At 74.2% G+C, this 54,752-nt stretch carries 47 protein-coding genes and 1 pseudogene; 27 read left to right on the top strand and 21 right to left on the bottom strand.

Annotated elements, in window-relative coordinates; translation table 11 throughout:
• Positions 1-224: 224 nt before the first annotated feature.
• The 4 genes from LCD35_RS20685 to LCD35_RS20670 form a co-directional block, all read right to left on the bottom strand.
• Positions 225-1,154, bottom strand: a complete 930-nt coding sequence (locus LCD35_RS20685; RefSeq protein WP_224956118.1) for a family 16 glycosylhydrolase — start codon at positions 1,152-1,154, stop codon at positions 225-227.
• 275 nt (positions 1,155-1,429) lie between these two features.
• Positions 1,430-2,449 (bottom strand): LacI family DNA-binding transcriptional regulator, encoded by a 1,020-nt coding sequence (locus LCD35_RS20680; protein WP_224968625.1) that lies wholly within the window; start codon positions 2,447-2,449, stop codon positions 1,430-1,432.
• A 91-nt stretch (positions 2,450-2,540) separates the two neighbouring features.
• Positions 2,541-2,735 (bottom strand): hypothetical protein, encoded by a 195-nt coding sequence (locus LCD35_RS20675; protein ID WP_224956116.1) that lies wholly within the window; start codon positions 2,733-2,735, stop codon positions 2,541-2,543.
• Complete coding sequence (locus LCD35_RS20670) at positions 2,728-3,951, bottom strand: PspC domain-containing protein (RefSeq protein ID WP_224956115.1); 1,224 nt, start codon at positions 3,949-3,951, stop codon at positions 2,728-2,730. Before LCD35_RS20670 ends, LCD35_RS20675 begins: the two co-directional genes overlap by 8 nt.
• Positions 3,952-4,033: 82 nt before the next feature.
• Between LCD35_RS20670 and LCD35_RS20665 the strand changes: the two genes are divergently transcribed.
• Together LCD35_RS20665 and LCD35_RS20660 are read left to right on the top strand one after the other, a co-directional pair.
• Complete coding sequence (locus tag LCD35_RS20665) at positions 4,034-5,536, top strand: ATP-binding protein (protein ID WP_224956114.1); 1,503 nt, start codon at positions 4,034-4,036, stop codon at positions 5,534-5,536.
• Positions 5,537-5,565: 29 nt separating this feature from the next.
• Positions 5,566-6,240, top strand: coding sequence for a response regulator transcription factor (locus tag LCD35_RS20660; protein ID WP_224956113.1), 675 nt, complete (start codon positions 5,566-5,568; stop codon positions 6,238-6,240).
• Between the two features lie 21 nt (positions 6,241-6,261).
• On the opposite strand, the gene LCD35_RS20655 is transcribed toward LCD35_RS20660, so the two are convergent.
• Positions 6,262-7,251: a DMT family transporter gene (locus tag LCD35_RS20655; protein ID WP_224968623.1), complete on the bottom strand. Its 990-nt coding sequence runs from the start codon at positions 7,249-7,251 to the stop codon at positions 6,262-6,264.
• A gap of 111 nt (positions 7,252-7,362) precedes the next feature.
• Here LCD35_RS20655 and LCD35_RS20650 point away from each other — a divergent pair, with 111 nt between their 5' ends.
• Entirely contained in the window at positions 7,363-8,256 is an 894-nt protein-coding gene (locus tag LCD35_RS20650) for a LysR family transcriptional regulator (protein WP_224956111.1), read from the top strand.
• Between the two features lie 27 nt (positions 8,257-8,283).
• Here LCD35_RS20650 and LCD35_RS20645 read toward each other — a convergent pair whose 3' ends face one another.
• The 5 genes from LCD35_RS20645 to LCD35_RS20625 all read right to left on the bottom strand — a co-directional run bounded on the left by LCD35_RS20645 (position 8,284) and on the right by LCD35_RS20625 (position 14,776).
• On the bottom strand, positions 8,284-9,837 hold the full coding sequence (locus tag LCD35_RS20645) for a serine/threonine-protein kinase (RefSeq protein ID WP_224956110.1): 1,554 nt from the start codon (positions 9,835-9,837) through the stop codon (positions 8,284-8,286).
• Between the two features lie 210 nt (positions 9,838-10,047).
• Positions 10,048-11,508, bottom strand: coding sequence for a serine/threonine-protein kinase (locus tag LCD35_RS20640; RefSeq protein WP_224956109.1), 1,461 nt, complete (start codon positions 11,506-11,508; stop codon positions 10,048-10,050).
• Between the two features lie 489 nt (positions 11,509-11,997).
• The gene (locus tag LCD35_RS20635) at positions 11,998-12,936 is read right to left on the bottom strand and encodes a hypothetical protein (protein WP_225044687.1); all 939 of its coding nucleotides are present in this window, start codon (positions 12,934-12,936) and stop codon (positions 11,998-12,000) included.
• A gap of 208 nt (positions 12,937-13,144) precedes the next feature.
• Positions 13,145-14,296, bottom strand: coding sequence for a hypothetical protein (locus LCD35_RS20630; RefSeq protein ID WP_224957981.1), 1,152 nt, complete (start codon positions 14,294-14,296; stop codon positions 13,145-13,147).
• A 159-nt stretch (positions 14,297-14,455) separates the two neighbouring features.
• Positions 14,456-14,776, bottom strand: a complete 321-nt coding sequence (locus LCD35_RS20625) for a hypothetical protein (protein ID WP_224957980.1) — start codon at positions 14,774-14,776, stop codon at positions 14,456-14,458.
• Positions 14,777-14,936: 160 nt separating this feature from the next.
• On the opposite strand from LCD35_RS20625, the gene LCD35_RS20620 reads away from it, so the two are divergent.
• On the top strand, positions 14,937-15,713 hold the full coding sequence (locus LCD35_RS20620) for a 3-hydroxybutyrate dehydrogenase (RefSeq protein WP_224957979.1): 777 nt from the start codon (positions 14,937-14,939) through the stop codon (positions 15,711-15,713).
• A 49-nt stretch (positions 15,714-15,762) separates the two neighbouring features.
• On the opposite strand, the gene LCD35_RS20615 is transcribed toward LCD35_RS20620, so the two are convergent.
• Positions 15,763-16,080 carry a chorismate mutase gene (locus LCD35_RS20615; protein WP_224957978.1) on the bottom strand — a complete coding sequence of 106 codons (318 nt, stop codon included), beginning with the start codon at positions 16,078-16,080 and terminating at the stop codon, positions 15,763-15,765.
• A gap of 285 nt (positions 16,081-16,365) precedes the next feature.
• Here LCD35_RS20615 and LCD35_RS20610 point away from each other — a divergent pair, with 285 nt between their 5' ends.
• Positions 16,366-18,819: a UvrD-helicase domain-containing protein gene (locus LCD35_RS20610; RefSeq protein ID WP_224957977.1), complete on the top strand. Its 2,454-nt coding sequence runs from the start codon at positions 16,366-16,368 to the stop codon at positions 18,817-18,819.
• 16 nt (positions 18,820-18,835) lie between these two features.
• Here LCD35_RS20610 and LCD35_RS20605 read toward each other — a convergent pair whose 3' ends face one another.
• Complete coding sequence (locus LCD35_RS20605; protein WP_224957976.1) at positions 18,836-19,657, bottom strand: class I SAM-dependent methyltransferase; 822 nt, start codon at positions 19,655-19,657, stop codon at positions 18,836-18,838.
• Between the two features lie 125 nt (positions 19,658-19,782).
• On the opposite strand from LCD35_RS20605, the gene LCD35_RS20600 reads away from it, so the two are divergent.
• Positions 19,783-19,992, top strand: a complete 210-nt coding sequence (locus LCD35_RS20600) for a hypothetical protein (RefSeq protein ID WP_224957975.1) — start codon at positions 19,783-19,785, stop codon at positions 19,990-19,992.
• An 81-nt stretch (positions 19,993-20,073) separates the two neighbouring features.
• On the opposite strand, the gene LCD35_RS20595 is transcribed toward LCD35_RS20600, so the two are convergent.
• Entirely contained in the window at positions 20,074-20,928 is an 855-nt protein-coding gene (locus tag LCD35_RS20595; protein WP_224968726.1) for a M23 family metallopeptidase, read from the bottom strand.
• A gap of 582 nt (positions 20,929-21,510) precedes the next feature.
• Here LCD35_RS20595 and LCD35_RS20590 point away from each other — a divergent pair.
• From LCD35_RS20590 to LCD35_RS20545, 10 genes are all read left to right on the top strand, one after another.
• Positions 21,511-23,322, top strand: coding sequence for a hypothetical protein (locus LCD35_RS20590; RefSeq protein WP_224957971.1), 1,812 nt, complete (start codon positions 21,511-21,513; stop codon positions 23,320-23,322).
• Positions 23,323-23,781: 459 nt separating this feature from the next.
• Complete coding sequence (gene sucC, locus LCD35_RS20585; protein WP_224957969.1) at positions 23,782-24,951, top strand: ADP-forming succinate--CoA ligase subunit beta; 1,170 nt, start codon at positions 23,782-23,784, stop codon at positions 24,949-24,951.
• A gap of 3 nt (positions 24,952-24,954) precedes the next feature.
• A complete protein-coding gene (gene sucD, locus LCD35_RS20580) occupies positions 24,955-25,839 on the top strand; it encodes a succinate--CoA ligase subunit alpha (protein WP_224957967.1) in 885 nt (294 codons plus the stop codon).
• Positions 25,840-26,004: 165 nt separating this feature from the next.
• Complete coding sequence (locus LCD35_RS20575; protein WP_224957965.1) at positions 26,005-27,024, top strand: DUF5336 domain-containing protein; 1,020 nt, start codon at positions 26,005-26,007, stop codon at positions 27,022-27,024.
• A 414-nt stretch (positions 27,025-27,438) separates the two neighbouring features.
• Entirely contained in the window at positions 27,439-29,070 is a 1,632-nt protein-coding gene (locus LCD35_RS20570; RefSeq protein WP_224968828.1) for a DUF6350 family protein, read from the top strand.
• Positions 29,071-29,300: 230 nt separating this feature from the next.
• Positions 29,301-29,894: a phosphoribosylglycinamide formyltransferase gene (gene purN, locus LCD35_RS20565; protein WP_224957956.1), complete on the top strand. Its 594-nt coding sequence runs from the start codon at positions 29,301-29,303 to the stop codon at positions 29,892-29,894.
• Positions 29,891-31,456 carry a bifunctional phosphoribosylaminoimidazolecarboxamide formyltransferase/IMP cyclohydrolase gene (gene purH, locus LCD35_RS20560; RefSeq protein ID WP_224957954.1) on the top strand — a complete coding sequence of 522 codons (1,566 nt, stop codon included), beginning with the start codon at positions 29,891-29,893 and terminating at the stop codon, positions 31,454-31,456. Before purN ends, purH begins: the two co-directional genes overlap by 4 nt.
• Positions 31,457-32,063: 607 nt before the next feature.
• Complete coding sequence (locus LCD35_RS30530; protein ID WP_308016932.1) at positions 32,064-33,185, top strand: hypothetical protein; 1,122 nt, start codon at positions 32,064-32,066, stop codon at positions 33,183-33,185.
• A 61-nt stretch (positions 33,186-33,246) separates the two neighbouring features.
• On the top strand, positions 33,247-34,905 hold the full coding sequence (locus LCD35_RS20550) for a DNA polymerase Y family protein (protein ID WP_225044688.1): 1,659 nt from the start codon (positions 33,247-33,249) through the stop codon (positions 34,903-34,905).
• Positions 34,902-38,192: an error-prone DNA polymerase gene (locus LCD35_RS20545; RefSeq protein WP_225044686.1), complete on the top strand. Its 3,291-nt coding sequence runs from the start codon at positions 34,902-34,904 to the stop codon at positions 38,190-38,192. Before LCD35_RS20550 ends, LCD35_RS20545 begins: the two co-directional genes overlap by 4 nt.
• A 193-nt stretch (positions 38,193-38,385) precedes the next feature.
• Here LCD35_RS20545 and LCD35_RS20540 read toward each other — a convergent pair whose 3' ends face one another.
• Positions 38,386-39,687, bottom strand: a complete 1,302-nt coding sequence (locus LCD35_RS20540) for an ArgE/DapE family deacylase (protein WP_225044685.1) — start codon at positions 39,685-39,687, stop codon at positions 38,386-38,388.
• 57 nt (positions 39,688-39,744) lie between these two features.
• Between LCD35_RS20540 and LCD35_RS20535 the strand changes: the two genes are divergently transcribed.
• The 3 genes from LCD35_RS20535 (at position 39,745) to LCD35_RS20525 (ending at position 41,213) form a co-directional block, all read left to right on the top strand.
• Positions 39,745-40,206, top strand: coding sequence for a universal stress protein (locus tag LCD35_RS20535; RefSeq protein ID WP_224957948.1), 462 nt, complete (start codon positions 39,745-39,747; stop codon positions 40,204-40,206).
• 130 nt (positions 40,207-40,336) lie between these two features.
• A complete protein-coding gene (locus tag LCD35_RS20530) occupies positions 40,337-40,540 on the top strand; it encodes a hypothetical protein (protein WP_224957946.1) in 204 nt (67 codons plus the stop codon).
• A 73-nt stretch (positions 40,541-40,613) separates the two neighbouring features.
• Complete coding sequence (locus tag LCD35_RS20525; protein WP_224957944.1) at positions 40,614-41,213, top strand: pentapeptide repeat-containing protein; 600 nt, start codon at positions 40,614-40,616, stop codon at positions 41,211-41,213.
• Between the two features lie 84 nt (positions 41,214-41,297).
• Here the strand turns inward: LCD35_RS20525 and LCD35_RS30330 are convergent, their stop codons facing one another.
• Positions 41,298-44,543 carry a glycohydrolase toxin TNT-related protein gene (locus LCD35_RS30330; RefSeq protein WP_304621311.1) on the bottom strand — a complete coding sequence of 1,082 codons (3,246 nt, stop codon included), beginning with the start codon at positions 44,541-44,543 and terminating at the stop codon, positions 41,298-41,300.
• Between the two features lie 262 nt (positions 44,544-44,805).
• Here LCD35_RS30330 and LCD35_RS20515 point away from each other — a divergent pair, with 262 nt between their 5' ends.
• The 4 genes from LCD35_RS20515 to LCD35_RS20500 all read left to right on the top strand — a co-directional run bounded on the left by LCD35_RS20515 (position 44,806) and on the right by LCD35_RS20500 (position 48,248).
• On the top strand, positions 44,806-46,035 hold the full coding sequence (locus LCD35_RS20515) for an MFS transporter (protein ID WP_225044684.1): 1,230 nt from the start codon (positions 44,806-44,808) through the stop codon (positions 46,033-46,035).
• On the top strand, positions 46,032-46,985 hold the full coding sequence (locus LCD35_RS20510; protein ID WP_224957933.1) for a DMT family transporter: 954 nt from the start codon (positions 46,032-46,034) through the stop codon (positions 46,983-46,985). The genes LCD35_RS20515 and LCD35_RS20510 overlap by 4 nt, the downstream gene beginning before the upstream one ends.
• 44 nt (positions 46,986-47,029) lie before the next feature.
• Positions 47,030-47,881, top strand: a complete 852-nt coding sequence (locus LCD35_RS20505) for a bifunctional methylenetetrahydrofolate dehydrogenase/methenyltetrahydrofolate cyclohydrolase (RefSeq protein ID WP_224957932.1) — start codon at positions 47,030-47,032, stop codon at positions 47,879-47,881.
• 70 nt (positions 47,882-47,951) lie between these two features.
• Complete coding sequence (locus LCD35_RS20500; protein WP_224957931.1) at positions 47,952-48,248, top strand: DUF3017 domain-containing protein; 297 nt, start codon at positions 47,952-47,954, stop codon at positions 48,246-48,248.
• A 217-nt stretch (positions 48,249-48,465) separates the two neighbouring features.
• On the opposite strand, the gene LCD35_RS20495 is transcribed toward LCD35_RS20500, so the two are convergent.
• On the bottom strand, positions 48,466-49,308 hold the full coding sequence (locus LCD35_RS20495) for a DUF4253 domain-containing protein (RefSeq protein ID WP_224957930.1): 843 nt from the start codon (positions 49,306-49,308) through the stop codon (positions 48,466-48,468).
• Between the two features lie 117 nt (positions 49,309-49,425).
• A complete protein-coding gene (locus LCD35_RS30070; RefSeq protein WP_374108119.1) occupies positions 49,426-50,112 on the bottom strand; it encodes a zinc-binding dehydrogenase in 687 nt (228 codons plus the stop codon).
• Between LCD35_RS30070 and LCD35_RS30790 the strand changes: the two genes are divergently transcribed.
• Complete coding sequence (locus LCD35_RS30790; RefSeq protein ID WP_374108118.1) at positions 50,006-50,245, top strand: hypothetical protein; 240 nt, start codon at positions 50,006-50,008, stop codon at positions 50,243-50,245. The genes LCD35_RS30070 and LCD35_RS30790 overlap by 107 nt on opposite strands.
• Here LCD35_RS30790 and LCD35_RS30785 read toward each other — a convergent pair.
• A pseudogene (locus LCD35_RS30785) lies at positions 50,131-50,454 on the bottom strand (alcohol dehydrogenase catalytic domain-containing protein); the annotation flags it as partial. The gene LCD35_RS30790 and the pseudogene LCD35_RS30785 overlap by 115 nt on opposite strands.
• Before the next feature lie 101 nt (positions 50,455-50,555).
• Here LCD35_RS30785 and LCD35_RS20475 point away from each other — a divergent pair.
• Positions 50,556-51,230, top strand: a complete 675-nt coding sequence (locus tag LCD35_RS20475) for a TetR/AcrR family transcriptional regulator (RefSeq protein WP_224957929.1) — start codon at positions 50,556-50,558, stop codon at positions 51,228-51,230.
• Between the two features lie 34 nt (positions 51,231-51,264).
• Here the strand turns inward: LCD35_RS20475 and LCD35_RS20470 are convergent, their stop codons facing one another.
• The 3 genes from LCD35_RS20470 to LCD35_RS20460 all read right to left on the bottom strand — a co-directional run bounded on the left by LCD35_RS20470 (position 51,265) and on the right by LCD35_RS20460 (position 52,909).
• Positions 51,265-51,462: a DUF1918 domain-containing protein gene (locus LCD35_RS20470; protein ID WP_184482931.1), complete on the bottom strand. Its 198-nt coding sequence runs from the start codon at positions 51,460-51,462 to the stop codon at positions 51,265-51,267.
• Positions 51,463-51,528: 66 nt separating this feature from the next.
• On the bottom strand, positions 51,529-51,930 hold the full coding sequence (locus LCD35_RS20465) for a hypothetical protein (RefSeq protein ID WP_225044683.1): 402 nt from the start codon (positions 51,928-51,930) through the stop codon (positions 51,529-51,531).
• A gap of 145 nt (positions 51,931-52,075) precedes the next feature.
• Positions 52,076-52,909: a metal-dependent hydrolase gene (locus tag LCD35_RS20460; RefSeq protein ID WP_224957927.1), complete on the bottom strand. Its 834-nt coding sequence runs from the start codon at positions 52,907-52,909 to the stop codon at positions 52,076-52,078.
• Positions 52,910-53,085: 176 nt separating this feature from the next.
• Between LCD35_RS20460 and LCD35_RS20455 the strand changes: the two genes are divergently transcribed.
• A complete protein-coding gene (locus LCD35_RS20455) occupies positions 53,086-54,306 on the top strand; it encodes an NADP-dependent isocitrate dehydrogenase (protein ID WP_224957925.1) in 1,221 nt (406 codons plus the stop codon).
• Positions 54,307-54,434: 128 nt separating this feature from the next.
• Positions 54,435-54,635, top strand: a complete 201-nt coding sequence (locus tag LCD35_RS20450; RefSeq protein ID WP_224957924.1) for a DUF4177 domain-containing protein — start codon at positions 54,435-54,437, stop codon at positions 54,633-54,635.
• The last annotated feature ends 117 nt before the right edge of the window (positions 54,636-54,752 follow it).

Genomic DNA, 54,752 nt, shown 5'->3' with positions numbered 1-54,752 from the left:
CGGGGGGCGCGGGCGGGGGGGGGGCGCCCCGCGCCCCCCCCCCGGGGGGGGGGCCCCCCCGCCCCCCCCCCCCCCCCCCCCCCCCCCCCCCCCCCCCCCCCCCTCACTCGGGGAAGTCGGGGGCGGAGCCGCGGTGCGGCCGGGATCGGACCGGGCGCACCGGGCCCGCCTCCACCCGGTTCACGGGCGCCGCGGGCGCGGGTCACGACGCACGTGATCGGGAATCACTGCTCGACGCGGACCCAGTCGACCAGATAGCGCGCATTGCCCGCCTTCACCTTGTCGACCGATTCCTGCGGGAGTCCGAAATAGGGTTCGGTGACGCCGTTGACGCCGTTCGGGAACTGGCCGCCGAGTGCGAAGTTCAGAATCATGAACTGCGGGTCGTCGTAGACCCACGTCCAGCCGTTCTGCTCCATTTCGGCCTTGGTGATCTTGTAGATCTCCGCGTCGTCGACGAGGAAGGTGATTCCTTCCGGAGTCCAATCCGCCGTGAAGACGTGCCAGTCGCCCGGGTCGGAACCCTCGAACTGCTGCTGCCCCGCGATCGGGGTGTCGCCGTGGTACTCGGGACCGTGCAGCGCGACGCTGGTCCACGGCTCGCCGACGCTCTCCATGACGTCGACCTCGCCGCACTGCGGCCAGCTCACCTCGTCGATGTTGGCGCCCAGCGACCACCACGCCGGCCACAGGCCCTGGCTGGTGCCGCCCTCGGGCAGCTTCACCTTCGCCGAGTAGCGGCCGTAGGTGAACTCGAAGTTGTCCTGGGTGTTGACCCGGCCGGACTGGAAGTCGTAGGTGTTGCCGTCCGGCGCCTGGAAACCGGGAGTGCTGCGCGCGTGCAGCGCGAGCGCGCCGTTCTCGGCGCCGGTGTTCGCGTCGTCGTGGTCGATGTAGATCGTCTCGGGGGAGTCCACGTAGGCCTGCTGCTCCGAGTTCACCGTGGTGAAGTTGTCCCCGGTGACCTCGACCTTCCACTTGGAGCGGTCGAGTTCGGCGCCGGAGAAGTCGTCGAAGAACACCTCCGCCTTCGGCGACGGCGCCGCGGGCTGGGCCGGAGCCGCCACCGCGGAGGTCGCCGAAGAGGTGACGAACGGGAACAGGCACAGCGCGGCGAGGGTCGTTCCTGCCGCCTTGAATCCGGTTCGGGGCACGAGAAGTCTCCTTCGGGGGGACGTTGAAGGATGAGAGCGCTCTCAACGGGACAGGCTGCTCACCTGAAACGTTCCGGTAAAGGCTATATCGATGAAGTACGGGACTGATTAGGCCGATCGGCTGCTGTTCGCCGCTCAACGGGACCCGGTTGCGCAATTCGAAGTACGCGATATCGCCGTTTTTGCCAGTTGTGACGCCGCGCGATCACGGTTCGGAGCCGGATGAATGCGATTGGTTCGTTCCCATTTTTTCCGGTGTTCGGGAGAACGGGGATTCAGGCCGATTCGCGGCGCACGAGCTCCACCGGCAGCACCTCGCGACCCGGTGCCACCCGGTCGCCCGCGATCAACCGGTGCAGCAGCGCCACCATGTGCACCGTCCGCAGCGCCGGGTCCTGGCGGATCGTGGTCAGCGGCGGATCGGCGTGCGGCGCGACCGCGGGGTGGTCGTCGAACCCGACCACCGCCACGTCCGCGGGCACCCGGCGGCCCGCGGTCCGCAACGCCCGCAGCGCACCCACCGCCATCAGATCGTTCGCCGCGAACACCGCGTCCAGCTCCGGCACCCGCGCCAGCAGCGCCGCCATCGCCCGCTCGCCACCGGCCTCGGTGAAGTCGCCCGGTTCGGAGCGCGCCGCCGTCGCCTCGCCGACGCCGACCGCCTCCCGCCAGCCGCGCAGCCGCTCCAGCCCGGCGTGCTCGTCGCGCGGCCCGGTGACCGTCACGACGGCCCGCCTGCCCAGCGACAGCAGGTGCTCGGTCGCGAGCCGGCCGCCGCCCACGTTGTCGTGGTCCACCAGGTGCAGGCCGCGTTCGGAGATCCACGGCCGGCCGCCGAACACCACCGGCAGCGGCAGGTCCCGCACCGCCGCGGGCAGCGGATCACCGCGGTGCGGGGCCAGCACCAGCGCACCGTCCACGTGCCCGCCTGCCAGGTACCGCGCGATCCGCGCGTGGTCGTCCGGGCGGTGCACCATCAGCAGCACCAGCTGGCTGTCGCCCGCGGACAGGTGCTGGGACACGATGCGGACCGTGGCGGCGAAGAACGGGTCGTCGAAGAACTTGTCCTCCGGTTCGGAGAGCACCAGCGCGATCGCCCCGGTGCGCCGGGTGACCAGCGCCCGCGCCGCGCGGTTGGGCACGTAGCCGAGCTCGCGCACCGCGGCGTCCACCTGCCGGCGGGCCTCCGGGCTGACCCGGGGGGAGTCGTTGATCGCGCGGGACGCCGTCGCGCGGGACACACCCGCCCTGGCCGCCACGTCCTCCAAGGTGGGCCGCCCGCCGGGCATGCTCATCCGCTCCCCTTCCGTCCCCGTGGACGGAAGCCTAGAGCGCGCGGGTGGTCCGGCCCGTGCCGGTGGTGCGGCGGGGCGCCACCGGCAGGCATCAGCGGTGGCGCATCGAGGCGACGAGCAGGAACACCCCCACCAGCACCGCCACTCCGGCCAGCGACCACTCGACCAGGAAGTCCCGCGAACCGCCGAGCAGCACCGACGCCGAGATGATCAGCGCCAGCGCACCGGAGACCAGCAGCACCACGTCCGGGGACTGCGAGCGCGCGTCGTCCTTCGCGTCAGCCACGGAGCACCTCCACCATTCCGTCGGAAACGAACGCCTCCACGGTGAGGTGGCCGCCACCGGGCCCGTCCGCACCGGGATCGTCGATGTCGAGCCGCGTGTGCTCGCCCCCGTTCTCCTGCGTGCCGAGGCAGTGCACCGCGCCGCGTTCCGCGGTGCACCCGGCGGTGACGTCCAGGTCCCGCGGCAGCAGCACCCGCACCCGCCCCTGCCCGACGTGCGCGCCGGTCTCGACCTGCTCGTCGCCGGCGAGGCGCAGCTGCCGCAGGTCCAGGGTCAGCGTGCCGCGCTCCAGGTACGGGTAGGACTCCCGCAGCCCCGCGGTGGTCGTCGCCACCACCCGCCGGTCCTGCGGCGGAGCCGGTTCCGCGTCGTCGCCCGCACCGGGGCCCAGCAGCAGCGCCAGCGCCCCCACCGGCAGCGCGAACGCGATGAGCGCCCGGCCGCCGCGCAGGAACGCGGCGCACAGCATGCCCACCCCGAGCACACCCAGCACCACCGCGAGCGCCGAACCGGCACTGCCGCCCGCGGTGAGCGCCGCCCCACCGGCCAGCACGGCCACGGCCAGCGCGATCCAGGTGATCCACGTCCGCTTCGGCTGCGGCGGCTCCGGTTCCGTCCCGGGCTCCGGCAGGTCCCAGGCGAACGGCGCGGCACCCAGCGGATCCCAGGACGGCGGTTCGGCGCGCTGCTGAGCGCCCGGGTACACCCAGGTGTTCTCGCCGACCGGGGCCGCCGGCGCGCTCGCCACGGCCTGGCCCGGCGTGTTCGGCGCCGCCTGGCCCGGCGTGCTCGGCGCCTGCTGGCCCGGCGTGCTCGGCACGGCGACCTGCCGGTCCCGGTAGCCGCGGTGCAGCAGGTACAGCCCGGCGCACGCGGCGCCGAACACCAGCCAGCCGTGCGGGTAGAGCATGCTCAGCGCGGTGGGGACCCCGATCAGCACCACCAGCGCCACCCCGACCAGCCGGCCGAACCGGTTGCGGTTCGGCGCGTCCGGATCGGACGGCAGCAGCACCCACAGCGCCAGGTACAACGCGAGGCCCCCGCCACCGGGGATGGTGGCCACCGCGAACGCCACCCGCACCAGCACCGGGTCGATGCCGTAGCGCCGCCCGATCGCGCCGCTCACCCCGGCGAGCTTGCGGTCCTGCCGCAACCGCGCCGGTCGCGACTCCCACATCTCCCGGAGGGTGTCGCCGACGTTGTCATTCCCGCTCATGCGTCCACTATCGAGCGGTGACCGGCCAGGCCACATCGGGGACGCCCCTGAGCGCCGCCCGGAACGCCCTGGGGATTCCCCGATGCACGTGATCTCCCGCGCGTGTGACCATCGCAGGGTGAAGAAGCCGTACCAGCGGGAACGAGCTCGCGAGCCGCGGCGGGTGCCGACGGCCCCCGCGGCGGTCGACCCCGGCGCACCCGACCGGCCCGAGGCGGCCGGTGCCGCGCGGGCCGCCGCCGCACCGTCCGCCCCGTTCGGCGCGCCGGGCGCGGACCCGTTCCCGGTGGACCCGGACCGGCCCACCGAGCCGCACGGCCACCTGGTCCGCGATTCCACCGCTCCCGGCGCCGGCCCGCCGACGCTGTACCGGCGGCGCGGCGGTCGGCTCGTCGCCGGGATCTGCGGTGGGCTCGCCGACCACCTCGGGGTGTCGGTGCTGTGGGTCCGCGCCTCGTTCGCGGTGCTGGCCGCGTTCGGCGGGGCCGGGCTGCTCGGCTACGGACTGCTGTGGATCTTCGTGCCGCAGAGTGGGGGCGACGAGCCGCCGATGACCGACCGGGAGCGCCAGCAGGGCCTCGGGCTGATCATCCTCGGCCTCGGGCTCGCGGTCGCCGTCGGACTGCTCGGCATCCTGCCCGGCTGGCTCACCGGCCCGCTCGGCGTCGCGATGGTCGGCGCCGCCGTGGTGTGGCGCGAAGCCGACGAGTCGCAGCGGCGGCGCTGGCGGGAAGGCGCCCGCACCGGGATGGCGGGCGCGCTGCTCGGCGGCGGCGGGCGGTCCGCGGTGGTGCGGGTCGTCTCCGGCGCCGCGCTGGTCGTGATCGGCGCGGTGGTCTTCCTCGCCGGGTCGGCCAGCGTCAGCGACCTCCAGTTCGCGCTGCTGTCCACGGTGACCGCGCTGGTCGGTGCCGCGGTGCTCACCGTGCCCTGGTGGGTGCGGCTGATGCGGGACCTCGACGTGGAGCGCGCCGGGCGGGTCCGCTCCCAGGAACGCGCCGAGATCGCCGCGCACCTGCACGACTCGGTGCTGCAGACGCTCGCGCTGATCCAGAAGCAGGCCGGTTCGGAACGCGAGGTGCGGCGGCTCGCCCGCGGCCAGGAGCGGGAGCTGCGGACCTGGCTCTACGGCCCCGGCGGCTACGGCCGGGGCGACGCGGCCGAACCGGAGTCCCCGGCCGCCGAACCGGGGCCGATGCTGTCCGCGCAGCTCGCGCGGGCCTGCGGCGAGGTGGAGGACGCCTTCGCGATCAACGTGGACCAGGTCGTCGTCGGCGACTGCGAGCTGGACGACGCCCTCACCGCGCAGCTCGCCGCCGCCAGGGAGGCCGTGGTGAACGCCGCCAAGCACGCCGGGGTCGCCGAGGTCAGCGTGTACGCCGAGGTCGAACCCGACCAGGTTTCGATCTTCGTGCGGGACCGGGGCGCCGGGTTCGACCCGGAACGGGTGTCCGCGGACCGGCACGGGATCGCCGACTCGATCAGGGGCAGGATGGAGCGCAACGGCGGCTCCGTCCGCATCCGGACCGCGCCCGGTTCCGGCACCGAAGTGCAGATGGACATGCCGCGCGAGGCCCGCCGGTGAACCGGCCGCGGCCGGTGGAGGAGGAGAACGTGACCAGCGAAGAAGCAGACCAGCGCCCGGTCCGGGTGTTCCTGGTCGACGACCACGCGTTGTTCCGCTCCGGGGTGCGCGCCGAGCTCGCCACCGCGCCCGACCAGGTCGAGGTCGTCGGTGAAGCGGGTTCCGTCGCGGAAGCCGCCGCGGGCATCGCGCACTACCGGCCGCAGGTGGTGCTGCTCGACGTGCACATGCCCGACGGCGGCGGTGCCGAGGTGCTGCGGCGCGTCCGCGGCGAGCAGCCGGACGTGGTGTTCCTGGCGCTGTCCGTCTCGGACGCCGCCGAGGACGTGATCGCGGTGATCCGCGGTGGGGCGCGCGGCTACGTCACCAAGACCATCTCCGGCCGGGAGCTCGCCGACGCCGTGTGCCGGGTGGCCGCCGGGGACCCGGTGTTCTCGCCGCGGCTCGCGGGGTTCGTGCTGGACGCGTTCTCCCAGGGCCCGCATTCGGCGCCGGTGGGCGACCCGGAGCTGGACCTGCTCACGCCGCGGGAGCGGGACGTGCTGCGGCTGCTCGCCCGGGGCTACGCGTACAAGGAGATCGCCGCCGAGCTGTTCATCTCGGTGAAGACGGTGGAGACGCACGTGTCGAGCGTGCTGCGCAAGACGCAGCTGTCGAACCGCTACGAGCTCTCCCGCTGGGCCAGCGACCGCAGGCTCGTCTGACCGGCCGCCGGCCCGCGCCGCTCACTTCATGGGGTGGTTCGTGGCGAGGTCGGTGTACGGGTGCGCCGGGGCGACCCGGGGTGCGCCGTCCGGGGCCCGGTCGGCCGGGGCTCCGGCGGCGCCGTCCCGGGCGGGCCGCGGCCGGGCGGTGCGGTTCCGGGTGAGGGCGACGCCCGCCAGCACCAGCGCGATGCCGAGCAGCACCCGCCAGCTCAGCCGCTCACCCAGCACCAGCCAGCCCAGCAGCACCGACACCACCGGCATCAGGTAGGTGACCGTCGACGCGACCGTCGCCCCCTCGTCGGCGATGAGCCGGTAGTTCAACGCGAACCCCACCCCGGTGCCGAACACCCCGAGCACCGCCACCGCCAGCAGCGCCACCGCGTCGAACCGCACCGCGGGCAGCCCTTCCAGCGGCAGCACCACCGCCGCCAGCCCGGTCGCCGCGGCCAGCTGCAGCGCCGCCAGCACCGGTGCGGGCGCCCCCGTCCCGGTCAGCTTCCGGCCGATGTGCACGTAGCCGACGCCGTAGCTGGCCGCCGCCGCCAGGCAGGCGAGCACCCCGGTCCCGGCCGACGCGCCCTGCCACGGCGCGAGGATCAGTAGCACCCCGCCGAACCCGACGGCGAGCCCGCCGAGCATCCGCGGGGAGAACCCGCCGCGCGCTCCCAGCACGTACCCGAACAGCAGCGTCCACAGCGGCGTCGTCGCGTTCACCGCCCCGGCCAGCCCGGAGTCCACGGTCCGCTCGCCGATGCCGAGCAGCACCCACGGCAGCGCGCTGGCGAAGAACCCGGCGACGACGACGTGCGGCAGCAGCCGCCGGTCCAGCCGCATCCGCAGCCCGCGGACGGCGCAGAGCGCCACCAGCACCGCCGCGCCGAGCGCGATGCGGGTGAACGTTACTTGCGCCGGGGACATCGCCGTCAGCGCCAGCTTGATCAGCAGGAAGCTCGCGCCCCACAACAGCGCCAGCACACCGAGCCGCAGGTGGCTCGTCCGGTGGTTCATCGTCGCTCCCTCGTCCGCAGGTCGTCCCGAGGACCACGATCCGAGAGCCGATGCATAAGGACAAGCGAAATAAACTGAACTGAAGTTTCAGCTCTGCTGTATCGTCGGGGCATGTTGGACGCCCGTCGCATGCAGGTCCTCCGCGCCGTCGTCAGCGGCGGCTCGATCAGCAGCGCCGCCACGAACCTCGGGTACACGCCCTCCGCGATCAGCCAGCAGGTCGCCACCCTCGAACGGGAGGCGGGCACCGCGCTGCTGGAGAAGGTCGGCCGCGGCGTGCGGCCCACGGCGGCCGGGCGGCTGCTCGCCGAGCGCGCCGCCGAGCTCGCCGGGCTGCTCGCCGACACCGACGCCGAACTCGACGACCTGCGCGCCGGGCGCACCGGGCGGCTCCGGTTGCGCTACTTCGGCTCGGCCGGGGTCGGGCTCGTCCCGCCCGTCGTGGCGAAGTTCCGCGCCGAGCACCCCGAGGTGCGGCTCGACCTGAAGATGATCGACGAGGGGATCCTGGGCGAGGTCGCCACCGGCGAAGCCGATCTCGCCGTCATCGTCGTCGGCCGGGAACTGCCGCAGGCGCGCGGAGTCCGGGTCGAGCACCTCGTCGACGAGCCGTACCACGTGCTGCTCCCGCAGGGCCATCCGCTGAGCCAGGAGCCGGAGATCGACCTCGCCCGGCTCGCCGGCGAACCGTGGGTGCTGGAGGCGCTGGGCGACGGGCCGTGCGCCGAATCGCTGCGGGACGCCTTCGACTCCGCCGGGTTCGCGCCGCGGATCGAGCTGGAGACCGGCGGGGACTACGCGGCGCAGGCGTTCGTCGCGGCCGGGCTGGGCATCGGCCTGCAACCGCGGCTCGCGCTCGGGGTGCTGCACCCCGGCATCGTCGTCCGGCCGGTGCGGCGGCCCGAACCGGTACGCCGCATCCACGTCGCGGTGCGCGAGACCGTGGCCGACCAGCCCGCCACCCGATCCTTGCTGGCGGCCCTCCGCGACACCGCCCGGGCGTGATCGGCCGGGCGGTGCGGAGTTCCGGGATCAGACCCGGGAATCGCTGTTGATCAGGGGTTCGCCGTCGCGGGCCACCATGCCCAGCAGGTGGCGTTCCTTGCTGGTCTTGCCGTCCTTCTCGAACTCCAGGACCACCAGCACCCGGGAACCGATGACCTTCGGCCCGGAAACGATCTTGACGTCGTCCACGGAGTTCCAGAACGACTCGTAGCTGTCCTTGCCCGCGGACTGCAGCCCCGGGCCCAGCAGCGACCAGGACTTGTCCAGGTCGTCCGGGACGGACGAGAAGTAGGTCTTCACCACGTTCACGATCTCGTCCTTGGACGGCTGCTCGTCGTCCTTTTCCTCGCTGGACGTCGTCGTGGTCGTGCTGATCGGCGTCGTCGGCGGGGCCGAGGACGAGGGCGCGGTCGTCGTCGGCGGAGCCGTGGTGACCGGAGCGGGCTCCGCGGGCGCCACCGGCTCGGACACCGGCGGCTGCGACTGGGGGGAGCGCTGCTCCCCGGCGCCGAACGCGCTCGCCGTCAGCACCCCGACCAGCACCGCCACCAGCAGCGCCGCCGCCCACAGCAGCACCGCCTTGCGGGAGGTCCCGCCGCCGGAGGGTTCGGACACCGCGGCCTGCCCGACCTGGGTCGGCGGGTTGCCCGCGGGGACCGCCGCACCCACCCGGGTCGGCTGCGCCTGCTGCGGCCTGCCCTGCGGGGCGGCCGCCGGGCGCTGCCAGCCACCGGACGGCGTGGACCCGCCTGGCAGCGGCCGTCCCTCCGCCACCGCCAGCAGCATGCTGCGCGTCTGCGCCATCGTCGGGCGGTCCACCGGGTCCGGCTGCAGCAGCTGCATCAGCGCCGGGGCCAGCGGACCCGCCTGCCGCGGTGGCTCCACCTGTCCGCGCGCCACCCGGTGCAGCAGGCTGATCGCGTTCTCGTCCGTGCCGAACGGGGGCTCGCCCTCCACCGCCGCGTACAACGTCGCGCCCAGCGAGAACACGTCCGAAGCGGGAGCCGGGTCCCGGCCCAGCGCGACCTCCGGCGACAGGTAGGCCGGGGTGCCGGCGAGGATGCCGCTCTTGGTCACCGCCACGTCGCCGATGGCGCGGGAGATGCCGAAGTCGGTGATCTTGGCGATGCCGTTGTCGCCGAGCAGGATGTTCCCGGGCTTCAGGTCCCGGTGCACGATGCCCGCCATGTGCGCCGCCGCCAGCGCCCCCGCGACCTGCGCGCCGATCCGGGCCACCGACTGCGGCGGCAGCACGCCCTGCTCGCTGAGCACCGTCGCCAGGCTCTGCGAGGGCAGGTACTCCATCACGAGCACCGGCTGGCCCTCGTCCTCGGCCACGTCGAAGACCACGATGGCGTTCTGGTGCTGCAACCGGGCGGCGATGCGGCCCTCGCGCATCGAGCGCTGCCGCGCCTCCTCGGTCTCCTCATCGGTGTAACCGGGCTGGAGCAGCAGCTGCTTGACCGCGACGGTGCGGTGCAGCCGCTCGTCGACCGCGCGCCACACGATGCCCATGGCGCCGCTGCCGATCCGCTTCTCCAACCGGTAACGGCCCGTGATCAAACGGCCCTCGGCGCTCACAGGTCTCTCCTGATGCTGGGGTGGTGGCGGCTTGGACGGTACTGACCGGGCCCCCGAGACCGGCTCGTGCTCATCGGCCCCACGTTACTGGTGGGCGGCTGGGGGAACGCACCAGGTCGGGGTGAACGGATCGCCGCTGGCGAAAGCACCGGGCCGGGGGCACGCATCGCGAGATGCCTGTCCCCGGCCCGGAAAACGACCACCTGGTGCTCAGCCCTGAAGCTGGAACGCGGAGGCACCGGATTGCGGCGAGGTGGCCTCCGACTGGGTCGGCTGGTCGGCGGAGGACTCGCCCCCGTCGTCGCCGTCGCCGTCGTCGCCGGAGGTCTCGGACGGCTGGGACTCCTCCGTGGACGTCGGCTGCTGCGTCGTCGACGGCTGGGAGGTCTGCTCCGTGGACGTCTCCGTGCTGGTGGTCTCCTCGTACGTCTGTTCCTCCGAGTACCCGGAGCTCTCCGAGGATTGGGTCGTCGGCGGCGGGGGCGGCGGCAGCGGCTGCTGGCTGGTGCCCGTGTCGTTGCCGGTCGGGTCCGGGGTGTTGCTGTTCAGGAACGCCGAGGTCACCAGCACCGCGACCACGGCGGCCGCGACCAGCGCGACACCGGACAGCACCAGCGGGCGCTTGCTGCGCCGCGGCCGGTCGTCGAACGACGTCTCCGCACGCGAGTCCGGCCCGAGGTACGCGGTGCGCGGGTTCGAGTCGTGCTGGCTGTACGGGTCGTCGTCGTAGTAGGCGGTGCCGCCGTGGTGGTCCTGGCCGACGACGCTGGTCGGAGCCAGGTCGGGCCTGCTGTCCGGGCCGATCGCGGGCGGGATCGGCGCGGCCATCGTGGGCACCGAGTTCGCCGAACCGCCGTCGGCGACCGCCAGCAGCATCTCCCGGACCTGCGCCATGTCGGGCCGGTCCTCGACGCGCACCTGCATCATCGCCATCAGCGGCTGGGCCATCGCGCCCGCCTGCTGCGGCGGTTCGATGCGGCCCGCGGCCACCGAGTGCAGCAGCGCCAGCGTGTTCTCGTTCAGCCCGAACGGCGGCCTGCCCTCGATCGCCGCGTACAGCGTCGCGCCCAGGGAGAACACGTCGGAGGCACCGCTCGGCTCCTTGCCCATGGCGACGTCCGGCGACAGGTAGGCGGGCGTGCCCGCCAGCATCCCCGTCTTCGTCACCTGCACGTCGCCCTGGGCGCGCGAGATGCCGAAGTCGGTGATCTTCACCGTGCCGTTGTCGCCGAGCAGGATGTTGCCCGGCTTGATGTCGCGGTGCACCACCCCGGCCGCGTGCGCGGCGCCGCGCGCGGCCGCGGCCTGCGCTCCGATCCGGGCCACCTCGCGCGGCGGCAGCGGTCCGTGATCGGACATCATCGCCGCCAGGCTGGTGGAGGGCAGGTACTCCATGACCAGCACCGGCTGGCCTTCGTCCTCGGCTACGTCGTAGACCGAGATCGCGTGCTGGTGCTGCAGGCGGGCCGCGATGCGGCCTTCCCGCATTGCCCGCTGCCGCGCTTCCTCGGCCTCACCCGGATCCAGACCGGGCTGCAACAACAACTGCTTGACCGCGACAGTGCGGTGCAGGCGTTCATCCACACACTCCCACACCACGCCCATCGCGCCACTGCCGATGCGTCGCTGCACTCGGTAGCGTCCGGCGACCAGGCGACCTTCGTCGCTCACCGACGTCTCCCCGTACTGCTAGATGCCCGCTGGGACGCGATCTCGAACCGGAAGGATCCGGATCGGCAGCACCCCGTCGGGCATCGGCGGTTTAGCGGACCGGTTCGGCCCTCCGACAAGTACACGTTCATTCAGCGCGGCCCGGTTCCGGCCGGTGGGCCGTATCCGGCCGCGGTACGGCAGCCTAGCCGACGCCCTCGCGGCGTAGACCCGAAGTCGTGAGATCGGGGAAGCCCGATTCCACTCGCGTCCAGCGAGGTGCCGTCCTCCTCCTGATCGCTCCGGCGGCACGAAGTGTTTCCGCAGTCCACACGTGGCGTGCTCGGGCGGTCGGCGGAGCGTGTCCGCGCCGGTCCCGGCGCGGGCCGCGGGTGTCCGGTTCGTACCGGGATGACCTCGGCGGTGCTCGCGGAGCGGGCGGTCACCGCGGCGTCGTTGCCGCATTGTTGTGATTCGGGCCCACGGTACGCCCGCGCGCACCGCGCGCGCTCAACGGGGGAAGTGCTGGAACGACCGCAGTTCCACGTCGACGCGGCCACCGGGCCCGGCCGCGTCGAGGTGCAGCAGGTGCCGCAGCAGCGAGCGCGAGCCGTCCGGGTGCTCGACCTCCACGAGGGCCCGGACCAGCTGCGGGGACTCGGCGCGCAGCAGCAGCGGCCGCACCGCGACCACCTCGCGCCACGTGCCGTCCGGCCCACCGCGGCCCGACGCGGGCATGCCCGGGGTGAGGCGCGGCATGGCGAGCGCCGGGGCGCGGTCGATGCGGCCGTAGAACTCCCGGGCGGCCGCCGCCGCGGCGGACTCCTCGTCGGCGGCCGGGTCGAGCACGGTCGGCGGGCGCTGCGGGAACCGCACGGATTCGACGGCGGGCTCGGCGGGTTCCTGGTCCGGGCCGCGGAACGGGGCGCCGCTCGCCGGGGACACCCCGGTGAGGGCGGCGGTGGCGACGGCCGCGCCGAACAGCAGCGCGGTGCACAGGGTGCCGACCGCGGCCCGCACGCCCGGTGCGTCCGGCGCGCCGTCCCCGGGTTCGGCGGTGTCGAGCAGCTCGTTGACCAGTTGCTCGGTGCGCGCCGATTCCTCCGCGCTGAGCCGCAGCGGTTCCGGTGCGAACCAGAGCGGTTTCGGCTTGCGCAGCACCAGTTCCGCGACCGCGGCTCGGCGGGAGCCGGTGGGGGCCGGTTCGGGCAGGAGCGGCGGGAGCGGCCGGGTGTCGGTGTCGTCGACGCGGCCGACCTGGCGGGTGCCGGAGCCGTTCCGGCCGCACCGGCGGCAGCACCGGCTCGCGGTGGCGGTCAGGTGCTCGTGGTCGGCGGCGCGGCGGGGGAGCGGCGGGAGCGGGGCGGGTGCGGGACCCTCCGCCGCGGAACCGCGTGGCCCGCCGGTATCGGTCAGGACTTCGCGCAGCAGGGGTATTCGGTGCCGCATCTCGATTCGCCGAGCCTCCTTCGTCCCGCACCGGCCGGGCTCGGGGACATGGCCGGGCCTGGGGTCGCACGGTCCTTGCGATTGCACTCGTACTCCTCACCGAACGTGTTCGGGGGATTCGGGGCGTGACTTCACCTGAAAGAGAAGTGGGGGCCGTGACGGGCGATCTCCAACAGCGCAGTCGATCACGGTGAGTAGCGCTCGTCGATCACCAGGCCACGTCGTCGGCGTACACCCGCGGATCCGAGCCGGAAGTGAAGCGCAACCGCCGCTGCTGCTCCGCCACCGACCCGTCGGTGCGGGTGATCCGCAAGGTGGTGACGGTGCTCGACGACGTGGCCGACACCGACAGCACCTCCACCGCGGCGGCGTCCCGGTAGCGCTCGGCGAACGCGGCGAAGCCCGCCGCCCGCAGCCGCCCGGTCGTCCCCGCGTACGCCCCGGCGAGGTCGTGCGCGCGGACCGCGTCGAAGTAGTGCTCCGAACGCGCCGCCACCAGCCGCGGATCGGTGAAGGTCAGCAGTTCGTCGCGGTAGGTGACCGGGGCGGACTGCCGCGGCGGTGCCGGTGGGGCGGCCGCCGGCTCGGTGCTCACCTCCCCGCCCGGCTCGCTCGCGCCCGGAGCGCTGTCGGGAGGTCCGTCCGCCGGTGCCCGGCCGGGCGGGTGGTCGACCGCCCCGGGTGCCTGCTGCCGCGGCGGACCGGGCGGCGGCGGGACGAGCCCGGAGGTCGGTGCGCGGTCGGCGAGCAAGTCCGGCCCGTCCGCGTGCGGTTCCGGGGCGGGCGACGGGAAGTGCGTGGCCCGCGGCATGTTCGGCGGCCGCAGGCCCTCGATGGAGGTGGTCGGGGTGACGAGCGCGGTCGCGACCAGCAGCAGTCCGCCGAACGCCGCCCCGGCGGAGGCCACCGCGAACCAGGCCGCGCGGCGCGAGGACCGCGGCGGGGTGACGGAGGCGGGCACCATGCCGAGGTCGAACTTGTGCAGGCCGCCGACCGGGACGGTGTCGCTCAGCGGGTCGGTGCCCGGTTCGGCCGGCGCGGCACCGATCGCCGCCCCGGTGGTGGGGGCGACGGCGGGCAGCGGACCGGTGTCCGCGAACGGGTCGTGCGCGCCGGCGTCGGCGGCGCACGCGCTGATCGCGCGGATCCGGTGCGGCCCGGCGCCCGGTGCGGGCTGCTCGATGAGGCCGCCCCAGCTCACCCCGGTTCCGGTGGGGTGGCCGAGCCGGTCGGGACGCGCGTCCGTGCCGCCGGGAGGCGTGCTGACGGGATCGCCGCCGGGCCAGCGCGGTGCGAGGAGGTCGTCGTCCCGCGGTTCGGTCGTCGCGAGCGCCGAGCGGGACACCGCCGAAGGGGTCATGGTCGGGGAGGCTAGGCAGCGCCGAGCGCCCCCCGCGTCACACGAGTCGGTGGTAACCCTGACTATCGCTCGAAAGAGGGACGCTTCCCGGCGGTTTTCACCTTGCGATCACAGCCCGGAGTACTTCCCGCTCACGCGCCCCGCCCGGCGCCGCGGCGATCAGTAGTCGTTGTTGCGGAACTTGGTCTGGGTGGTCTGGAGGGCCTTGAGCGCCCCCGCGCCGCCGCCCGCGCCGAGCAGCATCGCGAACACGTCCGCGCCCGCGCCCCCGCCGAGCGCGATCAGCAGCGCCACCACCGTGACGGCCAGCGTCACCCCCGTCACGGGCAGGCGCTTGCGCGCGAACTCGACCACCGGCTGACCGCCCGGCCGCTTCTTCGCCGCCGAGGTCAGCATCCCCAGGTAGGCCCCGTGCCCGGCGGCGGCCACGACCGCCACGAGGGTCACGAGCAATGCGACGATCCCGATGAGTGCACCCATGCCTCCAGTCTGCCCTGTCCCGCACCGGTCCGGTATGGGTGGTTTCCCGGAGGCCCGCCCGGGCAAGTTGGCGGCTGAGCTGGGGTTGCGCCGCCGCCCGCGGAAGTGGTTGTGGCGATCCCCTGGATCGAGATCAGCATCACGCATAGGTTCTCAGGCTATGAACGATCGTCCCGCCGAACTCCCGGACCAGCACTCCCTAGCCGGAAAGCGGGCGGTCGTCACCGGCGCGGCCAGCGGCATCGGCTCCGCCACCGCCCGCAGGTTGGCCGCCGCCGGCGCCACCGTGATCGTGGTGGACCGCGAGGCGGAGGCGGTGGAGCGGATCGCGGCCGACCTCGACGCCGAGGCGCGCGTCGTCGACCTGGAGGACCCGGACGCGGCGGCGCCGCTCGGCGAGCACGCCGACATCGTGGTCAACAACGCCGGCTTGCAGCACGTGGCGCCGGTGCACCAGTTCCCGCCGGAGATGTTCGCGAAGCTGGTGAAGGTGATGCTGGAATCGCCGTTCCGGCTGATCCGCGCCGCGCTGCCCGGCATGTACGAGCGGGGCTGGGGGCGGATCGTGAACATCTCCTCGGTGCACGGCCTGCGCGCCTCGCCGTTCAAGAGCGCCTACGTGTCGGCCAAGCACGGCCTGGAGGGGTTGTCGAAGACGGTCGCGGTGGAGGCCGCCGGCTACGGCGTCACCTCGAACTGCGTCTGCCCGGGCTTCGTGCGGACACCGCTGGTGGAGCGCCAGGTCGCCGAGCAGGCGGAGCTGCACCGGGTGCCGGAGGAGCAGGTCGTGGAGGACGTGCTGCTGGCGCGCACCCCGGTGAAGCGGCTGGTGGAACCGGACGAGGTGGCCGACCTGGTGCACTGGCTCTGCGGCCCGAGCACGGCGTCGATCACCGGCGCCTCGTTCCCGATGGACGGCGGCTGGACGGCGCACTGAGCGGGCGCCGGGTGCACGGCCCGCCGCCGGGCCGTGCACCGCGCGCTGATCAGCGCCCGAGGCGGCCGCGGCCGAGGCGCAGCAGGATCATCGCCAGCTCGCGGCCTTCCGGCCCCAGCTCCCGGTAGCGCGCCAGGACGTCCATCTCGCGGTTGTAGACGATGCGCGGCCCGCCGTCGGCCATCCGGGCTTCGCCGACCTGCCGGGAGACCTCGGCACGGCGCTTGATCAGCCGCAGGATCTCGGCGTCCAGGTGGTCGATCTCCTCGCGGAAGCCGGCGATGGCCTCGGTGGCGGGACGCGCGGGGGCGTCCGGTGCGTCGTTCGGTTCGGGCTGGTGCTGCTCACCGTCCACAGCGGCGTTCATGACTCGTCCTCCGAATCGGCCCCACCCCGGACCGGACATGTGAAACGCCCCGAGTCCGAGGACTCCGGGGCGTCGTAGTGGTGTGCGCGCTCACACGGCTACGGGCGTCGGAATCCCGGTCCGCCCGTAGTAAAAGTTCGCGCAAGCGAGGCGCGTCCGCGTCAGCACGCCGCCAGTCTGCCACAGCCCGAGTGCCGGTGGCCATCCACCGGGACGTCGTTCCCGACCGCTGGGACCGCCGTCGGCGGCCGGGCTGTCGGGGGCGGCCGGTAACGTGGAACGACGATGAGCACCCTCTTCGATCTCCCGCACGACGGTTCCTCCGATCCCGGTTCCGGCCCGGCGGGGCACGAGCCGGACGCCCTGCTCGCGGGCCTGAACTCGCAGCAGCGCGACGCCGTGGTGCATACCGGTTCCCCGCTGCTGATCGTCGCGGGCGCCGGGTCCGGCAAGACCCGGGTGCTCACCAGCCGCATCGCGCACCTGCTGGCGCAGGGCGTGCACCCCGGCCAGATCATGGCGATCACGTTCACCAACAAGGCCGCCGCCGAGATGAAGGAACGCGTCGCCGACCTGGTGGGCCGCCGGTCGAACGCGATGTGGGTGTCCACGTTCCACTCGATGTGCGTGCGGGTGCTGCGCCGCGAGGCGAAGACGCTGGGCTTGTCGTCGAACTTCTCCATCTACGACTCCGACGACTCCAAGCGGCTCATCACGATGATCGGCCGCGAGCTGGAGCTGGACTCGAAGCGGTACCCGGCGAAGACGTTGTCGATCCACGTGTCCAACCTGAAGAACGAGCTGGTCACGCCGGAGGAGGCCGCCGAGCGCGCCGGCAACGACCTGGAGCGCAAGGTCGCCCAGGTCTACGCCGCCTATCAGCGCAGGCTGGCCGACTCGCAGGCCGTGGACTTCGACGACCTGATCATGCGCACGGTGGATCTGCTGCGCGGCCACCCGGACATCGCCGAGCACTACCGGCGCCGCTTCCGGCACGTGATGGTCGACGAGTACCAGGACACCAACCACGCCCAGTACGCCCTGGTGCGCGAGTTGGTGGGCACCGAGGACACCGAGCTGGGCACTCCGCCCGCCGAGCTGTGCGTGGTCGGTGACGCCGACCAGTCGATCTACGCGTTCCGCGGCGCGACGATCCGCAACATCGAGGAGTTCGAGCGGGACTACCCGCAGGCGCGCTCCATCCTGCTGGAGCAGAACTACCGCTCGACGCAGACGATCCTCACCGCCGCGAACTCGGTGATCCGCCGCAACCCCAACCGCCGGGACAAGCGCCTGTGGAGCGACGCGGGGGACGGCGCCCCGATCGTCGGCTACGTCGGCGACAACGAGCACGACGAGGCCGCGTTCGTCGCGGGCGAGATCGACCGGCTCGTCGACGACGGCGAGGCCACGTTCAACGACATCGCCGTGTTCTACCGGACCAACAACCAGTCCCGGGTGTTCGAAGAGGTCTTCATCCGCCTCGGGCTGCCCTACCGCGTGGTCGGCGGCGTGCGGTTCTACGAGCGCCGCGAGGTCCGCGACGCGCTCGCCTACCTGCGGGTGCTGGACAACCCGGACGACACCGTGAGCCTGCGCCGCATCCTCAACGTGCCCAAGCGGGGCATCGGCGACCGGGCGGAGGCCGTCGTCGCCGCGCACGCCGACCAGGAGCGCACCTCCTTCGCCGCGGCGCTGCGGGCGGCCGCGCAGGGCCGCGTCCCGGCGCTGGCGACCCGCGCGCAGAAGCAGATCGCCGGGTTCGTGGCGCTGCTCGACGAGCTGGGCGAGGTCGCCGCCGAGGCCGACGTGGCCGAGGTGCTCGACGCCGTGCTGGAACGCACCGGCTACCGCGGCGAGCTGGAGGCCAGCGACGACCCGCAGGACGCGACCCGGGTGGAGAACCTCACCGAGCTCGTCACCGTCGCCCGCGAGTTCATCGAAGCCCGCGCGCCGCAGGCGGGCGAGGTCGCCGCCGAGGGCACCGACCCGTCCGCGGAGGCCGTCGTCGCGCCCGCCGAACCGGCCGCGGAGGACGCCGAGGAGCAGGACCTCGGACTGCCCGCCGACGACTCGCTCGCCGCGTTCCTGGAACGGGTGTCGCTGGTCGCCGACGCCGACTCGCTGCCCGAGTCCGGCGACGGCGTGGTCACCCTGATGACGCTGCACACCGCGAAGGGCCTGGAGTTCCCGGTGGTGTTCTCCACCGGCTGGGAGGACGGGATCTTCCCGCACATGCGGGCGCTGAGCGATCCGGCGGAGCTTGCCGAGGAGCGCAGGCTCGCCTACGTGGGCATCACCCGCGCCCGGCAGCGGCTGTACCTGTCGCGGGCGCTGATGCGCTCCGCGTGGGGGCAGCCGATGGCGAACCCCGCGTCCCGGTTCCTCACCGAGATCCCGGACGAGCTGATGCAGTGGCGGCGGATCGAGCCGGAGCGGGCCGCACCGCAGGTGCGCAGCACCTGGGGCGGTCGCGGCGGGTTCGACCGGGGCGGTTCGGACTCGGCGCAGGCCTCGGTGGCCTCGCGCGGCCTGCGCAGCACCGGGGCGCCCGGCTGGAAGGACACCGTCGCCATCAAGCTGGACGCCGGGGACCGGGTCACGCACGACAAGTACGGCCTCGGCACGGTGCTGGCGACCGAGGGGGAGGGGCCGCGGGCCACCGCGACCATCGACTTCGGCAGCGCGGGCACGGTCCGGCTCATGCTCATCGGCAGCGTGCCGATCACCAAGCTCTGACCCGGCCCGCGGGTCCTCAGCCGAAGTGCATGCTGAGGACGAGGGCCATCCTGCGGAACGCGGGGACCTTGCCCATGCCGCGGACCAGGGCCCGGTACGCCGGGCCGAGGCGTTCCAGGCCGGGGATGTCGAAGAAGGTGCGCTCCTCGTCGAGGACCAGTCCGGGCACGGCCCGCTCCAGCTCGGCGCCGCCGCGCACGCCCCAGGTGAGCCGGGCTCCCGCCGCGCGCACCGCGCCGTTGAGCCGGTGCGCCCACCGCGTCGCCAGCGGGCTCTGCACGTCGCAGATCAGGTGCCCGCTGGGGAAGTGCTCGGTGATGCGGCGCAGCAGCGCGGTCCCGTCCGCCTCGGTGAGGTACATCAGCAACCCTTCGGCGACGACCAGCGCCGGCCGGTCGCCCGGGACGTCGCGCAGCAGGTCGGGCGCGGTGACCGAGGTGCCGAGGACGTGGTGGTGCGCCCGCGCTGGGTAGATCCGCTCCCGCAGGTCGATGACCTCGGGGAAGTCGACGTCGTACCACTCGGTGCTCGGCGGCGGGTCGAGCCGCTGCCCGCGGCTGTCCAACCCGCAACCGAGGTGCAGCACGGTCACGTCCGGGTTCGCGGCGAGCCGCACCGCGGTGAGGTCGTCGAACAGCCGCCCGCGCAGCGCCACCGACAGCGCGTCGTTCCCGCGCAGCCCGGTGGCGTCGAAGTCGTGGTCGATGCGGCGCACGGCCTCCTCGGCGTAGGGGTCGTGCAGCACCGGGTTCGCGGTGCGGCTGTGCAGCGCGCGTCCGTAGAGGGTGGCGAGCATGGTGGCACGCGCACCGGTGAAGTCGGCCTTCTCGCGGTTCATCGCCGTTCTCCCAGGTGAGAGGTACCTGCGGAGCTCAAGCTACGCGCGTTTCACAACATCGTGAATAAAGGAAGCGTATGAATCGGGGACGTGGACGAGGGCGACCGGACCCGGCGGACAGGTTCGTGGAGCGCTTCGCGCTGGACCCCGCCGGGACGCCGCGGATGGCGGCCAGGGGTTCGCCGAGCTGCCGATCGCGCACGCTCGCCGCCGGTGTCGACGCGGTCGGCGCGGACACCGAGGCCGGTCGGCGCCTGGACGAGACGTGCCGCTTCTTCGCCTTCCTCCGCGCGGAGCTGCCCGCGCTGGTGCGGCGGTGGCGCGCGCAGCGGTGACCGGGCGCCGAACGGCCGGAGCGGACGGCGCGCCGGACCGTCACCGGCCTGGCGGGTCGTCCGCTCGCGGAACCGGGTGGATCAGGTGACGTCCACGCCGCGGGCGCTCAGCCACGGCAGCGGGTTGATCTTCTTGCCGCTGGCGTTCCACACCTCGAAGTGCAGGTGGGTGCCGGTGGAGAAGCCGCGGTTGCCCATGGTGGCGATCTGGTCGCCCGCCTTCACCTTCTCGCCCTCGCTGGCGGTGATGGTGTTGACGTGGCCGTAGACGGTGATCGTGCCGTCCTCGTGCTGCACGCGCACCCACAGGCCGAAACCGCTCGCCGGGCCCGCGTCGATGACCACGCCGTCGGCGGCGGAGACGATCGGGGTGCCCTTGCTGTTGGCGATGTCGATGCCGTAGTGCGTGGTGCCCCAGCGGCCGCCGAAGCCGGAGGTGAAGGTGCCCTCGGCCGGAGCGACGATCTTCGGTCGCTTGGCCTCCTCCTCGGCGGCGATGCGGGCGGCTTCCTCCTCCGCGCGCTGCTCGGAGATGCGCTCGCTCTTGGCCAGCTTCTCGACTTCGGAGTCGGCGCTGCTGACCTTGGCGACCGGCAGCATCTCCGGGGCCGGGGCGGAACCGCCCATGCCGCGGGAGGAGTCGTCGGTGGCGGAGCTGAAGGAAGCGGCCGCGTCCTGACCGGAGGCGAGGGGGGTGATGCCGTCCTGGTCGGGGGCCGGTTCGCCGCTGGCCATCGACTGACCTGCGGCGGCGAACGCGCCTGCGGCGACGGCTGCGACGACGAGTCGGCCGCGGATGACCGAAGGCGGGGTGGAGATCCGCCGCTGGCGCTGCTGCGGAAGATCGTGCGGGGACGACTCCTCGGCGATCGGGGCGCCGCCGGGGGAGCGGTGTCGAGACAAGGCCTGCCCTTCCGTCTCGGGGAGTCCGGTCACTGGCTCCCGGACGGGGTTCCGGGGCGCCGGTCGGGGTAACCGGCGGTCGTGATCGGACCGTGACAACGGACCGGGGGACAGTAACCAGGCTGATCCCCTAGGGGCAAATCCCGATCAGTGGTCGTTTGCTCACGGAGCGTGTTCACTGCTGGGCGGCCGGGAGTGGCCGCGCGCGGCGGGGCGGCGCGGCGTGCGGTGTTACCGAGTGGCACTGCCTGGCGGTTCGTGATCGAGGAAGTCGGTCCCGTTCGGGCTAGGGGAACGGGGTGGTTCCGCTTCGGGCGGTGATGCGACACGCCCAAGAGTGACGCAAGTCACAGAAAAAACAGCGCAACGCTCTCAACCTCGATGACCCGTACGAGGCCTCAAGCCGGACAACCCGCCCAGTGATCCCACTATTCCCGGACCGCCGGAACCGGCCCCGGCGCGACCGCCGACCCGGCGCAACCGCCGCCCGGGCCCGAAACGCCGACACCGTGCGTAGCCGCCGCGGATCCCCGGCGGGACCCGGGGCGATCAGTTGCTAGCGTCGGCGCGGTGAGTGCCCGGCCCGATCTCCCGTTCGAATCCCCGGAGACGCAGATGAGCCGCCCGACGGCGCCCGACCCCGCCGGTCCGCCGACCGGCCTCACCGCGGCGATCGCGCTGTCCGCGCTCGGCGCGCTGCTCACCGCGTTCGCCCCGCTGCTCGGACTGGTCGCGCCGGACATGCCGGCCGCGTTCACCTCCTGGCCCTGGCTGCTGGTCCCCGCGCTGGTCCCGGCGGTGCTCGCCGCGGTGTTCCGCGGCAGCCGGCCCGCGCTGGCCGCCGCCGTGCTGCTCGGGCCCGCGGTGCTCGCGCCCGGACGCCTGGTGCAGGACGCGCAGCTCCTCGTCGACGCGGGCCTCGCCGCGCGCCCCGAACTGCTGCTGCCCGACACCCTCGACCCGCTCGGCGCCGCGCCCGGCACCTGGGTGCTGCTGGCCGGACACCTGCTGGCCCTCGCCGCCGGCGTGCTCGCACTGATCGCCGGACGCGGGCTGTTCGACCACGCCGACGGGGCCTCCGACGCCTTCGGCTCCTTCGGGGAGGACGCCTTCGCGGGCAGCTCTGTCGCCGAGGCCGCCGCCGACGGCGGCTCCGGGCGCGGTCGCGCGGGCGCGCGCAGGCAGGGACTGCTCGCGCTGGTGCTGTGCGCGACCGCGATCGCCGCGGTCGGGCTGCTGATGGGGCCGTTCACCTCCGACGACCCGTACCTGCTGGCCAAGCCCGCCGTGGAGGCGCCGGTCGCGGTCGCGATCGGCAGCCTGCTGCTGGCGATCGCCGTGCCCGCGGCCGCCGGGTTCATGGCCGGGTCCGCCGACCGCGACCTGGTGCGCGGCGGGCTGCTCGGCCTCGCCGCCGGGCTCGCCGCCGTCGCGGTGCCGCCGCTGGTCGCGGTGGCGCTGCTGCCCCGGCTGCACTTCGGCTGGGGACCGGCGCTCGTGCTGGCCGCCGCGCTCGTGCTGGTCGGCCTCGCCGTCGAAGGCGGGCGCGACCCCGCCCGGAACTCCGGGGAGGTGCGGCTGCCCGCGCTGACCAGGTTGCTGCGCGCCGCCGGTGCGCTCGCGCTGCTCGCCGGTGCGCTGGCCGTCGTCGGCGCGCTCACCCCGCACCTGCGGATGCCCAGCTGGATCGACGACCCCTCGGTGTACCCGGCGCGGCTGCTGTGGCCCGGCGGCGTGCTGCTGGTGCTGCTCGGCGCGGCCCTGCTGGTGCCGTCGATCGCCGCCGCGGTGCGCCCCGCGCTGACCGCGGCCTGGGCGGCGCTGCCGCTGGCCGGGGCCGCCGCGCTGGACAGCGTGCTCACCTCCACCCAGGTCGCGGGCGCCGACGCGGCGCCGGGCGCGTGGGCGTCCGGCGCGGCCATGGTGTTCGCGCTGCTCGCCGCGATCACCGCGGCGCTGGCCGGCGGGGTGGAACGCGAAGAGGTGGACCTGGCCGAACCGGACTGGCAGCCGGAGCGCGGCGCGGACGTGGACCTCGCCGAGCGGAGCTGGCGGCCGGTGGTCGCGGTGCCCGCGGCGCTCGCCGCGCTGCTGGGGCTGGCCGCGGTGCTGCTGCCGGTGCTGTCCGCTCCCGACTACACCGCGCCGGGCGTGTTCACCCGGTTCGGGACCGCTTCCTGGGGGCTGATCGGCGCCGGAGTCGCGGTGCTGGTCGCGACGGTGCTCGCCGTCCGCAGCAGGCCCGCGCGGGCGGCGGCGCTGCTCGTCGGCGCGGCGCTGGTGATGGTGGTGCGGGCGCTGGAGTTCCCGCTCACCGCGGGGCGCGCCGCGGACGCCACGCCGGGGCCGGGGCTCTGGTGCGCGGTGGCCGCGGCGGTCGTGCTGCTGATCACCGCGCTGCTCGCGGGCCGCTCCGCCGAACGCTGAGGATCCGCCCGAGTGGTGCCCGCCGCCGAGTGCCGAACCCGGCTGGGCGGCACCTGCGCCGAGTGCCGAACTCCCGCCGGGGCGGCGCCTGCCGCCGCGCGCTGAACCCGCCAGGGCCGTGCCTGCCACCGGGCGGTCGTGCCGCTGTGCGCTGGACCCGCCGGGCGGCGCTGCCGCCCGCCGCGAGCGCGGTGCGCCGCGGAGCCGCGAAATCCGGCGGAGCGCAAAAAGGGGCGAAATTCCGCGCCGGAGCCCCTTGACGGTCGCCGAGGCGGTGTTCCGTTCGTCACTCCGCGGCGCCGTCCAGCGGTTTTCCCACTGCGAAATCCCCGGTCCGGATGCATCCACCTGCGGCGATCGGGCGAGCGGGGTGAGCCAGTTCACCGGGTGCGGCGCACCGGCCGTCCTCGCAGGTCGCTATGGTCGCCCAGTCCGACACCGACGTCGCAGGAGAGTCGAGTGGACCTGTACGAGTACCAGGCGAAGGAACTCTTCGCTTCCCACGGAGTGCCGACGCTGCCCGGTTCCGTGGCCACCAATCCCGAAGAGGCCAAGGCAGCCGCCGACGAACTCGGCGGGCCCGTGGTGGTCAAGGCCCAGGTGAAGACCGGGGGCCGCGGCAAGGCCGGCGGCGTCAAGCTGGCCGAGACGCCGGACGAGGCCCAGACCAAGGCCGAGGCGATCCTCGGCTTGGACATCAAGGGCCACGTGACGCGTCGTGTGCTGATCACGACCGCCTCCGACATCGCCGACGAGTACTACTTCTCCTTCCTGCTCGACCGCGCCAACCGGAACTTCCTGGCGATGGCCTCGGTCGAGGGTGGGATGGAGATCGAGGAAGTCGCCGCGACCAAGCCCGAGGCGCTGGCGCGCATCGCGATCGACCCGATCCAGGGCGTGGACGCCGCCAAGGCGCGCGAGATCGTCGAGGCCGCGAAGTTCCCGGCCGAGGTCGCCGACCAGGTCGTCGACGTGATCGTCAAGCTGTGGGAGACCTTCGTTTCGGAGGACGCCACGCTGGTCGAGATCAACCCGCTGGTCAAGGACCCGCAGGGCAAGATCATCGCGCTGGACGGCAAGGTCACGCTGGACGAGAACGCCGCGTTCCGGCAGCCGAAGCAGGCCGAGCTGGTCGACGCCGAGGCGGAGGATCCGCTGGAGGCGAAGGCCAAGGCCAAGGGCCTCAACTACGTCAAGCTCGACGGCGAGGTCGGCATCATCGGCAACGGCGCGGGCCTGGTCATGTCCACGCTGGACGTGGTGGCCTACGCGGGCGAGGCGCACTCGAACGTGAAGCCGGCCAACTTCCTGGACATCGGCGGCGGCGCGTCCGCGGAGGTCATGGCGGCCGGGCTGGACGTCATCCTCGGCGACAACGACGTGAAGTCGGTGTTCGTCAACGTCTTCGGCGGGATCACCGCCTGCGACGCCGTGGCCAACGGCATCGTGCAGGCGCTGAAGATCCTGGGTGACGACGCGACCAAGCCGCTGGTCGTCCGGCTCGACGGCAACAACGTCGAGGAAGGCCGGCGCATCCTGGCCGAGGCGAACCACCCGCTGGTCACCTTGGTCGACACGATGGACGGCGCGGCCGACAAGGCCGCCGAACTTGCTGCTGCGGGGGCGTGACCCATGGCCATCTTCCTCAACGAGAACAGCAAGGTCATCGTCCAGGGCATCACCGGCTCCGAGGGCACCAAGCACACCGCGCGGATGCTGAAGTCCGGCACCAACATCGTCGGTGGCGTGAACGCCCGCAAGGCCGGGCAGACCGTCGAGATCGAGGGCAAGGAGCTCACGGTCTACGGCTCGGTCGCCGAGGCGATCAAGGAGACCGGCGCCGACGTGTCGGTGCTGTTCGTGCCGCCGAAGTTCGCCAAGGACGCGGTCGTCGAGGCCATCGACGCCGAGATCCCGCTCGCCGTGGTGATCACCGAGGGCATCCCGGTGCACGACTCCGCCTACTTCTGGGCGCACGCGAACGCCACCGGGAACAAGACCCGCATCGTCGGGCCGAACTGCCCCGGCGTGATCTCGCCCGGCAAGTCCAACGCGGGCATCATCCCGGCGGACATCACCGGCCCCGGCAAGATCGGCCTGGTGTCGAAGTCGGGCACGCTGACGTACCAGATGATGTACGAGCTGCGCGACATCGGTTTCTCCACCGCGGTCGGCATCGGCGGTGACCCGATCATCGGCACCACGCACATCGACGCGCTCCAGGCGTTCCAGGACGACCCGGAGACCGAGGCGATCGTGATGATCGGCGAGATCGGTGGCGACGCCGAGGAGCGGGCCGCCGACTACATCAAGGCGAACATCACGAAGCCGGTGGTCGGCTACGTCGCGGGCTTCACCGCGCCGGAGGGCAAGACCATGGGCCACGCGGGCGCCATCGTGTCCGGTTCCTCGGGCACCGCGGCCGCGAAGAAGGAGGCCCTGGAGGCCGCCGGCGTCAAGGTCGGCAAGACCCCCAGCGAGACCGCGAACCTGATGCGCGAGATCGTCAAGGGCTGAGCTCCACCCCTTCCACGACCGGGGCGTACGGGATCGGGCGGGTCGGAAACGGATGATCCGTACCCGTTCGGTGGCCGAATCACAGTCCGATACCGTTTCGAGTGTCACTCTTCCGGGAGACACTGGTGTTCGCCCGGCCCTCGGCGAGGAGGAGTCCTCTCAACCATGTCCACGCCCTACGGTGCACCGCCGCCCCACCAGCAGGCACCTCCGCACGCAGGGCCTCCTCGTGCGGAGCCGCCGCAGCCCGGCAACGCGGGTGGCACCGACCTCAAGTCCATCCTGCCGCTCGTGGCCGCGGGCGCCGGGCTCATCGCCTTCGTGCTCGGGTTCTTCGACCAGGCCGCGGCCGGGCTGATGGCGGGCACGGCCGGGCTCGCCATCGTCGGGACCGCGGTGCTGATGGGGCTGCGGCTGCTGCCGAAGGCCCCCAACGTGCTGCCCGCCGCCGCCCCGCTCGCCGTCTACGGCGCGCTCGCGGTGCTGCTGGCCGTGATCGCCGGACTCGCCGGGGGCATCGCGATCGTCCAGCTCGTGCTGGCCCTCGTGCAGGCCGCCGTGGTCGTCGTGCTGCTGCTCGCCGAAGCGGAGGTCGTCGCGCTGCCCAGCGGTGGCGCCAGGACCCCCGACCCCCGCGGTCGTCAGCAGGGCCCCGGTACCGGCCCGTTCCCGCCGCTCGGCCAGCCGGGACCCGGCGGTCCCGGTGTCCAGGGGCCCGGTGCCCAGGGACCAGGTGTGCAGGGCGGCCCCGGGCCGCAGGGTCCCGGTGGCCAGCCGCAGCAGCCGTGGGGACCGCCGCCGGGTCAGCCCGGTTTCGGCGGGCCGCAGGGCGGGCCCGGTCAGCCGCAGCAGCCCCAACCCGGCCAACCCCAGCCCGGCCAGCCCCAGCCCGGCCAAGCCCAGCAAGGTCAGCCCGGGGGGTACCCCGGCCCCGGCCAGGGCCCGGGTGGGGCTCCCGGCCAGCCCGGCCCCGCTTACGGGCAGGGCGCGCCCGGTGGTTACGGGCAGGGACCCGGCGGCGGCTACGGCGGCCCCACCGGTTCCGGCGGCTACGCCCAGCAGGGCCCGGACAGCCCCGCGGGCGGCTCGCCCGCGGGTGACCCCGGCCCGGCCTCCGCGCCGCAGCCCCAGGTCACCGACGGCCCGGAAGGCACCCGGCAGATGCCGTACCCCGGCCAGAACTGACCCGACGCACCCTCGGAGGGGGGCGCCCCCCCCCCCCGGGGGGGCCCCGCGCCCGGTGTACGCCCTCGGTGCCCCGGGGGCGCCGGGAGCGGCGCCCCCGCCCCCCCCCCCCCCCCCCCCCCGCCGCCCGGTACCCCCCCGGCATGCGCCCTCCCCCCGCCAACAACCCCCCCCCCCCCCCCGGGGGGGGCGCCCCCCCCCCCCGGGGGGGGCCCCCTTCGCGCGTTCTCCGCCTTCTCTCCAGCGGTGAAGCCGTGAGCGGCGACCACGCAGCCCGGCCACCCGCCCCACCTCGCAGAACGAGCCCGGAGACACCGACAGAGACGAACTCTGCGTGATCGTCGTCGCTCGATGGGCGGACGCTGCGGCGCGTCACGGGGTGAAAGCGCCGGGGCCGGTGCGAGATTCGGCCGCATGCCGCTGATCGAATCGCCGTCCGATCCGGACCTGGTGCCCGAAGACGACGCCGAGCACCGCGAACCGATCGGCGCGCTCCGCCTCGGCGCGGTCGCGGCGGCCACGGTGCTCGCCGGCTACCTGCTGTCCGCGACGTTGCTCGCGCTCGCCACCGGCACCGCGAGCGGCCCGGAGATCGGCGCCGGCACCCTGCTGGCCGCGGCCGTGCCGGGCTGGCTGGTGGCGCACCAGGTGCCCCTGGTGGTGCTCGGGGCCCCGCTGTCGGTGCTGCCGTTCCTGCCCACCGCCGCGCTCGGGCTGCTGATCGCCGCGATCACGGCGGCCTTCCTGCGCCGCACCGGCTTCGACACCGCGCGCGACGCCGTCCGGGTGATCGGCGCGGTGGCGGCCGGGCACGCGGTGCTCGGCGCCGTGCTGGCCGCGCTGCTCAGCGGTGCCGTCGACGCCTCGGTGCCGGGCGCTTTCCTGCGCTGCGGGCTGGTCGCGGCCGCGGGTTCGGCGGCCGGGGCCTGCCGCGCCGGGGAGCTCCCGGCCGCGGTGCGGCGGCTCGCCGGGCCGACGATCAGCGCGGGGCTGCGCGGCGCGCTGCTGGTGTCGGCGTGCGTGCTCGTCGCCGGTGCGCTGGTGGCGGTCGTGGCGCTGTGCCTGTCCGCGGCGCGCGCCGGGGAGGTGCTGGGCCGCGCGGGCACGGCCGGTGACGCGTTCGGCCTGCTGCTGCTGTCGCTGCTGTACCTGCCGAACGCGGCGCTCGCCGGGTGGTCCTTCGCGGCCGGTCCGGGGATCAGCGTCGGCGGGTTGACCGCGCGGTTCTACGAGACCGCGCCGGGAGCGGTCCCGGACGTGCCGCTGCTGGCGGCGCTGCCGACCGGCGCCGCAGCCTGGTGGTGGCCGGTGGTGCTGGTGCTGCCGGTGGCCGCGGGCGCGGTCGTCGGTCTGCGCTGCGGCCGGGAGCTGGACCAGGCGCGGCGCCCGGCGGCGGTCGCGGTGGCCGCGGCGGTCGCGTCGTTCGGCGTGCTGGTGGTCGCGGCCCTGGCCGGGGGGAGCGCGGGCGGCGGGCCCTTCGACCCGATCTCGCTGCATTCCCCGGCGCTCGCCCTCGTCACGTTCGGCTGGGTGCTGGTGCCCGCGCTGCCCGCGGTGTGGCTGTTCCCCGTGCCCTGGCGGCCGGTGGACGAGTTCGCGGCGGAGCTCGACGGCGCCGCCGACCCCGACGACGAGGAGCGGGCCGAGCTCGGCGGTGCGGACGGCATCGGCCTCGACGGCGGGGACGACGTGGACCTCGACGACGAGGATCCGGACGGCGCGGCCGAGGAGGTCGACGAGTGGGACGGCGTCGACGAATGGGACGGCGCCGACGAGCCGGACGATCCGGACGAGCTCGACGAGGAAGCCGGCGAACCGGCCGACGAGTCCGGCTCCGGCGGCCCGGCCGCCGCAGACCCCGGGTTCGAGTTCGACGAGGCGGAGTGGGCCGACCTCGTGCGCCGCGCGCAGGAGGCCGAGGAACCCGACCAGGCCCGGTCCTGGTCCGGCGACATCCACGGCGACGCCGACGTCCCCGAACCCCGCCCTCGCGACGATGCGTCCCGGACCGCCGACGACGACGCGGACGGCCCGGCCTCCCGCTGACCGGTGCGGTGAGGGCTGGGCCACTCGCCCGGGACCTGGCCGAGTCCCGCACCGGGCCGCCGCCTACGCTGCTCGGTGAGATCGTGACCAGGCACTGTCAGGAGTCAGAGCTGAGCACCCCCGCATCGAACGCGGCCTCCGCAGCACGACCGGACCCTGCCCCCGGCACTCCCGAACCGGACCCGTCCGCGCGACCGCAGACGCGGTTCCGCCCCGGCGATCCGGCCCGCGTGGTCGTGCTGGTCTCCGGTTCCGGAACCCTGCTGCAAGCCCTCCTCGACGCCACCGCGCGCCCCGGCTACCCGGTGCGCGTCGTGGCGGTCGGCGCCGACCGGCCCGGCATCGAAGGTCTCGCGCGCGCCGAGCGCGCCGGCATCCCGACCTTCGTGCGCCGCGTCGCCGACCACGCGACCCGGCAGGACTGGGACGAGGCGCTGACCGAGGCGTGCGCCGAGCACGAACCGGACCTCGTGGTGTCCGCCGGTTTCATGAAGCTCGCCGGGGAGCGCTTCCTCGCCCGCTACGGCGGCCGCTACTTGAACAGCCACCCGGCACTGCTGCCCGCGTTCCCCGGCATGCACGGGGTGCGCGACGCCCTCGCGCACGGGGTGCGGGTCACCGGCTGCACGCTGTTCGTGGTCGACGCCGGGGTGGACACCGGGCCGATCCTGGCGCAGGAGGCGGTGCCGGTGCTGCCCGACGACGACGAGGCGAGCCTGCACGAACGCATCAAGGCGGTCGAGCGGTCGCTGCTCGTGGAGACCGTGGAACAGCTCGCGCGGCACGGCTGGACCGTGCAGGGACGGAAGGTGGAAATCCCGTGACCGAGAACTCGCAGGAACGGCGGCCGGTGCGCCGGGCGCTGATCGGCGTGTCCGACAAGTCCGGCCTGCTGGACCTGGCCACCGGGCTGCACGCGGCAGGCGTCGAGATCGTCTCGACCGGTGGCACGGCGCGCGCCCTCGCCGACGCCGGCGTGCCGGTCACCCCGGTCGAGGAGCTCACCGGGTTCCCGGAGGCCCTCGACGGCCGGGTCAAGACGCTGCACCCGCGGGTGCACGCGGGCCTGCTCGCGGACCTGCGCCGACCGGAGCACGCCGACCAGCTCGCCGAACTGGACATCCCGCCGTTCGACCTGCTGGTGGTCAACCTGTACCCGTTCGTGCGCACCGTCGCCTCCGGCGCGGCGCCCGACGAGGTCATCGAGCAGATCGACATCGGCGGCCCCGCCATGGTGCGCGCCTCGGCGAAGAACCACGCCAACGTGGCCGTCGTCGTCGACCCCGGCAAGTACGAGTGGCTGCTGGAGCAGGTGCGCGCCGGTGGCTTCACGCTGCCCGAGCGCGTCGAGCTGGCCGCGGAGGCGTTCCGGCACACCGCGTCCTACGACGTGGCCGTCGCGGGCTGGATGAGCCGGGTGCCCACCGGGGACGACGCCGCGTTCCCCGGCTGGCTCGGCGAGACCTGGGAGCGGCGCTCCGCGCTGCGCTACGGCGAGAACCCGCACCAGGCCGCCGCGCTGTACGTCTCCGGCGGGGAGGCCACCGGGCTCGCCGCCGCCGCGCAGCTGCACGGCAAGGAGATGTCGTACAACAACTACGTGGACGCCGACGCCGCGTGGCGCGCCGCCCACGACCACGACCGGCCCTGCGTGGCGATCATCAAGCACGCCAACCCCTGCGGCATCGCCGTCGCCGAGGGCATCGCCGACGCGCACCGCAAGGCCCACGAGTGCGACCCGGTGAGCGCCTTCGGCGGCGTCATCGCGGCGAACCGCGAGGTCACCGTGCCGATGGCCGAGCAGATCGCGGAGGTGTTCACCGAGGTCGTGGTGGCCCCCGGTTACGCCGACGGCGCGGTCGAGGTGCTGGCCCGGAAGAAGAACGTCCGGGTGCTCACCGCGCAGCCGCCGCGTTCCGGCCGGGTCGAGATGCGGGCCATCTCCGGCGGGACGCTCGTGCAGCAGTCCGACGCGATCGACGCCGACGGGGACGACCCGGCGAACTGGACGCTCGCCGTGGGGGACCCGGCGGACGAGGCCACGCTCGCGGACCTGCGGTTCGCCTGGCGCGCCTGCCGCGCGGTGAAGTCGAACGCGATCCTGCTGGCCGACGACGGCGCCACGGTCGGCGTCGGCATGGGCCAGGTCAACCGGGTGGACTCGGCGCGGCTCGCGGTGGCGCGGGCCGGGGAGCGGGTCTCCGGTTCGGTGGTCGCCTCCGACGCGTTCTTCCCGTTCGGCGACGGGCCGCAGGTGCTCGTCGACGCCGGGGTGCGGGCGATCGTGCAGCCGGGCGGCTCGGTGCGGGACGAGGAGACGGTCGAGGTGTGCCGGGCGGCGGGGATCCCGCTGTACCTGACGGGCACCAGGCACTTCGCCCACTGATCTGCTGCGCCCGGTCCGGTCGGCCGGGGTGGTGCTCCGGGGAGGGGCGGTGCGGGCCTTCGGGTCCGCGCCGCCCCTCTTCTCGTGCGCCGGGTTGTCGGTGGGCGGGGGCAGGATGTGGGTGTCCGGCGGGCTTCTCGGGACGGGACGCGCCTACCTGCGGTTATCGAACTTGTGTTCGCTCTTTGGTGTGAACGCCTTGACGGTGGGCTCCTGGCCAGGGTTTACTTGAGCCAGTCGAACAAGGGTTCGATCTCGGTCGGGTCGGGAACGACCTGCGGTGCGGTCCAGGGGCGGGGGGCCCGGGCCTGCCGGTGACCGGGGACTCCGGGCGTCGCGGGGGCGCGCGGAACGAGGGTGATCGGGACGGTGATGTCGAGGAAGGGACGCAACGGCAACGGCGGCGGTCCGCAGTGGAACGGGGACCGCCGGAAGTACTGAACTACCGGAAAGAAACTCCGGAGCGGTCGCCGTCGGGGGGCGGTCGTTCCACGAGGTGGTGCCGTTCGGGTGCAGACGGCACGTCCTCACCGCTGTCTCCCCACAGCGGACGTGGGTGCCCGAGACGGGGTCGGGCATCCCTGCGAACGAGGTGGGGAGACAGCGGATGTCCGCGAGCACGTCCTTGGTGGCGTTGGACGGGGTGACCACGGCTCACGGGGTGTCCGTGGCCACCTCGGTCGCCGAGGCGGGTGGCGATCCCGTTGCGGGACGGGTGCTGCCCGCGCGGGCGGAATTCGCCGCCGTGCTGCCATGGCCAGGCCTGCGCCGTGGCAGCACGGTGGCGGTGCACGAATCGACCTCCCTGCTGTTCGCCCTGCTGTCCGAGGCGACGGCGGAAGGATCTTGGGCAGCGGTCGTCGGGCTCCCGGGGATCGGCTTGACCGCGGCGGCCGAGGCAGGCGTGGAGTTGTCCCGGCTGGCCTTGGTGCCGAACCCGGGGGACGACCCGGTCGCCGTGATCGCGGCCCTGCTGGACGGGGTGGATCTGGTGGTGGTCGGCCGCCCGGGACTGGTGACCGAGGCCGACGCCCGCCGGTTGTCCACCCGGGCCCGGCACCGCGGTGCGGTGCTGCTGCCGTTCGGTGCCTGGCCGGGTGCCGAAGTGCGGTTGCGGTGCGGGCAGGCGCGGTGGCGCGGTGTGGGGCAGGGCCACGGGCACCTGCGGGAACGCGAGGTCACCGTGCGCGCGGGCGGACGCGGGGCGGCCTCCCGGCCGCGCTCGTGCCGGATGCTGCTGCCGGGACGCGGCGGGCCAGCGGCACCGCTGGAGTCCCCCGCGCCGTGGGAACCCGCCGCACCGTTGGGGCCCGTGGCACCGCTGGAAACCGTGGCTTCGCTGGAAACCGCCGCTCGGCCGGGACCTGCGGCGCGGCCGGAACCGGCGACGCCGCTGGAACCGGCGACGCCGCTGGAACCGGTGGCGCCGTGGGAACCTGCGGCTCGGCCGGGACCATCGCCGTGGGAACCCGCTGCGAGGTCCACGGCCGCCACGGGTTCGGGCGGAGGAGCCGGTTCCGGGCGGAACGCGGGCTCCGACGGGGTGCCGGATTCCGCTGGTGGGGCGAGGTCCAACGATGTCGGGGCCAGTGGTGCCGGGCCCCACGGCACCGGCCCAGGAGGCGCCTGCGCCAGCGGGGCGGTGAGGTCCAGCGGAGCAGCGCGGTCCAGCGGGTCGGCGACGCGGCGCGCGCTGCGCCCGGTGCGGAGCGGCGATCGTGCCGGCTGACGTCACCCGCCCCACCCCACCCCGGTCGGCCGGGGCTCCGGCCGCGGGGCACGACTCCGCGGTGCGGCGGTTCCTGGTGTGGTGCCCGGACTGGCCGGTGGTGGCGGCCTCCCGCGCCGACGACCTCGACCCGCTGGCACCCGCGGCCGTGTTCACCGCGAACCGGGTGCTGGCCTGCTCGGCGACCGCCCGGGACGACGGGGTCCGGCGCGGGATGCGGCGCCGGGAAGCGCAGGGCCGGTGCCCGGAACTCGTGGTGTCCGAACACGACCCGGCGCGGGACGCGCGGCTGTTCGAACCGGTGGTGGCCGCGGTCGAGCAGTTGACCCCGGGCGTGGAGGTCGTGCGTCCGGGGCTGGTGGCGGTGCCCGCGCGCGGCCCCGCCCGCTACTTCGGGGCGGAGGAGACCGCCGCGGAACGGCTCGTCGACCAGGTCGCCGCGCGGGCCGGGGTGGAATGCCAGGTGGGCGCGGCCGACGGCCTGTTCGCCGGGGTCCTCGCGGCCCGGCGCGGCGTGCTGGTGCCACCGGGCGGGAGCCGGGAGTTCCTCGCTCCGCTCGGCATCGGCGAGATCGACCAGCCCGCGCAGCGGCTCACCGCGAACCGCGCGGAACTGGTGGACCTGCTGCGGCGCTTGGGGATCCGCACGCTCGGCGAGTTCGCCGCGCTGCCCCCCGGCGACGTCACCACCCGCTTCGGCTCCGACGCGCTGCTGGCGCAGCGCTCCGCGCGCGGCGAGGAGGAACGCCCGCCGGACCGGCGCCGCCCGGAACCGGAGCTCACGGTCACCGAACGGCTGGACCCGCCGGTCGATCGGGTGGACGCGGCGGCGTTCGCGGCGAAGGCGCTGGCCGAGCGGCTGCACCGGTTGCTGGCGGACCGCGGCGTCGCCTGCACGCGGCTGGGCATCGCCGCGCGGACCGAGCACGGCGAGGAACTGCACCGGGTGTGGCGGTGCGCGGAACCGCTGACCCCGGCCGACACCGTGGACCGGGTGCGCTGGCAGCTCGACGGCTGGCTCAGCGCCCGGTCGCGGGAACCGCGCCCCACCTCGGGGGTGGCGGTGCTGGCGCTGTCCCCGGAGGAGGTCGTGGGTGCGGGCGGGCTCCAACTGGACCTGGTGCGCTCGGCGACCGGTGCCGCCGACGCCCGTGCGGGACGCGCGTTCGTGCGCGTGCAGGGGCTGCTCGGGCCGGACCGGGTGCTGGTGGGCGTGCCCTCCGGCGGTCGGGACGCGCGGGACCGCGTGACGCTGGTGCCGTGGGGCGCGGAACGCCACCCGCGGCTGGAACCGGACCGCCCGTGGCCGGGGCGGATTCCGGCGCCGTCCCCGTCGGTGCTGCCCGAGGAACCGTGGCCCGCGACGGTGCTCGACGAGTCCGGAGAACCGGTGCGGCTCACCGCGCGAGCGGAGCTGACGGCGCCACCCCGGCGGGTGCTGGTGCGCGGTCGCGGCCGGGAGATCGTCGGCTGGGCCGGTCCGTGGCCGCTGCGGGAACGCTGGTGGGACCAGGGCCCCGGCAGGCGGGAGGCGCCGCTGATCGTGCGGCTGCAGGTGGTCCTCGCCCCGGACACCGGAGCGGACGAATCCCGGGCCGGCGGCGGCCAGGACGACCGGCACGACCGGCACGACCAGGAAGACCAGGACGACCCGGGCGAAGTGGCCTTGCTGCTGGTGCACGAGGACGCCGCCTGGTGGGTGCAGGGGGTGTACCGATGAGCTGGTTCAACCCGCCGCAGAGCTGGTCGGAGCTGGAGAAGGCGCTGTCCGGCGCCGGCCCCCCGCCGCGCGACGAGCGCTATCCCGCCGACGACGACCCCGAGCGGACCCGCGCGCCCCACGGGGCCGGCGGCGAACCCGGGCCGGCCGAAGTCCCCTACGCGGAGCTGCACGCGCACTCGCACTTCAGCTTCCTGGACGGCGCCGGCCACCCGGAGGAGCTGGTCGCCGAAGCCGCCCGTCTCGGCCTGGAAGCGGTGGCGCTGACCGATCACGACGGCATGTACGGGGTGGTGCGCTTCGCGGAGGCCGCCGCCGAGCACGGCGTGCGCACCCTCTTCGGCGCTGAACTGGGCCTGGGCAGCGGCGGCGGCCGGGCTTCCGCCCGCACCGGCGAACCGGACCCGCCGGACCGGCACCTGCTGGTGCTGGCCCGCGGCCCGGAGGGCTACCGCCGGTTGTGCCGGGCGATCACCACGGCGCAGCTGCGCGGCGGGGAGAAGGGCCGCCCGCACTACGACCTGGCGGAGCTGGCGGCGGAGGCCGCGGGGCACTGGCTGGTGCTGACCGGCTGCCGCAAGGGCGCGGTGCGCGCGGCGTGGACCGAGGGCGGGACGCCCGCGGCCGCGGCGGAGCTGGACCGGCTGGTGGCGCTGTTCGGCGCCGAGAACGTGGCCGTGGAGCTCACCGACCACGGGCTGCCGGAGGATTCGGTGCGCAACGACGCCCTGTTCGAGCTGGCGCGCAGCCGCGGGCTGCGGGCGGTGGCGTCCACGGCGGCGCACCTGCCCTCCCCGGAGCGGGAGCGGCTCGCCGCGGTGCTGGCGGCGATCCGGGCGCGCGGCAGCCTGGACGAGCTGGACGGCTGGCTGCCGCCGTCGGCGGGCGCGCACCTGCGGTCCGGCGCGGAGATGGCTCGCCGGTTCGCCCGCTACCCGGGGGTGGTGGCCGCGGCCGCCGAGCTGGGCCGGGAGTGCGCGTTCGACCTGCGGCTGGTGGCGCCGCGGCTGCCGCCGTTCGACGTGCCGCCGGGCCGCACGGAGGCCCAGCACCTGCGGGAGCTGACGATGCGGGGCGCGCTGGACCGCTACGGCCCGCCGGAGCGGAACCCGGCCGCGTACCGGCAGCTGGAGCACGAGCTGGCGGTGGTCGAACGGCTGGGCTTCCCCGGCTACTTCCTGGTGGTGCACGACATCGTCCGGTTCTGCCAGGAGCAGGACATCCTGTGCCAGGGCCGGGGTTCGGCGGCGAACTCGGCGGTGTGCTTCGCGCTGCGGATCACGAACGCGGACCCGGTGCGCTACGAGCTGCTGTTCGAGCGGTTCCTCGCCCCGGAGCGGGACGGCCCGCCGGACATCGACCTGGACATCGAGTCGGACCGCCGCGAGGAGGTCATCCAGTACGTGTACGGCCTGCACGGCCGCACGCACGCCGCCCAGGTGGCGAACGTGATCTCGTACCGCCCGAAGTCGGCGGTGCGGGACGTGGCGCGGGCGCTCGGCCACTCGCCGGGCCAGCAGGACGCGTGGAGCAAGCGGGTGGAGTCCTGGCACGAGCTGCCCGCGGACGAGGAGATCCCGGCGCAGGTGCGGGAGCTGGCGGACCAGCTGATCGGTTTCCCCCGCCACCTGGGCATCCACTCCGGCGGCATGGTGCTGTGCGACCGGCCGGTGAGCGAGGTGTGCCCGGTGGAGTGGGCGCGGATGCCGGGCCGCACGGTGCTGCAGTGGGACAAGGACGACTGCGCCGCCGCGGGGCTGGTGAAGTTCGACCTGCTGGGGCTGGGCATGCTCTCGGCGCTGCACTACGCGATCGACCTGGTCGCCGAGCACCACGGCCGCCGGGTGGACCTCGGCGAGCTGGACCTGGCCGACGACGCGGTGTACGAGATGCTGCGCCGCGCCGACGCGATCGGCGTGTTCCAGGTGGAGAGTCGCGCGCAGCTGGCGACGCTGCCGCGGTTGAAGCCGCGCGAGTTCTACGACCTGGTGGTGGAGGTGGCGCTGATCCGCCCCGGCCCCATCCAGGGCGGTTCGGTGCACCCGTACATCCGCCGCCGCAACGGGCTGGAGGAGTGGGACTACGAGCACCCGCTGATGGCGGGGGCGCTGGCGAAGACGCTGGGCGTCCCGCTGTTCCAGGAGCAGCTGATGCAGCTGGCGGTGGACGTGGGGGGGGGGGCGCCCGCGGAGGCCGACGAGCTGCGCCGGGCGATGGGCGCGAAGCGCTCGGGAACGCGGATGCGGCGGCTGCGGGACCGGTTGTTCGCGGGCATGGCGGCGAACGGCATCGGCGACGAGCTGGCGGAGCGGGTGTACGCGCGGCTGCTGGCGTTCTCGAACTACGGGTTCCCGGAGAGCCACGCGTTGAGCTTCGCGCTGCTGGTGTTCGCCAGCGCCTGGTTCAAGCGCTACTACCCGGCGGCGTTCTGCGCGGCGCTGCTGAAGGCGCAGCCGATGGGGTTCTACTCGCCGCAGTCGCTGGCCGCGGACGCGCGCAGGCACGGCCTGCGGGTGCTGGGCCCGGACGTGAACGCGAGCCGGGTGCGCGCCGACCTGGAGCCGGACGAGCGTTCGGACGGCGGGCAGGCGGTGCGGCTGGGCGTGGCGTCGGTGCGCACCGTCGGCGAGGCCGTCGCGGAGCGGCTGGTGGCGGAGCGGGCCGAGCACGGCCCGTTCGCGGACCTGCCGGACGTGGTGCGGCGGGTGGGCCTGTCGGCGCCGCAGATGGAGGCGCTGGCGACGGCGGGCGCGTTCGGCTGCTTCGGCCTGTCCCGCCGGGAGGCGCTGTGGAACGCGGCCGCCGCGGCGGCGGACCGGCCGGACCGGTTGCCGGGCACCACGGTGTCGGCGGCGGCGCCGGTGCTGCCGGGGATGGACGGGGTGGAGCTGGCCGCGGCGGACGTGTGGGCGACGGGCGTGTCGCCGGACAGCTTCCCGGTGCAGTTCGTGCGGTCCCGCCTGGACGGTTGGGGAGCGGTCCCGGCCGCGGGGCTGGCGGAGGTGGCGCACGGGACGCGGGTGCTGGTGGGCGGTGCGGTGACGCACCGGCAGCGCCCGGGGACGGCGGGCGGCATCACGTTCCTGAACCTGGAGGACGAGACGGGGATGGTCAACGTGGTGTGCTCGCCGGGCCTGTGGGCGCGCTACCGCTCGGTGGCGCGGGGCAGCGCGGCGCTGCTGGTGCGCGGGACGGTGGAGCGCTCCGAGGGGGTGGTGAACCTGCGGGCGGACCGCTTGCAGCGCCTCGACATGAGAATTCCCTCGACATCCCGCGACTTCTGTTGACTGCTGCTCCCCCTTTGCTGCGAGGGGGTGGGGTGGCGGAACCTCAGCGGTTCCCTCGCTGCGGGATCGATTTCCCAAGTGGCTCCGCCACGAGGGAAATCGCTGTCCTCGCGAGGAAACCGCTGAGAACCCGCGGGTGGTCCGGTTGCTTTGGTGGTCGTTGGCTCAGCGGCTTCGCCGCTGACAGGAATGGTCAGCCGGCCGGTTCGCAGCGGCGGAGGGCGAGCAGCACGTAGGTGCGCACGGCCTGCTCCAGGTCGGCGAGGGGCACGTGCTCGTCGTGGGCGTGCGCGTAGCGGATGTCGCCGGGGCCGAACTGCAGCGTCGGCACGCCGGCGGCCGCGTACAGGCGCAGGTCGGTGCCGTAGGGGGCGCCGAGCACCCGCGGTTCCGCGCCGCCCGCGCCGCCGATCGCGCCGCGGGTCTCGTCCAGCAGCGGGTGGCCCGCCGGGAGCCGCCCGCTGGCGAACACGCCGCCGGGCCAGCTCACCCGCACCGGGTGCTCGGCGAGCCACGGGTCGGCGGCGCAGGCTTCGGCGACGGCGGCGGTGAACTCGGCCTTCGCGGTGTCGAGGTCCTCGTCCAGCCGCACCCCGTACCGGCCTTCGGCGACGGCGAGGTCGGGCACCGTGCTGGCCCAGTCCCCGGCGCGCACCACGCCGACCGACAGCGGGTACGGCAGGTCCAGGTGTGCGACCAGCGGATCCGGGTCGGCGTTGCGCCGCGCCTCCAGCTCCCGCAGCGCGGGCAGCAGCCCGGCGAGCCCGTCGACCGCGTTCACCCCGCGCAGCCGGGTGGAGCCGTGCGTGCTCTGCCCGGGCACTTCCAGCCGGAAGGTGAGCGAGCCGCCGTTGGCGGCGACGACATCGCCCCCGCTGGGTTCGGCGAGCACGACGGCCTGCGCCCGGTGCCCGCGGCGCAACGTCGCGAACGCGCCGAGCCCGCCGTCCTCCTCACCGACGACCGCGTGCACCCCGACGGGCCGCCGCAGCGGGATGCCCGCGGTGCGCAGCGCCTCCAGGGCGCCGAGGAACGCCGCGATGCCGCCCTTCATGTCGCAGGTGCCGCGGCCGGCGGCGACGCCGTCGTGCACGCGCAGCGCGTACGGGTCGCGGTCCGGCCAGCGGTCCAGGTCGCCGGGCGGCACCACGTCGGTGTGGCCGCAGAACACCAGCGCCGGTTCGCCGTCGCCGAGGACGCCGACGCAGCCGTGCGCCACGTCCCGTTCGGCCTCCTGGCCGGGGAAGCCGGGCTGCGCGGCGAGCTCGTCGAGGTCGATGCGCCAGTGGTCCACCCGGTGCCCGAGCCCGCGGAGCCGGTCGGCGCACCACTGCTGCGCGTCCTGCTCGCCGCGGCTGCCGCCGACGCTGGGGATGGCGACGAGCTCCCGCAGGTCCCGCAGCACCCCGTCGAGGTCGATGGCCGCCAGCGCGGCCCGTTCGAGGTCGGTGCGGGCGGGTTCGCCGTGCTCAGTGCTGCTGCGCGAGGTGGTCACGACCCGAGTGTGGCGCATGGTCGTCGGGCGCTGGAGGGCTGCTACTACCATTCCGGCGTGGCCGAGGGCGACAAGATCGAGCGCGAGTTCGAGATCGGGAAAGACGGGCTGGGCGGCATCGTCGTGGGCATGGACGGCAGCCCGGCGAGCTTCCACGCCGCCTCGTGGGCGGCGGGACTGGCCCGTCGGGAGCGAGCGCGCCTCGTCCTGGTCTACGTGGAGGCCGTGGGCGGCGTCGCCTACTGGTCCCCGATGGGGGTGGCGGTGGCCAGCGAAGCCGCCGAGAGCCTCGTCGAGGAGTTGAAGAAGGAGGTCGTGGCGCACCTGCGCTACATCGACATCGACTGGGACTTCGTGCACCACCGCGGTGATCCGGCGGTGGGCCTGGAGCAGGTCGCCGAGCAGTACCGGGCCGACCTGATCGTGGTGGGCCGGTCCCGGCGCCGCGGCGGACTGCTGGGCACGGTGCCCGCGACGCTGGTGGTGGAAGCGGTGCGGCCGGTCGTCGTGGTCCCCTGATCATTCCCACTATTAATTGAAAGTTCGATCAATTCGCTGTGCGTGGTGCCGATACCGCCGAATGGCGGAAGTGCGGATGAGCGCGTTGAACTGGCCTCATCACCGGTCCATCCGTGTGAGGATGTCGGGCATGAGCGAGGACGGGCCCGGATTCGAGGAAGGGCCGAACACCGTGTGCTTCACCTGCGCCGGTTTCCGGAAGGTGAGCGAACCGCGGTTGTACGCGATCCAGGCCACCCGGGAGACCGAGACGGGCATGTCGATGGGCGAATGGCGGAGCTGCCCGCACTGCGGCGGATCAGGCAGGTTGCCGGGGTTGCAGCCGCCGAGCTGAGCGGCCGCCCGGCACCGCCGCGAAAGCCGGACGCGCGGCCGGGACCGTCGGTGCTTTCTGCGAAGCTGGCCGCATGCAAGAGGATCTGCGCACCCTCGGCGAGGACTTCTCCGACGCGGTGCTGACCGGTGCGGAATGGGACGGCCGTGAATTCGCGCACTGCGATTTCACCGATGCCGACCTCGGTCTGCTGCGCGCGCGGAACTGCGTGTTCACCGAATGCACCTTCCGCCGCACCGATCTCGCCGAGTCGCGGATCCGGGCGTGCGCGTTCCGCTCCTGCCGGTTCGACCGGGCGGTGCTGCGCGATTCCCGGTGGGAGGGGTGCAGCCTGCTCGGTTCGTCCTTCGTGGACTGCCGGTTGCGGCAGTGGAAGCCGGGGGAGACGGACCTGACCCTGGCGGGGATGGGCCGCGCCGACCTGCGCGGGCTGGACCTGCGCGGCGTCCGGTTCCGGGAGGCGAACCTCGGCGAAGCCGACCTGCGCCGCTGCGACCTGCGGGAGGCCGACCTGATGGGCGCGCGGCTGCTCGGCACCCGGTTCGAGGAGGCCGACCTGCGCGGCGCGATCATCGACGCCGACGGACTCGCGCAGAGCGTGCTGGCGGGCGCACGGGTGGATGTGAACACCGCCCTGGCGTTCGCCGCCGCGAAGGGCCTCCGCGTCGACTGACCCACCCGCGGGCCGCGCCCCGGGAAAGGAGAACCGGCACCGCCCGCGAGGGGCGATGCCGGTTCTCCGGACCTGCTCCGAACCTCATTCCATCGGCGGGCGCTGGGCGTCCCCGATCTCCTGGAGGGTGCCGTCGGCGACGAGGTCGCTGACCGAGCCGGGCAGCACGTAGGCCGTGCCCCCACCGGGCTGCTCGAACCACGGCACCGCCGTGCCGCGCAGCGCCTGCAGGGGTCGCTGCACGCGGAACGCCGCGTACCCGCGGGTGGACCACTGCGGCGGCAGCGACCGCTGGTTGTACGGCGTGTGGGCCGCGTAGGTGACGTTGCCCGCCGGGTCGCCGAAGCGGTCCAGCTCGGTGCCGGGCTGCAGCACGAGGTTGCGCCGGTCCCGGTACAGCGTCAACGGCGGTTCGCCGCGCAGCGGCTGGATGTTCCCCGTCGTCTGCTGCTGTTGCTGCGACGGGTGCGGCTGCTCACCGGGGGCGTTCTGCGGCGGGCGCTTGATCGGCCCGCCGGGACGGCCCTGCGGTTCGCCCTGCTGCGGGGCCTGGCCCTGCGGTCCCGGTCCCTGCCGCGGCGGTCCGGCCATGCCCGGCCCGGACGGGCCGGGACGGCGGTCGGCGCCCCCGGTCGGAGCGGCGCCGGGGCCGCCGTGCGGGCCCTGCGGTCCGGGCGCGCCCGGACGTCCCGCCTGGTCCTGCTCGGGGCGCTGGCCGCGCTGCGGCAGCGGCGGGTTCGCCGGGCCGCCCTGCGGGCCGGGCTGCGGGGCCTGCGGGTGCTGCGAGCCCGGCTGCACGGGACTCTGCACCCCCGGTGCTTGGGCACCCGGTGCCTGCGCCGCCGGGTTCTGCGCCCCCGGGTTCTGGGCAGCCGGGTTCTGGGCGAAGCCGTTCGGCGCCGCCCCGTTCACGTTCGGCATCGGCTGGAACCGGGTCGCCTCCGCGTCCGGTGCCGCCGGCTGGAAACCGCCCTCGTCCGCGGGTTCCTGCTCGGGGGCCTGGTTGGCGGTGAACAGGAAGTGCCCGCCGGTACCGGGCGCGGGCTGGCGCTGCGCGGGTTCGGCCGGGGCACCGCGGCGCGGCAGGTCGCCGAGCGCGGAGCGCTGGTCGGCGGCGTCCGCGGACTCCCGCTCCGGCTCGGCCTGGTGGTCGGCGGCCTGCGCTTCGGCGGCGTCGACGGCCGGGGTCCCGGCCGCCTGCGCTTCGGCGGACTGGGCGTCGAACGGCTGGGCGTCGAACGGCTGGGCGTCGACGGACTGGGCCGCGAAGGGCTGCTGCGCCTCGAAGACCTCCGCCTCGGCGGGCCGGGCTTCCGGGGTCTCACCGAGATCCCGGGCCGCGCGGTCACCGCGCTGCGGGAGCTCGGCGGCCTCGTCCGCCCGGTGGTCGGTGAACAGACCGGCCGCGGGGGAGTCGGGCGTGCTGCCGAACGCGGCGAACCGCTCCGAGCGACCCGGCTGCTCCACTTCGGACCCGTCCGCGGTGGCGAACCCGGCGGGTTCCGGCTCCGGCGCGGGCGCGGCGGGTTCCGCGGTGTCCGCGTCCGGACGCGGGGATTCCGGACGCGGGGATTCCGGCCGCGAGGGCTCCGAACGCAGCGGCTCCGCCGGCGGGGCTTCCGCCGGCGAGCGCCGCCGCTGGTCCTCGGCGGCGGGCAGCGGCTCGGTGCTGGACAGCAGCAGGCTGCCGAGCAGGAAGGCCGCCGCCTGGTCGGCGTGCTCGAAGTGGACGTCGCCGTGCAGGTCGTCCTCGCCGGCGGTCACCACCCAGCCGGGCTCGTCGCGCAGCAGGCAGCGCGCGTCGGGGGAGTGGCTGCCGACGCGGTACTCGCCGCCGTCCACGCCCAGCTCGATGAGCCGGTCGTGCAGCCGCGCCAGCACGGCCTGCGTCTCGTCGAGGTCCTCGTCCGCGCCGCTGCCGAGGCCGTGCCGCGAACCGGACTCCTCGGCCACGTCCTCGTCCAGGCCGAGCCCGGCGGGAGCCTGGTCGACCGGCTCGTCGTCGTGGGTGATCAGCGGGAGCCCGGCGTCCGGCGCGGAGTCCTCGGCCGGCTTCTCGCGGCGCCCGAGCACCGGGGTGCCCGGTTCGAAAGCGGCCTCGGGTTCCTCGCCGTGCGTGATCAGCGGCGGTTCGGCGTCGGCCGGGGTGCGCTCGGCGGGCTTCTCGCGGCGGCCGAGCACCGCCCCGCTCGACTCGAACGCGTGCTCCTCCCGCCACGAGTCGCCGGGCCGGTCGATCTCGGTCGGCTCGGCGGGCGCGGGCAGCCGCACCGCGTAGTCCTCCTCGACGCGCGGCGTCTCGCCGGTGGCCTGCTCGTCGTACCCGTCGTGCTCGGGCTGGTCGAACAGCTCGCGCACCGCGGCGTCCCGGGTGCGGTCGTCCACCTCGCCGAGCGCGAAGCGGCGCGAGCGGATGTGCTCGACGAGCTCCGGCTGCGGCGGCACGCCGTACTGCATCAGGTAGTAGGGCACCGCGCCCGGCCACACCCACGTCCCGTCGGTGTGCCAGGTCGAGGGCACCGAAGCGGGGGCGTTCGGGTCGAGCAGGTCGTCGTCGTTGTCGCGGGACGCGAGCACGATCGGCGCGTTCTCCAGGTAGTGGCGCAGCGCGCCGATCTCGTCCTGGGGCACCGGCGCCCGGGTCGCCACCAGCGGGCGGCCCTGGTCGTCGAAGTCGTCGAACACCAGCGCCGTCCGGAATTCCGCGTCCGGGTCGTCCGCCGCCGGCGGTTCCGCGGCGAACGCGGCCGGTTCCGGCTCGTGCTGCTCGCCGCGGCGCGACTCCCGGCGCGGGAGAGCGGGGGCGGCCTCCTGCGCGGGGTGGTCCTGCCGCGGCGGTTCGGTCTGCTGCGCGGGCGCTTCCGGCTGCTGGCCGGCCTGCTCCGCGGGCGCGGTCGCGCCGTCCAGCTTCTCCCGCATCCAGTCCGGCACGTTGTCGTCGGTGCGCGGGTAGCGGCGGAGCTCGTCGACGTACGCGGCGCGCGGCAGCGGGCGCTGCCACTGCGGCTCGGCGTCGAAGTTGATGTCGATGCGGTAGCTCGACGGGCGCTCCACCACGTAGAGCGCGCTGAGCCACGTACCCACGTCGGGGCGGTACATGCCTTCCCGCAGGTGCTCGAAGATCCCCCACAGCTCTTCGGGCGGCTCCCACGGCTCGGTGCCACCGTCCTGGGCGGCGACCTCCCCGAGCAGATCCTGGTACTCGCCCGTGGCGCGGTACTCGACCGTGATCTGCTGCCAGTCCTCAGGTGCGGCCTGCAACAGCAGGACGCCGATCCTGCGGGCTATCTGTTCCTGCTCTTCCGGACTGATCGCTGTCAGACGCGACATGGGTGACATCCTCCCCCTCTCAACCGGGCCCACCGACCCCGCCCCGCGAAAACGCTACTCGAAGGGTCGTTCGTGGTGTGTCGTCCCGGGTGAGTTCGGTGCAGTGGTTCGGCGCCGTGGGTGCGGCGGTGATCGTCGGGCGGGTCGTTCCGAGCTCCAAAGCCTGCCTTGTGGACGTCCGGAGCGACATCACACCACCAGGTGTGATCCGCCGTACGAAAATCGCTGGCCGTTGCGGACGCCGACCGGCACAGTGAACCGCGTGCTGCGCCCGTACCTGTTGTTGGCCCAGGTTCCGCACGCGTTCACGCTGCTCGGCGCAGGTCTGCTGGCTCGATTGCACCAACCGGCGATCAACCTGGTGCTCACGTTCCTGATCGCGGACCGCACCGGTTCTTACACGGCCGGTGGTGTGATCGGCGGCGCGATCACCGTCGGTCAAGCCGTGGCGGGTCCGGTGCGCGGCCGGGCGGCGGACCGCGCGGGGCCGACCGGAGTGCTCCTGATCACGGGGTGCGGTTACGGGCTGGGGCTGTTCGCGATCGCGTTCCTGGCAGGTCCGGACAGCCGGCTGCCCGCGCAGTGGTGGTGGCTGCTGGTTCCCGTGGCGTTCGCCACGGGACTGTCCTTCCCGCCCGCGGGCCAGGTGGGGCGGGCCGTGTGGGTGCGGATCGCGGACGGCCCGGCCCGGCAGGCCGCGTTCGCGGTGGAGGCCACGGCGCAGGAGCTGCTGTTCGTGGTCTCCCCGATCCTCGCCGCGTTCGTCGTCGCCGTGCAGGGCGCGTTCGCCGCGACCGCGTGGTGCGGGGTGATCGGCGCGGCCGGGGCGGCCGTGTTCGCGTTCGTGCTGCGCCGGGCCGGGATCGACGCGGTGCCCGCGGCAGGAGAGCGGTCCGGGGGTGAGCCGCTGTTCGCCGCGCGCGGGTTCGCGCTGGCGCTGGGGTTCACCTGCCTGATGATCGGCGGGGTGATCTCGGTGGACCTGCTGCTGGTCGGCTGGGCGCGGGACCGCGGCACCCCGGAGCTGGCCGGCTACCTGGCCGCGGTGTGGGCGGTCGGCTCGCTGATCGGCGGGCTGCTGCTGGGCGCGTCGGCGCGGCGGCCCCGGCTGTGGCTGCGCGGTGCGCTGGTGGCGGCGGGCGTGGCGGTGCTGGTGCCGGTGTTGCCGCCGGTCGCCGATCCCGGGTCGCCGTGGCTGGTGAGCGCGGTGCTGCTGGTGGGCGGCCTGGCGATCGCGCCGACGTTCGCGGCGAACAACGCGCGGATCGGCGAACTCGCCCCGGCGGGCAGGCGGGTGGAGGCGTTCGGCTGGCTGGCGAGCGCGGGCATGGTCGGGTCCGCGATCGCGGCGCCGCTGACCGGGGCGCTGCTGGACGCGTCCGGGCCCGCGGCGGCCGCGGCGGCGGGGACCGCGCTGGCGCTGGCCGCGGTGTGCCTCGCCGCACATCCGAGCGTGCGGACGCGGCCCGCGGAGGACACTCCCGTCCCGTGAGTGCTGAAGCTTCCGCCACCCGCGGCCGAGCCCTCGGCATGGCCGGTGCCGTGCTGGTCGGAGTGGTGCTGTCGGTGCAGTCGCGGCTCAACGGTGCGCTCGGCGCGCAGCTCGGGGACGGGCTCGGGGCCGCGTTGATCTCCTTCGGTTCCGGGCTGGTCGTGCTGCTGCTGGCCACCCCGTTCCTGCCCGTCGCGCGCGCGGGCCTGCGCACGGTGCGGACGGCCCTGCGCGACGGGGGCCTGCGCTGGTGGCAGTGCCTCGGCGGTGTCGCGGGCGGGTTCCTCGTGTTCGGGCAGGGCCTGTCGGCGGCGGCGCTGGGCGTCGCGCTGTTCACCGTCGCCGTCGTCGCGGGGCAGGTCGCCAGCGGGCTCGTCGTGGACCGGATCGGGCTCGGACCCGCCGGGCCGCAGCGGGGGACGGCACCGCGCGTGGTGGGCGCGGTGCTGGCGGTGCTCGCGGTGCTGGTCGCGGTGTGGGAGGAGCTGACCGGGTCCGGCGCGAGCTGGCTGATCCTGGTGCCCGCGCTCGCCGGGATCGGCGTGGCCTGGCAGCAGGCGGTGAACGGCCGGGTGAAGCAGACCGCCGGGTCGCCCGCCTCCGCCGCGGTGATCAATTTCGGGGTGGGGGCGACGGGACTGCTGCTGGCCTGGCTGGTGGAGGTCGCGGTGCGCGGCCTGCCCGGTCCGCTGCCGCCGCAGCCGTGGCTGTACCTCGGCGGAGTGCTCGGCATCTTCGTGATCGGCGGCGCCGCCGCGCTGGTGCACCGCACCGGGGTGCTGGTGCTGAGCATGGGGATGGTCGCCGGCCAGCTGTTCGGGGCGCTGCTGCTGGACCTGCTGGCACCCGCGCCCGGCACCAGCGTGCCGCTGACCACCGTCGTCGGCGTCGCCCTCACGTTCGTCGCGGTCGCCGTCGCCTCACTGCCGGACCGGTTCGCCCGAGCGTGATCCCGCCGGACCAGCCGGGCCCGCGTCTGCCACGATGAGCAACCGTGAGCGCCACGATCCTGGACGGCAAAGCCACCAAGAACGCGATCTACGAGGAGCTGCGCGGCCGCGTCGCCGCACTCGCCGCGCGCGGCGCCACCCCCGGGCTGGGCACCGTGCTCGTCGGCGACGACCCCGGGAGCCAGTCGTACGTGCGCGGCAAGCACAACGACTGCGCCAAGGTCGGCATCGCCTCGCTGCGCCGCGACCTGCCCGCAGACAGCAGCCAGGCCGACCTGGAGGCGGTGCTCGACGAGCTCAACGCCGACCCGGCCTGCACCGGCTACATCGTGCAGCTGCCGCTGCCCGCGCACCTCGACGCCGGTCCGCTGCTGGAGCGCGTCGCCCCGGACAAGGACGCCGACGGGCTGCACCCGATCAGCCTCGGCCGCCTCGTGCTCGGTGAACCCGCGCCGCTGCCGTGCACCCCGCGCGGCATCGTGGAACTGCTGCGCCGCCACGACGTGCCGCTGGACGGCGCGCACGTCGCCGTCGTCGGCCGCGGCATCACCGTCGGCCGCCCGCTGGGCCTGCTGCTGACCCGCCGCGGCGAGAACGCCACCACCACCCTCTGCCACACCGGCACCCGCGACCTGGCCGCGATCGTCCGCACCGCCGACGTCGTCGTGGCCGCCGCCGGGCGCCCGAACCTGATCACCCCGGACATGGTGAAGCCGGGAGCCGCGGTGCTCGACGTCGGCGTCACCCGCACCGAGGACGGCGTGGCCGGGGACGTGCACCCCGACGTCGCCGAGGTCGCCGGGCACCTCTCGCCGAACCCCGGCGGGGTCGGGCCGATGACCAGGGCGATGCTGCTCACCAACGTCGTGGAAGCGGCGGAGCGCCATGCCGCGTGACGGATCGGACGGTCCCCGCGGGCTCGGATCTACGATGACCCGGCAGTTCGGGCAAGCGTGGGAGGCCGGCATGAACGAACGCTTCGGCGACCGGGCGAAGTGGGCGGTGCACGTGCCGTTCGCGCTGGTGCTGCTGGTCGCGGCGATCGGATTCCTGCGGATCGCGATGCACGCGTGGCGGGAGGGCTCGATGCTGCTGAGCCTCGCGCTGCTGCTGGCGGCGGCCGCGCGGGCGTTCCTGCCCCAGGAGCAGGTGGGGCTGATCGCGGTCCGCTCCCGCACGGTCGACCTGATCCTCTACGGCGGGTTCGGGTTGGTGCTGCTAGCCGTAGCAGTGACCATCGTCGGCGGCCCACTGGATTTCTGAGCTTGGTCCCCGCTCGTCTTGGCCCGGTGGTGGGGTGGCGGAACCTCAGCGGGATTCTCGCTGCGGGATCTTTTTCCCGAGTGGCTCCGCCACGAGGGAAAAGCTGTCCTCGCGAGAATCCCGCTGAGAACCCGCGGGTGGTCCGGTTGCTCTTGTGGTCAGCTGCTCAGCGGCTTCGCCGCTGACGGGAAGAACGGCGAAGCCGGGGCGAGCTCGCTCATTCCCACCAGAAGGACCAGGTGCGGCGGGCGCGGATCTCGCGGGCGTAGGAGGCGATGCTGCCGGCGTCCTGCAGGACCCGGTCCGGGCAGAACGCCCAGTGCTCCGCGGCGACCGACGTGGCGTGCGCCGGGTCCTGCGGCGGGGCCGCGACGCTCACGTCCAGCCGGTCCGGCCCGAGCCGCAGCAGCCGCGCCCCGAACCGGTCCTCCCAGCTGCGCAGCAGCGCCGACATGCCCGCGGTGCGGGACACGTGGTTCGCCGCCCCGGACCAGCCGAGCACGGTGAGCACGTCGGACCCGCGCCGCACCGGCACCAGCCCGAGCCGCGTCTCGTCGTCGACGAACCGGGTGGCCTGCTGGTTGGCGAGGATGTCCGGGTCGGCCAGCAGGTTCCCGGCGGGCGCCAGCTCCGGGCAGTTCGCGTCGAACGGCGCCAGCGAATCCATGTCGTAGGCGGGGCCGAGGTCGTCGTCGGCCCGGCACAGCCCCTCCCAGATCCGCAGCATCACGTCCTCGGCTCGCCACAGGTCGATGTGCTCCAGCGGCTCCGGGGGCACGACGCCGACGGTGCACCGGCTGCCGTAGGTCTCGGTGTCGTCGCACAGCAGCAGCGGCCACAGCCCGGTGCGCCGGTGGTCGGCGCGCAGCGCCCCCAGCAGCCGCGGCGCCGGCCGGTCGAAGCTGATCCAGCACAGCGGCGGCTCGTCCCCGTTGGCGCGGGTGGACTGCTCGGTGAGCAGTTCGCCGTCGGGCAGCGGGACGGAGGGCGCGACGCCGGAGGCTCTGGCGAGCAGCTCCGAGAGGTCGGCAGGGGTCTCGGTGGCCTGGTCGTCGTGCAACTCGTCACCGCCTCCTCACCGGACGTCACGCCGCGCCCACCCTAATCAGGGGCGCCGGGCGGTCGGTGAACCTGCCGCCTTTTCGTGATCCGCACCGCCGCGGCGGCAGGCCCGGCCTCAGGGCAGCAGCACGATCTTCCCGGTGGACTTCCCCGATCGGTGCAGGTCGAGGGCTCGGGCGGCGTCCCGCAGCGGGAGCCGGTGCGAGATCAACGGGTGCAGTTCGCCGTCGGCGAGCATCCGGAGCAGCCCGGCGAGGTCGTCGCGGTACCGGCCGTCGGCCCGCACGTAGTACATCCGGGCGCGCCGCCCGCCGGCCCGGCCGAGCAGCCGCAGCGCCTCCCAGCGGGCGATGCGCAGGGCGACGTCCGCGTACGGCTTCCACCACGAGCCCGCGTCGTCGAGGGTGCCCGCGCTGCCGTAGCTGATCAGCCGCCCGCCGGGGGCGAGGAGTTCCCAGGAGCGGGTGAGGCTGTCCGGGCCGAGCGGGTCGAACACGGCGTCCACTCCGGACGGTGCGAGCTCCCGGACGCGGCGGCCGACGTCCTCGGTGCGGTGGTCGACGAGTTCGGCGCCGAGCCCGGCCAGCCGCTCGTGCCGGTGCCCGGAGGCGGTGCCGATGGCGCGCACGCCCGCGAGCCGGCACAGCTGCAGCAAGGTGCTGCCGACGCCGCCGCCCGCGCCGTGCACCAGCACGGTGCCGCCGCGCGGGACGCGGGCGCTGCGGTGCAGCAGCTGCCAGGCGGTGACGCCGTTGGTGACCAGCGCGACCGCTTCGTCGGCGGGTACCTGCGCGGGCAGCACCACCGCGAGTTCGGCGGCGAGCTCGACGTGCTCGGCCCAGGCGCCGGTGCGGGTCATCGCGGCGACGCGCTGCCCGGGCCGGCAGGTGGTGACGCCGGGTCCGGTGGCGACGACCTCGCCGACGAGGTCGTAGCCGGGCACGAAGGGGAACGCGGGCTGCATCGGGTAGCGGCCGCCGAGCATCTGCACTTCGGCGAAGGAGAGCCCGGCCGCTTCGACGCGGACCAGCACGCGGCCTGCGCCGGGCGCCGCGTGCTCGGTCTCCCTGCTGGTGAGCACGTCCTGCGGGGCGCCGAGCCCGGTGAGCACGAGTTCGCGGCCGGTGATCGCGGTGGTGGTCATGGTCGAACCTCCAGGGGTGAGACTACGTAACGAACGTGAGAGCTTCTAACGAAAGAGTGCCCCTGTTACCATCGCGCTGTCAACAGGGAGGTCCGCACCGCATGTCCGCACCCCAGCGCAGCCCCCGCGAGCGCTACCGCGACCAGACCCGCGCCGAGGCCAAGCAGGTGGCGCTGGAGCAGCTCGCCGAATCGGGCCCGGCGGGCATCTCGGTGAACGCCATCGCCAAGCGCATGGGCATCACCGGCCCCGCGCTCTACCGCTACTTCGAGAACCGGGACGCGCTGCTGAGCGCGCTGATCGTCGACGCCTACCGGGACGTGGCGGAGGCGGTGGAAGGGGCCGCCGAACGGCACCGCAGGAAGGCGCCGGCCCGGCGGGTGCGGGAGGTGGCGCTGGAATGGCGGCGGTGGGCGCTGGCGCAGCCGCACCGCTACCTGCTGCTCTACGGCACGCCGGTGCCGGGATACGCCGCGCCGGAGGAGACCTACGAGCTCGCCGACCGCGCCCTGCGCGCGCTGCAGGCGCTGTTCGCGGAGCTGGTACCCGCCGACCCGCCGCCGCGCACCGAGCTGGACGAGCAGCTGATCGCGCTGCGCGCGAAGCGGTCGGGGGAGGAGCTGCCGCCCGCGGCGCTGCGGCGCGGCGCGGTGGCCTGGACCCGCTTGCACGGGGTGCTGAGCCTGGAGGTGCAGGGCCAGTTCGCCGGGACCGGCATCGACCCGGAGCTGCTGTTCCGCGCGGAGCTCGACGCGCTGCTCGCCGAACCCTGGTAGGTGCCGCCCGGTGCCGGGCGGCACCCGTCCGCGGTCAGGCCTCCTGCGCGCGCCGCGGCTCGACGATGCAGTCGGGTCCCGGGTAGACGAGCCGTTCGTGCCCGTCGTCGAACCGCACGAGGTACGGCGGGGCACCCGCCGTGCCGCGCACCTCCAGGATCAGCCCGGTGCGGTCGGTCTCCTCCACCGTCCGGCTGTGCACGTGCAGTTGATCGCCGATGGCTGCTCTCATCACGCTCACCTCCGCATCCAGGCTAGGGGTGGGGAGGGGCGGTTCGCAGTCCGCTGACCTGCGCGATCAGCCGGTGACCTCGGCGCAGGTGTCCGCCACGGCGGCGGTCTTCTCCAGGTGCTGCTGCGACCAGTTGAGGCCGTTCTGCAGCGTGATCTGGCCGGTGGCGACCTGGTCCAGGGAGGCTTGGACGTCGAGCAGCCGGTCCTGCAGGGTCCGGTCGCCGACGCGCTGGGCGAGCGCGCTGATCTCGTCGGCCTTGGTGCGGGCGTCGTCCTGCGCCTGCTCCACGTCGGCGAGGTTCGGGGTGTAGCCGGCGGCTTCGAGCGCGTCCACGCAGGCGGTGGCCTTGTCCAGCCCCTGCTGGGCCTGGTCCAGGCGGTCCCGGCCTTCCTGGAGCTGCCCGCACCCGGCGAGCACCGGCAGCACCAGCGCCGCCGCGACCATGAGCTGCCGACCGGCTCGCATCGATCTCCCCCGAGGGTTCGTCGGCGCCCGCGCGCCACCTGCTCATCACCTTATCGAGCGACTCGTGCCGTGGTGGGCGTTGTGCGTCACTCCACGCGGTCGGCGCAGCGAGGCGCCCCGCCGCGCCGGAGCGGGTGATCGGCGGTCAGGGGCGCGGCGTCAGCCACCGCATGACCTCGGGCGGCAGGTCCAGCGTCGCGATCCACGGGGCGGCGCCGACGCGGTAGAGCACCACCGCGCCCAGCACCACGGCGACGATCGTCAGGGCGGGGCCGACCAGCACCATCTCCACCTTGCCGCCGGTGCGCATCCGCATCGCCTTCGGCGGCGCCACCGCGTACCAGGTCTGGCCGTCCAGCGGGATCGGCCACAGCATCGGGCAGCCCTGCTCGGTGATGGCGTCGCCGAGGAAGTGCATGACGCAGCCGAGGATCACCGCGACGCCGAGCGCCGCCGCCTCCGTGGGCTGGTCGCCGGTCCACGCCCAGCAGGCCGCGGTCAGCGCCAGCGAGGCCACCGCGATGAGCAGCGCGTCCCGCCGCGGGTTCCAGGTGTGCATGATGCCGCGCACGGCGAGCCCGGCGAAGGTGAACATGAGCACGCCGATCGCGATCGAGCTGGTGCTCTGCACGATGGCGGTGGTGACCAGCCCGGCCAGCACCGCGAACACGACGGTGTGGGTGAACCCGCGGTGCGTGCCCTCCCGGTCGCTGTCGTGCTTGGTGCGGGTGAGCCGGTACATGAACCCGCTGAACCCGCTGAACATCGCGGACACGCCCCGGGACAGCGCGCCGAAGGTGCTGGCCACGGTGGATTTGGGGTGGTCGATGTCGGGTAGTAGTGCGGCACCGGACGCGAGCGTGGCGCCGACGACCCACGTCTTCGGGGACAGCTGGCCGATGAGGTGCTGGTCGGCGAGCGCGGTCACTGCCGCCCACGCGGCCAGTCCGCTCATGGCGTGTGTGGGTCCCGTCGACAAAGCCGCCTCCCCGTGATCGTGGCCTCCGCGAGCCTAGAAGGTGATCTCGCGGCGAGTGGCCGGGTGGGCGTTTTCGTCTCAGGGCGGTGTCGCGGGAGCCGGGGCCGGGGCACAATCGATACCGATAGCAGTACGCTTGTACCGCTTGCATTCTCGCGAGAGGAGCACCCCGCCACATGAGCAAGATCAAGGTCCAGGGAACGATCGCCGAGCTCGACGGCGACGAGATGACCCGGATCATCTGGTCCTTCATCAAGGACAAGCTGATCCACCCGTATCTGGACGTGAACCTCGATTACTACGACCTGGGCATCGAGCACCGGGACGCCACCGACGACCAGGTGACGGTGGACGCCGCGAAGGCCATCGCCCAGCACGGCGTAGGCGTCAAGTGCGCCACGATCACGCCGGACGAGGCCCGAGTGGAGGAGTTCGGCCTGAAGAAGATGTGGCGGAGCCCGAACGGGACCATCCGCAACATCCTCGGTGGCGTCATCTTCCGCGAGCCCATCGTGATCTCGAACATCCCGCGCTACGTGCCCACGTGGACCAAGCCGATCATCATCGGCCGCCACGCGCACGGCGACCAGTACAAGGCCACGGACTTCAAGGTCCCCGGCCCCGGCACGGTCACCATCACCTACACGCCCGCGGACGGCTCCGAGCCGATCCAGCAGGAGGTCGCGCAGTTCCCGACCGACGGCGGCGTGGCCATGGCCATGTACAACTACAAGCGCTCCATCGAGGAGTTCGCCCGCGCGTCCTTCCGCTACGGGCTGGAGCGCGAGTACCCGGTGTACATGTCCACCAAGAACACGATCCTCAAGGCCTACGACGGCGTCTTCAAGGACGTCTTCGAAGAGGTCTTCGAGAACGAGTTCAAGGAGGCCTTCGACGCCAAGGGCCTGACCTACGAGCACCGCCTCATCGACGACATGGTCGCCACGGCCATGAAGTGGGAGGGCGGCTACGTCTGGGCGTGCAAGAACTACGACGGTGACGTGCAGTCCGACACCGTGGCGCAGGGCTTCGGCTCGCTGGGCCTGATGACCTCGGTCCTGATGACCGAGGACGGCAAGGTCGAGGCGGAGGCCGCGCACGGCACGGTCACCCGCCACTACCGCCAGCACCAGCAGGGCAAGCCGACGTCGACCAACCCGATCGCGTCGATCTTCGCCTGGACCCGCGGCCTGGAGCAGCGCGGCCGGCTGGACTCCACCCCGGAGGTCACCGGTTTCGCCCAGGCGCTGGAGCAGGTCGTCGTCGAGACCGTCGAGAGCGGCAAGATGACCAAGGACCTGGCGCTGCTCGTCGGCGGCGACCAGGGCTACCAGACCACCGAGGAGTTCCTGGCCTCGCTGGACGAGAACCTGCAGAAGAAGATGGCCGACCGCTGATCTTCGCCTGAAGGCATCCGCTGAACGCGCCACCCTCGCCCCGCTTCCCGGGGTGGGAGTGGCGTTTTCGCGTTCCGGAGCGGCCCCGTGATGAGATCACCGCAGCACCCGATGCGGAGGAGGAACGGATGCCGTACCAGTACAAGGTCGTGGAGCTCCGGGAGAAGTGGCTCGGCGGCAAGATGTCCGGCGACAAGCTCGAAGGCGTCCTCAACGAGCACGCCGCGGACGGCTGGCGGATGAAGACCATCACCGGCGCCGACGTGAAGGGGCGGCTGGGGCCCGGCGGAGTAGAAGGACTCCTGATCACCTTCGAACGCGAGGTCTGATCTTCTGGTCTTCGCCCTCGTTCTGCGAGGCTGGGTGGGTGGCGGAACCTCAGCGGTTCCCCCGCTGCGGGATCGTTTTCACCGGTGGCTCCGCCACAGGCGAAAACGCTGTCCTCG

The sequence above is a fragment of the Saccharopolyspora sp. 6V genome (genome assembly GCF_020176785.1).
GTDB lineage: Bacteria > Actinomycetota > Actinomycetes > Mycobacteriales > Pseudonocardiaceae > Saccharopolyspora_C > Saccharopolyspora_C gregorii.
The sequence above is the reverse complement of the archived record's forward strand: the minus strand, read 5'-3'. Positions and strand labels throughout refer to the sequence as shown.

Excerpts from the sequence above, each read along its gene's own strand:
- LCD35_RS20680 (WP_224968625.1), bottom strand. The coding sequence starts at position 2,449 with ATGAGCATGCCCGGCGGGCGGCCCACCTTGGAGGACGTGGCGGCCAGG.
- LCD35_RS20670 (WP_224956115.1), bottom strand. The coding sequence starts at position 3,951 with ATGAGCGGGAATGACAACGTCGGCGACACCCTCCGGGAGATGTGGGAG.
- LCD35_RS20665 (WP_224956114.1), top strand. The coding sequence starts at position 4,034 with ATGCACGTGATCTCCCGCGCGTGTGACCATCGCAGGGTGAAGAAGCCG.
- LCD35_RS20655 (WP_224968623.1), bottom strand. The coding sequence starts at position 7,251 with ATGAACCACCGGACGAGCCACCTGCGGCTCGGTGTGCTGGCGCTGTTG.
- LCD35_RS20650 (WP_224956111.1), top strand. The coding sequence starts at position 7,363 with ATGTTGGACGCCCGTCGCATGCAGGTCCTCCGCGCCGTCGTCAGCGGC.
- LCD35_RS20635 (WP_225044687.1), bottom strand. The coding sequence starts at position 12,936 with ATGCGGCACCGAATACCCCTGCTGCGCGAAGTCCTGACCGATACCGGC.
- LCD35_RS20630 (WP_224957981.1), bottom strand. The coding sequence starts at position 14,296 with ATGACCCCTTCGGCGGTGTCCCGCTCGGCGCTCGCGACGACCGAACCG.
- LCD35_RS20625 (WP_224957980.1), bottom strand. The coding sequence starts at position 14,776 with ATGGGTGCACTCATCGGGATCGTCGCATTGCTCGTGACCCTCGTGGCG.
- LCD35_RS20620 (WP_224957979.1), top strand. The coding sequence starts at position 14,937 with ATGAACGATCGTCCCGCCGAACTCCCGGACCAGCACTCCCTAGCCGGA.
- LCD35_RS20615 (WP_224957978.1), bottom strand. The coding sequence starts at position 16,080 with ATGAACGCCGCTGTGGACGGTGAGCAGCACCAGCCCGAACCGAACGAC.
- LCD35_RS20610 (WP_224957977.1), top strand. The coding sequence starts at position 16,366 with ATGAGCACCCTCTTCGATCTCCCGCACGACGGTTCCTCCGATCCCGGT.
- LCD35_RS20605 (WP_224957976.1), bottom strand. The coding sequence starts at position 19,657 with ATGAACCGCGAGAAGGCCGACTTCACCGGTGCGCGTGCCACCATGCTC.
- LCD35_RS20590 (WP_224957971.1), top strand. The coding sequence starts at position 21,511 with ATGAGCCGCCCGACGGCGCCCGACCCCGCCGGTCCGCCGACCGGCCTC.
- sucD (WP_224957967.1), top strand. The coding sequence starts at position 24,955 with ATGGCCATCTTCCTCAACGAGAACAGCAAGGTCATCGTCCAGGGCATC.
- LCD35_RS20575 (WP_224957965.1), top strand. The coding sequence starts at position 26,005 with ATGTCCACGCCCTACGGTGCACCGCCGCCCCACCAGCAGGCACCTCCG.
- LCD35_RS20570 (WP_224968828.1), top strand. The coding sequence starts at position 27,439 with ATGCCGCTGATCGAATCGCCGTCCGATCCGGACCTGGTGCCCGAAGAC.
- LCD35_RS30530 (WP_308016932.1), top strand. The coding sequence starts at position 32,064 with ATGTCCGCGAGCACGTCCTTGGTGGCGTTGGACGGGGTGACCACGGCT.
- LCD35_RS20545 (WP_225044686.1), top strand. The coding sequence starts at position 34,902 with ATGAGCTGGTTCAACCCGCCGCAGAGCTGGTCGGAGCTGGAGAAGGCG.
- LCD35_RS20530 (WP_224957946.1), top strand. The coding sequence starts at position 40,337 with ATGAGCGAGGACGGGCCCGGATTCGAGGAAGGGCCGAACACCGTGTGC.
- LCD35_RS20525 (WP_224957944.1), top strand. The coding sequence starts at position 40,614 with ATGCAAGAGGATCTGCGCACCCTCGGCGAGGACTTCTCCGACGCGGTG.
- LCD35_RS30330 (WP_304621311.1), bottom strand. The coding sequence starts at position 44,543 with ATGTCGCGTCTGACAGCGATCAGTCCGGAAGAGCAGGAACAGATAGCC.
- LCD35_RS20500 (WP_224957931.1), top strand. The coding sequence starts at position 47,952 with ATGAACGAACGCTTCGGCGACCGGGCGAAGTGGGCGGTGCACGTGCCG.
- LCD35_RS20475 (WP_224957929.1), top strand. The coding sequence starts at position 50,556 with ATGTCCGCACCCCAGCGCAGCCCCCGCGAGCGCTACCGCGACCAGACC.
- LCD35_RS20470 (WP_184482931.1), bottom strand. The coding sequence starts at position 51,462 with ATGAGAGCAGCCATCGGCGATCAACTGCACGTGCACAGCCGGACGGTG.
- LCD35_RS20465 (WP_225044683.1), bottom strand. The coding sequence starts at position 51,930 with ATGCGAGCCGGTCGGCAGCTCATGGTCGCGGCGGCGCTGGTGCTGCCG.
- LCD35_RS20455 (WP_224957925.1), top strand. The coding sequence starts at position 53,086 with ATGAGCAAGATCAAGGTCCAGGGAACGATCGCCGAGCTCGACGGCGAC.
- LCD35_RS20450 (WP_224957924.1), top strand. The coding sequence starts at position 54,435 with ATGCCGTACCAGTACAAGGTCGTGGAGCTCCGGGAGAAGTGGCTCGGC.